Origin of the sequence: Thermoanaerobacter siderophilus SR4, assembly GCF_000262445.1 — a bacterium.
Classification (GTDB): domain Bacteria; phylum Bacillota; class Thermoanaerobacteria; order Thermoanaerobacterales; family Thermoanaerobacteraceae; genus Thermoanaerobacter; species Thermoanaerobacter ethanolicus.
This window is the reverse complement of record NZ_CM001486.1, coordinates 196515-254185: the sequence shown is the minus strand read 5'-3', so window position 1 is coordinate 254185 and position 57671 is coordinate 196515. Positions and strand designations below refer to the sequence as shown.

42 protein-coding genes, 7 pseudogenes and 1 other annotated feature (2 of these 50 cut by a window edge) are annotated in these 57671 nt (G+C 33.9%); of the genes and pseudogenes, 45 read left to right on the top strand and 4 right to left on the bottom strand.

Going from position 1 to position 57671, the window contains the following annotated elements:
• Both THESIDRAFT1_RS01265 and THESIDRAFT1_RS01260 read right to left on the bottom strand, forming a co-directional pair.
• Window positions 1–947, bottom strand: the beginning of a protein-coding gene (locus tag THESIDRAFT1_RS01265) for an oxidoreductase (RefSeq protein WP_003869929.1). The gene continues 1057 nt to the left of window position 1, outside the view; the window shows 947 of its 2004 coding nt (coding positions 1–947); its start codon is at window positions 945–947; its stop codon lies beyond the left edge, outside the window.
• A gap of 449 nt (window positions 948–1396) precedes the next feature.
• Window positions 1397–2800: a sigma-54 interaction domain-containing protein gene (locus THESIDRAFT1_RS01260; RefSeq protein WP_006569266.1), complete on the bottom strand. Its 1404-nt coding sequence runs from the start codon at window positions 2798–2800 to the stop codon at window positions 1397–1399.
• A gap of 155 nt (window positions 2801–2955) precedes the next feature.
• On the opposite strand from THESIDRAFT1_RS01260, the gene THESIDRAFT1_RS01255 reads away from it, so the two are divergent.
• The 13 genes and pseudogenes from THESIDRAFT1_RS01255 (at window position 2956) to THESIDRAFT1_RS01195 (ending at window position 16754) form a co-directional block, all read left to right on the top strand.
• A complete protein-coding gene (locus tag THESIDRAFT1_RS01255) occupies window positions 2956–3315 on the top strand; it encodes a PRD domain-containing protein (RefSeq protein WP_244262700.1) in 360 nt (119 codons plus the stop codon).
• 189 nt (window positions 3316–3504) lie between these two features.
• Window positions 3505–4674: an iron-containing alcohol dehydrogenase gene (locus tag THESIDRAFT1_RS01250; RefSeq protein WP_006569265.1), complete on the top strand. Its 1170-nt coding sequence runs from the start codon at window positions 3505–3507 to the stop codon at window positions 4672–4674.
• 175 nt (window positions 4675–4849) lie between these two features.
• Window positions 4850–7325, top strand: a pseudogene (locus THESIDRAFT1_RS14700) (transglycosylase domain-containing protein).
• 92 nt (window positions 7326–7417) lie between these two features.
• The gene (locus THESIDRAFT1_RS01240; RefSeq protein WP_006569263.1) at window positions 7418–9766 is read left to right on the top strand and encodes a WD40 repeat domain-containing protein; all 2349 of its coding nucleotides are present in this window, start codon (window positions 7418–7420) and stop codon (window positions 9764–9766) included.
• Window positions 9767–9790: 24 nt separating this feature from the next.
• Window positions 9791–10951 carry a M28 family metallopeptidase gene (locus tag THESIDRAFT1_RS01235; RefSeq protein WP_006569262.1) on the top strand — a complete coding sequence of 387 codons (1161 nt, stop codon included), beginning with the start codon at window positions 9791–9793 and terminating at the stop codon, window positions 10949–10951.
• A gap of 63 nt (window positions 10952–11014) precedes the next feature.
• Window positions 11015–11302 carry an ArsR/SmtB family transcription factor gene (locus tag THESIDRAFT1_RS01230; protein WP_006569261.1) on the top strand — a complete coding sequence of 96 codons (288 nt, stop codon included), beginning with the start codon at window positions 11015–11017 and terminating at the stop codon, window positions 11300–11302.
• A gap of 59 nt (window positions 11303–11361) precedes the next feature.
• Window positions 11362–11610: a 4Fe-4S dicluster domain-containing protein gene (locus THESIDRAFT1_RS01225; RefSeq protein ID WP_006569260.1), complete on the top strand. Its 249-nt coding sequence runs from the start codon at window positions 11362–11364 to the stop codon at window positions 11608–11610.
• A 5-nt stretch (window positions 11611–11615) separates the two neighbouring features.
• Window positions 11616–11981, top strand: coding sequence for a hypothetical protein (locus tag THESIDRAFT1_RS01220; protein WP_006569259.1), 366 nt, complete (start codon window positions 11616–11618; stop codon window positions 11979–11981).
• A 167-nt stretch (window positions 11982–12148) separates the two neighbouring features.
• Window positions 12149–12733 carry a TetR/AcrR family transcriptional regulator gene (locus tag THESIDRAFT1_RS01215; protein ID WP_003869910.1) on the top strand — a complete coding sequence of 195 codons (585 nt, stop codon included), beginning with the start codon at window positions 12149–12151 and terminating at the stop codon, window positions 12731–12733.
• Window positions 12734–12784: 51 nt separating this feature from the next.
• A pseudogene (locus tag THESIDRAFT1_RS01210) lies at window positions 12785–13767 on the top strand (acyl-CoA dehydratase activase-related protein).
• Window positions 13768–14864, top strand: a pseudogene (locus tag THESIDRAFT1_RS01205) (acyl-CoA dehydratase activase-related protein).
• Window positions 14865–14870: 6 nt separating this feature from the next.
• Entirely contained in the window at window positions 14871–15833 is a 963-nt protein-coding gene (locus THESIDRAFT1_RS01200; protein WP_006569256.1) for an acyl-CoA dehydratase activase, read from the top strand.
• Between the two features lie 18 nt (window positions 15834–15851).
• The gene (locus THESIDRAFT1_RS01195; RefSeq protein WP_006569255.1) at window positions 15852–16754 is read left to right on the top strand and encodes a cation diffusion facilitator family transporter; all 903 of its coding nucleotides are present in this window, start codon (window positions 15852–15854) and stop codon (window positions 16752–16754) included.
• Window positions 16755–16823: 69 nt separating this feature from the next.
• Here THESIDRAFT1_RS01195 and THESIDRAFT1_RS01190 read toward each other — a convergent pair whose 3' ends face one another.
• Window positions 16824–17312, bottom strand: coding sequence for an ECF transporter S component (locus THESIDRAFT1_RS01190; RefSeq protein WP_006569254.1), 489 nt, complete (start codon window positions 17310–17312; stop codon window positions 16824–16826).
• Between the two features lie 235 nt (window positions 17313–17547).
• Here THESIDRAFT1_RS01190 and THESIDRAFT1_RS01185 point away from each other — a divergent pair, with 235 nt between their 5' ends.
• The 7 genes and pseudogenes from THESIDRAFT1_RS01185 to THESIDRAFT1_RS01155 all read left to right on the top strand — a co-directional run bounded on the left by THESIDRAFT1_RS01185 (window position 17548) and on the right by THESIDRAFT1_RS01155 (window position 25037).
• Window positions 17548–18273 (top strand): ABC transporter ATP-binding protein, encoded by a 726-nt coding sequence (locus tag THESIDRAFT1_RS01185; RefSeq protein WP_006569253.1) that lies wholly within the window; start codon window positions 17548–17550, stop codon window positions 18271–18273.
• Window positions 18270–19024: pseudogene (locus THESIDRAFT1_RS01180) on the top strand (ABC transporter permease). The gene THESIDRAFT1_RS01185 and the pseudogene THESIDRAFT1_RS01180 overlap by 4 nt, the downstream one beginning before the upstream one ends.
• Window positions 19025–19088: 64 nt before the next feature.
• Window positions 19089–19296 (top strand) — a binding site (T-box leader).
• Window positions 19297–19360: 64 nt separating this feature from the next.
• A complete protein-coding gene (gene leuS / locus THESIDRAFT1_RS01175; protein WP_006569251.1) occupies window positions 19361–21811 on the top strand; it encodes a leucine--tRNA ligase in 2451 nt (816 codons plus the stop codon).
• A 65-nt stretch (window positions 21812–21876) separates the two neighbouring features.
• A complete protein-coding gene (locus THESIDRAFT1_RS01170; protein WP_006569250.1) occupies window positions 21877–22578 on the top strand; it encodes an AzlC family ABC transporter permease in 702 nt (233 codons plus the stop codon).
• The gene (locus THESIDRAFT1_RS01165; protein WP_006569249.1) at window positions 22560–22883 is read left to right on the top strand and encodes an AzlD domain-containing protein; all 324 of its coding nucleotides are present in this window, start codon (window positions 22560–22562) and stop codon (window positions 22881–22883) included. Before THESIDRAFT1_RS01170 ends, THESIDRAFT1_RS01165 begins: the two co-directional genes overlap by 19 nt.
• Window positions 22884–23013: 130 nt before the next feature.
• On the top strand, window positions 23014–24117 hold the full coding sequence (locus tag THESIDRAFT1_RS01160; protein ID WP_003869897.1) for a PfkB family carbohydrate kinase: 1104 nt from the start codon (window positions 23014–23016) through the stop codon (window positions 24115–24117).
• Window positions 24114–25037 (top strand): pseudouridine-5'-phosphate glycosidase, encoded by a 924-nt coding sequence (locus THESIDRAFT1_RS01155; RefSeq protein ID WP_006569248.1) that lies wholly within the window; start codon window positions 24114–24116, stop codon window positions 25035–25037. The genes THESIDRAFT1_RS01160 and THESIDRAFT1_RS01155 overlap by 4 nt, the downstream gene beginning before the upstream one ends.
• Window positions 25038–25336: 299 nt before the next feature.
• Here the strand turns inward: THESIDRAFT1_RS01155 and tlp are convergent, their stop codons facing one another.
• Entirely contained in the window at window positions 25337–25600 is a 264-nt protein-coding gene (gene tlp, locus THESIDRAFT1_RS01150) for a small acid-soluble spore protein Tlp (protein ID WP_006569247.1), read from the bottom strand.
• 182 nt (window positions 25601–25782) lie between these two features.
• Here tlp and THESIDRAFT1_RS01145 point away from each other — a divergent pair, with 182 nt between their 5' ends.
• The 25 genes and pseudogenes from THESIDRAFT1_RS01145 to THESIDRAFT1_RS01025 form a co-directional block, all read left to right on the top strand.
• A complete protein-coding gene (locus THESIDRAFT1_RS01145) occupies window positions 25783–26586 on the top strand; it encodes an Rpn family recombination-promoting nuclease/putative transposase (RefSeq protein ID WP_006569246.1) in 804 nt (267 codons plus the stop codon).
• 156 nt (window positions 26587–26742) lie between these two features.
• A pseudogene (locus THESIDRAFT1_RS01140) lies at window positions 26743–29446 on the top strand (sigma-54-dependent transcriptional regulator).
• Window positions 29447–29612: 166 nt separating this feature from the next.
• Window positions 29613–30902 (top strand): PTS cellobiose transporter subunit IIC, encoded by a 1290-nt coding sequence (gene celB / locus THESIDRAFT1_RS01135; protein ID WP_003867024.1) that lies wholly within the window; start codon window positions 29613–29615, stop codon window positions 30900–30902.
• Between the two features lie 60 nt (window positions 30903–30962).
• Window positions 30963–31712: a carbohydrate deacetylase gene (locus tag THESIDRAFT1_RS01130; protein ID WP_003867023.1), complete on the top strand. Its 750-nt coding sequence runs from the start codon at window positions 30963–30965 to the stop codon at window positions 31710–31712.
• 27 nt (window positions 31713–31739) lie between these two features.
• Window positions 31740–32051 (top strand): PTS sugar transporter subunit IIB, encoded by a 312-nt coding sequence (locus tag THESIDRAFT1_RS01125; RefSeq protein WP_003867022.1) that lies wholly within the window; start codon window positions 31740–31742, stop codon window positions 32049–32051.
• An 18-nt stretch (window positions 32052–32069) separates the two neighbouring features.
• Window positions 32070–32402: a PTS lactose/cellobiose transporter subunit IIA gene (locus THESIDRAFT1_RS01120; RefSeq protein ID WP_003867021.1), complete on the top strand. Its 333-nt coding sequence runs from the start codon at window positions 32070–32072 to the stop codon at window positions 32400–32402.
• On the top strand, window positions 32395–33705 hold the full coding sequence (locus THESIDRAFT1_RS01115) for a 6-phospho-beta-glucosidase (RefSeq protein ID WP_003867020.1): 1311 nt from the start codon (window positions 32395–32397) through the stop codon (window positions 33703–33705). The genes THESIDRAFT1_RS01120 and THESIDRAFT1_RS01115 overlap by 8 nt, the downstream gene beginning before the upstream one ends.
• Window positions 33706–33801: 96 nt before the next feature.
• Window positions 33802–35196: a glycoside hydrolase family 1 protein gene (locus THESIDRAFT1_RS01110; protein ID WP_006569244.1), complete on the top strand. Its 1395-nt coding sequence runs from the start codon at window positions 33802–33804 to the stop codon at window positions 35194–35196.
• A gap of 366 nt (window positions 35197–35562) precedes the next feature.
• A complete protein-coding gene (locus THESIDRAFT1_RS01105) occupies window positions 35563–36972 on the top strand; it encodes a glycoside hydrolase family 1 protein (protein ID WP_006569243.1) in 1410 nt (469 codons plus the stop codon).
• Window positions 36973–37270: 298 nt separating this feature from the next.
• Window positions 37271–38706: pseudogene (locus tag THESIDRAFT1_RS01100) on the top strand (PTS mannitol transporter subunit IIBC).
• Between the two features lie 11 nt (window positions 38707–38717).
• A pseudogene (locus THESIDRAFT1_RS01095) lies at window positions 38718–40771 on the top strand (BglG family transcription antiterminator).
• Window positions 40764–41204: a PTS mannitol transporter subunit IIA gene (locus THESIDRAFT1_RS01090; protein ID WP_004399758.1), complete on the top strand. Its 441-nt coding sequence runs from the start codon at window positions 40764–40766 to the stop codon at window positions 41202–41204. The pseudogene THESIDRAFT1_RS01095 and the gene THESIDRAFT1_RS01090 overlap by 8 nt, the downstream one beginning before the upstream one ends.
• A 1-nt stretch (window position 41205) precedes the next feature.
• Complete coding sequence (locus THESIDRAFT1_RS01085) at window positions 41206–42372, top strand: mannitol-1-phosphate 5-dehydrogenase (RefSeq protein WP_006569240.1); 1167 nt, start codon at window positions 41206–41208, stop codon at window positions 42370–42372.
• A gap of 374 nt (window positions 42373–42746) precedes the next feature.
• Window positions 42747–46427: a 5'-nucleotidase C-terminal domain-containing protein gene (locus tag THESIDRAFT1_RS01080; RefSeq protein WP_006569239.1), complete on the top strand. Its 3681-nt coding sequence runs from the start codon at window positions 42747–42749 to the stop codon at window positions 46425–46427.
• Between the two features lie 139 nt (window positions 46428–46566).
• A complete protein-coding gene (dusB, locus tag THESIDRAFT1_RS01075) occupies window positions 46567–47532 on the top strand; it encodes a tRNA dihydrouridine synthase DusB (protein ID WP_006569238.1) in 966 nt (321 codons plus the stop codon).
• Between the two features lie 274 nt (window positions 47533–47806).
• Window positions 47807–48568 (top strand): TSUP family transporter, encoded by a 762-nt coding sequence (locus tag THESIDRAFT1_RS01070; RefSeq protein ID WP_003869880.1) that lies wholly within the window; start codon window positions 47807–47809, stop codon window positions 48566–48568.
• 38 nt (window positions 48569–48606) lie between these two features.
• Window positions 48607–49377, top strand: a complete 771-nt coding sequence (locus THESIDRAFT1_RS01065; RefSeq protein WP_004399762.1) for a hypothetical protein — start codon at window positions 48607–48609, stop codon at window positions 49375–49377.
• Between the two features lie 478 nt (window positions 49378–49855).
• A complete protein-coding gene (locus tag THESIDRAFT1_RS01060) occupies window positions 49856–50941 on the top strand; it encodes a LacI family DNA-binding transcriptional regulator (RefSeq protein ID WP_006569237.1) in 1086 nt (361 codons plus the stop codon).
• Between the two features lie 135 nt (window positions 50942–51076).
• Window positions 51077–51562, top strand: a complete 486-nt coding sequence (locus tag THESIDRAFT1_RS01055) for a substrate-binding domain-containing protein (protein ID WP_341853118.1) — start codon at window positions 51077–51079, stop codon at window positions 51560–51562.
• Between the two features lie 305 nt (window positions 51563–51867).
• The gene (locus THESIDRAFT1_RS01050) at window positions 51868–53625 is read left to right on the top strand and encodes an ABC transporter substrate-binding protein (RefSeq protein ID WP_006569236.1); all 1758 of its coding nucleotides are present in this window, start codon (window positions 51868–51870) and stop codon (window positions 53623–53625) included.
• A gap of 17 nt (window positions 53626–53642) precedes the next feature.
• Entirely contained in the window at window positions 53643–54635 is a 993-nt protein-coding gene (locus THESIDRAFT1_RS01045; protein ID WP_006569235.1) for an ABC transporter permease, read from the top strand.
• Window positions 54632–55474 carry an ABC transporter permease gene (locus tag THESIDRAFT1_RS01040; protein ID WP_006569234.1) on the top strand — a complete coding sequence of 281 codons (843 nt, stop codon included), beginning with the start codon at window positions 54632–54634 and terminating at the stop codon, window positions 55472–55474. The genes THESIDRAFT1_RS01045 and THESIDRAFT1_RS01040 overlap by 4 nt, the downstream gene beginning before the upstream one ends.
• Window positions 55475–55479: 5 nt before the next feature.
• Window positions 55480–56433: an ABC transporter ATP-binding protein gene (locus THESIDRAFT1_RS01035; protein ID WP_006569233.1), complete on the top strand. Its 954-nt coding sequence runs from the start codon at window positions 55480–55482 to the stop codon at window positions 56431–56433.
• Entirely contained in the window at window positions 56430–57368 is a 939-nt protein-coding gene (locus THESIDRAFT1_RS01030) for an ABC transporter ATP-binding protein (RefSeq protein ID WP_039929074.1), read from the top strand. The genes THESIDRAFT1_RS01035 and THESIDRAFT1_RS01030 overlap by 4 nt, the downstream gene beginning before the upstream one ends.
• Window positions 57369–57397: 29 nt before the next feature.
• Window positions 57398–57671, top strand: the start of a protein-coding gene (locus THESIDRAFT1_RS01025; RefSeq protein WP_006569231.1) for a beta-mannosidase. It continues 2198 nt past the right edge of the window; the window shows 274 of its 2472 coding nt (coding positions 1–274); it begins with the start codon at window positions 57398–57400; its stop codon lies off the right edge, out of view.

The window sequence follows — 57671 nt, the reverse complement described above, 5'->3', positions numbered from 1 at the left end:
ACCGGAACATTTACCACCTTCTTTAGTTTTTCGGTCAAAGGCAAATAAAGTCCCTTCTTTTGATACATGGGCGGATGGTTCCAATACCAGGAATCATATGTCCCTGCATCGGCATTGAATGCATCATAGCCTGCTTCTTCAAGTATTTTAGCGGCTTCAAGCCCTTCATCAATATCGCGACCAAGCTCAGTAAATTCCTCTTCAGCAAGTCCTCCCTGCCTTATACCCTTTATATAACTCTTTACACTATACCTCAATGATACAGGAAAATCGTCTCCACAGGCTTTTTTTATGGCCTGAACTATTTCTATAGGGAATCTCAATCTTCCCATTAAATCTCCACCATATTTATCAGTCCTTTTGTTAAATAGTGCTATTGTAAACTGATCAAGTAGATATCCCTCATGTACAGCATGAATCTCTACACCATCAAAGCCGGACATCTTAGCTATAACTGCAGCTTCAGCGAACTTTTTTACAATAGTCTCGACTTCTTCGGTGGTCAGTTCCCTGCACATTATTTTAGGATTCCAAAAGTTCTCAATAGGCGACGGTGCTACGGCTTCACCTCTTAATATGGCTGGTATTGCCACTCTTCCAAATCCTGCTGTTAATTGCAAAAATATTTTTGAATCATAAGCATGTACCCTTTCAGTCATTTGACTGGCGGTTTTAATAAAGCTTACAGGGTTCAAGGTAGGACATGGCATTGTAGGCATAGCTTTTTTTTCAATTTCATTTTCCACGTAGCATATGCCGGTAATTATAAGACCAGTACCGCCTTTTGCTCTCTCTACATAATATTCAATGCCCTTTTCATTAAAAGCTCCATCAGGCGTTGACAATCCTCCGGGTCCCATTGGTGCCATCACAAACCTGTTTTTAATTTCAAGTTTTCCGATTTTAAAAGGTTCAAACAAGTTAGAATATCTTTTTTCCAACCTCATTACCCCCTCAAATTATTGATATAAATTTACTTCCTGCAAATACATACTAGTGTGCTGCCATTACCGCGTCACTTCGCTACTTGCGGTAAAAAGTTTGATTGTTAATAATCAAACAAACTTGTCGCTTCTACTCCTTTCAAAAATTTTTAAACATAAAAATCACACTCCTTTTATGCACTTGTTATTTTTAACCTAATTATCCATATATAGAAAAGCACTGTTATTAATAAAATAAATTTGTCATGTTAATATATTAGCAATAAGCGTGCCAAATTTATATACTATATTAATTTAACTTTTATTTATTAAACTTGCTAAGATTTAATAGTGAAAAAGAAGAGTGATATATGAATCATTTATGGTTCATATATCACTCTTCTTAGCTAAAACACTTTAGTCTAGACGTTTTTGCTGTGATTTATTAATGATTCAGTTGAAGCATTTTTGGTTCAACTCCCTAATTTTTCTCGTATCTTCTTATATTTTCTTACAATCGACGTTTGGCTGATCTTTAAAGCTTTTGCAGCTTCCCTCGTGGAGTGGCAATGTTCCATCGCAAGTTTGATCAACTTTGTTTCAGCTTCATCAATTAATTCTTTTAGTGGTACAATGTCTCTAAGTATAATCTGAAATTTATCATTGTTTAAACTATTTATAAGTTCATTGGGGAGATCTTTTTCAGTGATTACATCATTCTCAGTCATGACGACTAATCTTTCAATCACATTTTTTAATTCTCTCACATTACCTGGCCAATTATATGCTTCAAGATATTTAAATGTATTTATAGACAAATCTTTGCGGGAATTATATTTTTTATTGAAATACTGAAGATAGTGAGTTGCAAGTGGTATTATATCTTTTTTTCTTTCTCGAAGAGGCGGCAAAATTATAGGAACGGTATTTACTCTAAAATATAGATCTTTCCTAAACAGTCCTTTATCTACCAATTCTTTTAAATTCTTATTAGTCGAGGCAATTAATCTAAAATTGATTTTTTTTGATTTTTCGGAACCCAACCTTCTTATTTCAAACGTTTCAATGACTCTTAAAAGTTTTCCTTGTAAGCCGATCGGAAGTGAATTAAGTTCATCTAAAAAAAGTGTTCCCCCATCAGCTAGTTCTATTAACCCCATTTTTCCTCTTTTTCTTGCACCAGTGAAAGCACCTTCTTCATAGCCGAATAATTCAGCATCCAGCAATGACTCAGGTATCCCAGCACAATTTATGGAAATAAAAGGAGCTTTATTACGAGGACTCATTTCATGAATAAATCTTGCAATTACTTCTTTCCCTGTTCCAGATTCTCCTTCCAATAAAACATTAGAATCTACTTGTGCTACGCGATATGCTAATTGCATTATTTTTCTCATTTCTTCACTCTCAGCAATTACTTTCCCTGAATAGCCCCTTTCTTTCATTAACTCTAAATAGTATTGTTCTGAAAGAGACTGAATTTTCTTGCATTCGTTTTCAAGGTAGATTAAATCTGTCATGTCTCTAACATTTGCCACAATGTATTTTATTTTTCCCTTCTCATCTAATATAGGTGTAGCTGTTACCATAATTTCTTTTATGGTTTTACCTTTTAAAGTTTGATTTATTGTAATACGCTCTTTTTTTTCTATAACCATTTCTACTATTGATTTATTAATTATTCCTGTTTTGGCCAAATCTTGGGCATGAGTTCCAATCACATCTTCTTTCTTATAACCAGTCATTTCCAGTAATCTGTTGTTTATATTCAAAAATCGTCCTTCTCCGTCAGTAATATAAATCCCATCATAGCTTGATTCCAGTATTGCGTTAAGTTGTTCTTTTATAAATTCTAATTCATTGTCATTATTAGTCATAAAATAGTACCTCCTAGGAAACTATTTTCATTCCCTTATGCAGGGGTTTTTCTGGCTTATCATACTACCTGTTTTTATCAATACATCTTCTTTTTATTTTTATTATATCACAGCAAAAACTTTTCGTTAAAAGCATTAAAATCGAAGGGAATGAAATGAATCTAAGATTTGCAATATCTGACTACCTTAATGAACAAAATAATAAATCGGCATTATATGATGTGTCTGCTTTTGAAGAGATGTTTAAAGATATTAGTCTTGAAAAAATAAAAAATATCATAATTGATGCTCAAAAAGATATGGATTATAAACTTTCAGATATTGCATTTTATAACTTACTAATTCATATAGCAATTGCAATTAAGAGAATAAAGCAAAATAAAACAATAAACGTTTCCAACGAAGCTTTTAAAAATATGAAAGATAAAAAAGAATATAAGATTGCACAAGGAATAGTTAAAGCCATAGAAAAGAATTTTGATATAAATATGCCCGTAGGTGGAATTTGTAAATGAGAAAGCTAAGAAATTTTGTGATGTATTCGTTTTGCGTCCAGCGCTACTATTGACTTTTACCTTTATCCCATTTCATTATTTTCTCCCTTTGTGTTATAATTTTCTAAAGGACATTTTTATTAATGTGTTTTGACATCTTGATAACTTCACATATGGAACACGATAAAAGACTTTTGGGGGAGTGATTTTATGGAAAACTTTGTTTTTTCAAGCCCTACAAAAATTATTTTTGGTAAGGGAACAGAACATCAAGTGGGTGAAGAGGTAAAAAAGTATAGCAACAAAGTGCTGTTCTGTTATGGTGGAGGAAGTATAAAAAAGTCTGGCCTATATGATAAAGTTGTAAATTCTTTAAAAGAAGCTGGAGTTGAGTTTATAGAGCTATCAGGTGTAAAGCCTAATCCAAGGCTTAGCCTTGTGCAGGAAGGAATAAAATTATGCCGAGAAAATAATATCGATTTTATTTTAGCTGTTGGCGGAGGAAGCGTTATTGACACTGCAAAGGCTATTGCAATGGGTGTGCCTTATGAGGGAAATGTGTGGGACTTTTTTGCAGGAAAAGCGCAGCTTGAAGAGGCTTTACCTGTAGGTGTCATCTTAACTATCCCTGCAACAGGAAGTGAGGCAAGCGATGCTACAGTTATTACAAATGAAGACGGATGGTTTAAAAAAGGGTTTCATCATGACTTGATAAGGCCTAAGTTTGCAATTATGAATCCAGAGCTTACATATACATTACCCAATTATCAAACGGCCTGTGGTGTTGCAGATATTATGGCCCACGTCATGGAAAGATATTTTACAAATGTCAAAAATGTTGATTTGACTGATAGGCTTTGTGAAGCTACTTTAAAAACTGTTATAAATAATGTGCGTATTGTGCTAAAAGACCCAACAAATTACAATGCAAGGGCAGAAATTATGTGGGCGGGTACCATCGCACACAATGATTTATTAAGCACAGGAAGGATAGGAGATTGGGCTTCCCATAGAATTGAACATGAACTAAGCGCTATTTACGATATTGCTCATGGAGCAGGACTTGCAATTATCTTTCCAGCCTGGATGAAATATGTATACAAGCATGATATAAATCGCTTTGTACAATTTGCTGTAAGAGTATGGGATGTGGACCTACCTTATGAAAACCTCGAAGACATAGCATTAGAGGGTATAAGACGAATGACAGAATTTTTTAAAGAGATTGGTCTTCCTGTTACCCTTAAAGAAGCAGGCATTTCTGATGACAGATTTGAAGAGATGGCCAATAAATGTACAGACAATGGCAACAAAAAACTCGGCAATTTTGTAAAGTTAGGAAAGGAAGATGTCATTAATATCTATAAATTAGCAAAGTAGAATTTCTAAAAGTCAGTCATTATTGGCTGACTTTTTTGCTGTGATTTTATATTTTTTTAATAATTAATTAATAATTTGTTACAAATTGGACATAAAAACTGATATAATTTATGATATAATCTATATTGACAAAATGTGACGTGTGAACCGAGTATTTTTAATATGGGGGATCGATATGGAAAATAATGCAAATTTAAAGCGAAGTGAAAGGAGAAAGCATAAAAGAAAAAATGAAAACAACAGTACCATTAGAAATATATTAAAATTTTTAGGATATGCAATATTGATTTTGATTTTTATAGGAGTTGGGGTAATAGGAGGCAAAGTTTGGGCAATAATTAAAAATACTCCACCGATTTCGCAGGAGGCTTTGACAGCACAAAGCCAATCCTCCATTGTATATGCAAAAGACAGCAATGGTCAGTGGCAAAGAGTAGCAATACTTCATGGGGCTGACAATAGGCTGTGGGTTCCTATAGAAAAAATACCCAAAGATTTGCAAAATGCTTTTGTTGCTATAGAAGACCAAAGGTTTTATAAAAATAATTTAGGGATTGACCCCAAAAGAATCATTGGAGCTCTTATTGCAGATATTAAAGCAGGAGGTAAACCCGTTCAGGGTGCAAGTACTATAACGCAACAGCTTGTAAAAAATACCATGCTTTCCAATGAAAAGACGCTTACCAGAAAAGTACAAGAGGCTGTACTTGCGTGGAGATTAGAGCAAAAGTATACAAAAGAGCAAATACTTGAAGCATACCTTAATACAATATATCTTGGAGGACCTAATGTAAATGCTTATGGAGTCCAGGCGGCAGCTTTGGCTTACTTTGGCAAAGATGTAAGCCAGTTAGACTTAGCCGAATCTGCTATGATTGCTGGTATTACTAATAATCCGTCTGTATATTCACCTTATGCCAATTTAGAAGCTGCTACACAAAGACAACACCTTGTTTTAAAAAAAATGCTCGAACAAGGGTATATTACTAAAGAGCAGTACGATAAAGCAATAGCAGAGAAATTGGTATTTAAAAAGACGAATTTTACCACATATGACCATAAATATTTTATAGACCAAGTCATAAATGATGTAGCAGATGAATTGTCTAAAAAAACTCAATATCTCTCATGACGAAGCAATAAACAAAATATATAATGGCGGACTCAGAATTTATTCGACAATGGATTTGAAAATACAAAGTTATGTTGAAGAGGCTTTCAAAAACCCAGAACTTTTTCCTATGAATTCAAAGATTAAAGACGAAGTTCAGGGTGCAATGGTTGTAATGGATTGGAGAACAGGAGAAGTTAAGGGACTTGTTGGGGGACGTGATACTTCTAATATAGTTAGAGGATTCAATAGGGCAACTCAAGCTTATAGACAACCGGGCTCTTCAATAAAACCTCTTACGGTTTATGGACCGGCTTTAGAAAGCGGGCTCACAGCAGCGACAGTTGTTGATGATGTTCCAACAACTTTTGGCAATTGGACTCCTCACAATTACGAAAGTTCTACTTATAGGGGACTTGTAACGTTGAGAGAAGCTTTGACTCATTCATTAAACATCCCTGCTGTCAAAGTTGTTGATAGGATAGGGGTAGCTACTTCTGCAAATTATGGCAAAAAATTTGGACTTGATATAACCAAGAATGATATGTATTTACCTGCTCTTGCTCTTGGGGGACTTTACAAGGGGGTTACGCCTCTTCAAGAAGCTGCTGCTTATGGAGCAATTGCAAATGGAGGAGTTTATACAACACCTATTACTTTTACTAAAGTCACAGATTCTGAAGGGAATTTGATTTTAGAAAATAAACCGTTAAGACATGTAGTTTTAAGCGAGCAAAATGCTTATATATTAATGAACATGATGCAAGATGTTGTAAAATACGGTACAGGTACTCGTGCGAAGCTTCCTAATATGCCTGTTGCTGGTAAAACTGGAACTACTGATAATTACAGTAATGCATGGTTTTCAGGTTTTACTCCTTATTATGTTGCTACTGTGTGGATGGGCTATGATAATAATTCTATTTCATTATACGATACCAGAACAGGTACTAAGGTAGTAGGTGGCAGTTACCCTGCTCAGTTGTGGAAGACAGTGATGCTTCAGATACACAAAGATTTACCATATAAAGATTTTGTAAAGCCATCAGGAATTATTTCTGCGACAGTATGTCGCGATTCAGGAGAACTTCCTACAGATTTGTGTCACTTAGATCCTCGGGGTGACAGAACCTATACTGAAATTTTTGCACAAGGTACCCAACCCACAACTTATTGTACTGTTCACGTAATGGTTAAAATAAATTCTCAAAATGGTAAACTAGCAACGGATTTAACTCCTCCTGATTTGGTAAAAGAAGCTGTGTTTATAGATCCACCGGGTAGAACACCAGCGCAGAATGCAGTTGCACTAGATGGAAAATATGTGGTTCCAAAAGAATACGACGATATTGTTCCGCCACCACAGAATTCTACTGATGGTAATGCTCCAGGGGATAATACTCAACCACCGCCCGCTAATAACGGTGGTACAGAGCAACCTCCTGGAGGAGAAACGACCAATCCGCCTCCTAACAATGGTAATTCTCAAACTACTCCGCCTAGTAATAACTCTCCTTCCACAACAAATCCAACACCATGAGAAAAAAGCATACTTGAAAGCATAGCTTTCAAGTATGCTTTTTTTATAAAATGTGCTATTATTAACTTAAGGTACAGTTGGAGGGGTTAAATTTGAAAAAGATTGTTTTATTAATGATGGTTTTAGTGTTATTTTTATCAGGGTGTGACAATTTAAAAACCCCAGGGGAAGCTATAAAACCTCCGAAAAATATTGCAAATGCCGCCTTGCAAGACGGCAATGTGCCTTTGTGGACAATTCAAAGTAATGGAGAAAGATTTTTTGATACGACATTTATATCAGAAGATGAAATCGTTACTTTAGTGTATAAAGATGGCAACATATATTTGAGAAGTTATGACAAAGATAAAATGATTGAAGAAAAACTTTTGGGGACAAAAGCAGATTATAGAATATTAAATGCCTCTTTAAATAAATTTGTGGTTAAAAAAGGAGAAACGGAAATAGCACTTTATGATGATAAGTTAACTGAAATTTTAAATTATAATGTGGAGGCTAAAAAGATTGATTATCAAAAGAATGTGTTAGATGCTATGGTGTCTCCTGATGGAGAAGCTGTTGTTATTTCCAATGTATACTATAAGGATAATTATCCAGCTGATGGCGAATTAATATTGTTCAATCAAAATAAAATTGTCAAAAAGATAAATCATGTAATACCGAAACTTGAAAATTTTAGCGATAATAGCGAAAAATTTTTGTTTATTGATTTAAGCAATAGAAATAACAACAATAATTTGATGAAAGAGAAAGAAAATGACGTTCTTTATCTTTCCTCTAGTGATTTGCTACAATATATCATTTATGTGTATAATAGAAATGGGAAAATGATAAAAAGAATAAAGATGCCGCTCAGCCCATCAAAGGTAGAAGGAACTTCTGGCATGACAAAAATTTCGGCTTTATTATCTGCTGATGGCAATACAATTTTATTTTCCAGTTATTTTGACAAAAAACTTTATATAGAAAAATTAAATGGCGACAAAACGGAGATCCCAACGATAGCAGAGAGGTTTTACACTAATAAAGATGCTACTAAGTTTGTTATAGGCAATTATGGAGTTTCTAAAATTTATGATAGTTGTGGAAAGCTTGTAGACTATATTGTAGTAAATTATGGACTTATAAATGATGTGCGTTTTGAAGGGAATAATACTTATTTTGCTATAAATGGCACTACAATTCCTAACGCGAAAACTAAAGATTACATAGGGGTCATGGATGAAAGTGGAAATATGATTTGGACTGCCAAAGTCTATGATACTATAGCAATGCTTAAATTTTCTCCAGATGGCAAAAGAATTATGGCACAGTCTTCTAAATCTATATCAGTATATGACTATCACAATGGGAAAATGGACATTATACCTCGCCCTATAAACGGAAAATATCCTGAGTTTGTCTGGAAAAGGTTATTAAATGAAGACATTGAAGGAGAAAATGCTTTTATATTTACGGATGAATTAGAAAATATTTATATAGCTAAAAATACTAATTTGATAAAGGCTACAAAAAATGGCAATCAGTTTTGGATGGTAGGTACAAGTAAACCTATCAAATTTTTGGATTTATCTCGCAATGGAGAGTTAATTGCTTTAGTCATAGAAGATGAAAAAGGCAGTGAAGTGATAGTTTATGATAAGTCAGGCATGGTGATTTCCCACAAATACATAATAAAAGGGCACGAAGTAACTTCCGTTTCTGTATCTCCTGATGGAGAATATTTTTCCTATGCAGTATCAACGCCTGAAAATGAGGAATATGGCTCTTTTATTGATTTTTTTAATGATAAAGGGTATATGATATGGGAGCAAAAAATTAAATCTACTTTTGTTTATGACTTATCTATAAATAAAGATATAGTAACTGCCTCTTTTGATGATGGTAATTCTTCTGGAATTTTAGCGATGGATTTTAGCGGCAAAGTTTTTTATAATAAAGACATGAAAAGCAATGAACCTTTTATAACAGCTTCAGAGGATGGAAAAGCGTTTTTACTCTTAGGTTTTGACGGTAGTATTGGATTTTATAATAGAGAAAAGGCACTTTTAAGTGAAAACTATACAAAAAAAGGAGTTATACAACAAGCTTTAATGTCTAAAGATGGGAAAGCAGCGGTTCTAATATCTTTCAGCAAAGATTATAAAGAATATTATATTACATTTTTTAACAATTTTAATATGACAAAAACTATAACTTCTAGTTGGAAAGTTAAAAAAGCAGTTATGACACCTGATGGAAATTATATAGTAATTTTATCTCAAGAATATGACAATACCATAAACAATGCTAATAAAATAACTATGTACGACAAACAAGGAAATACTTTATATAGTTATTATCATAAAAGCGGTATTTATGATATTGCTATTACGGAGGATGGTTCGAACTTGTACATATATTCCGCAGATGGTTACGTATATAAGTATCGCAATAAATAGTTTTACTGAGAGGGGGCTTTTAATTTGAAGAGCATTGACTATTTAAAGGAATTGACTAAGTTTGAACACAGGGGCTCTGCGACAAAAAATGAAAGGCAAGCCGCGGAGTATATTTTGCAGGAATTGAAGAGGATGGGGTATAAAGCTGAGAAACGGACTTTTAAAACTACAAGAGACAATCTATATATGCTTCCTTTACAAGTGGGTGTTTTGCTGTTTATTTGCGGCTTTTTCTCATTGATGTACGGCGGACCTTTAGAAATAGCAGCATTTTTACTCAGTTTATTTGCGATAAGTCTTTTGTTATTAGAAGTAAGTGGTAAGCCAGTTGAAACAAGTATAATGCCTAGGCATTTATCCCAAAATGTTTTTACAAGTTTTGATGAAAGCCGCAGTAAAAGAATAATTGTATCAGCTCATTATGACACGCAAAAAGGCAGCATAATGTTTCATCCTAAAATTGTCGACAAACTAAGTGCAATTTACAACATTTCATATATAGGATTTGGACTTATTCCAATTGGAATTTTGTTTAATATTTTCAATTTAGTTATAGCTTCTGCAATATTGCGTATTGGACTTATTATTGTTTTTGCAAATATAATTTTTATGGCTATATGTGAAGTAACGGGTAGGTATACACAAGGGGCAAATGACAATGGCACAGGGGTAGCTTTAACTTTAGCATTGGCAAATTACTATATAAACCATAAAGACAAGTTTCCTGATAATGTTGACATGGTATTTTTATTTACTGGCAGTGAAGAGACAGGGGAAAGAGGAATGAAAAATTTCATAAGGGAATACCGTAAAAAACTTTCTAAAGAGACCAAATTCATCATACTTGATAATCTTGGAACTGGTAAAGTTACATACCTTGAGGGGGAAGGAATGATATTTTATAAAAGAGCCGGGAAAATGTTACTTGATATAGCAGAGGAGATGGCAAAAGGTCGTGACGGAAAAGTTCAAAAAATGAAAAATTTGCTCCTTCCTACAGATGCTCTTCCAGCAATGGCTGCTGGATTTGATGCAATAGCGTTTCTTGCAAAAGATGAAAAAGGAAGACTAGGTAACTACCACTGGCATACGGATACTATAGAAAACGTCGATACCCAACTTTTAAGTTATGAAGAAGAGTTTTTTAAAGAGTATTTAGTTAAAGTAGCAGAAAGATTAAATTGACAAAAAATTAACTTGACTATATTTGAAAAATCGAATATAATTTATATGAAAGGGTGAAAAGAAGTGGAAGCTGACGTATATAATAAAGCTGCCGAATACTTTAAAGCATTATCACATCCTACAAGAATAAAAATAATAGAGCTTTTAAGCAAAAAAGAAATGTGCGTATGTCAAATGATGGCAGCACTAAATTTAGACCAATCCCATGTATCAAGGCATTTAATGGTGTTAAGAGCAAATAAAATGGTAAAAACTAGAAGAGAAGGTACTATAATTTTTTATTCTTTAACAGATGAAAATATCATAAACATTATCGAGAAAGTGAAAAATATCTTTCTTGTTACAAAATAAATTTTTTATTTTTATATTCGAATATTCGAATATAAAAATATATAAGGAAGTTAATATAAATGATAATTGCTTTTTTAAATGCTGGAGAGGAGGTGAAATATGTGGCAAAGAATTGGTATCCTATAATAGATAAGGATAAATGCATTCAGTGCTATCAATGTGTGAACTTTTGTCCACACGACGTTTATACCATCGGTGACGATGGGTATCCGGATGTTGTAAATCCAGACAACTGCGTGGAATTTTGCCGTGGATGCTCAAAAGTTTGTGATAATGAAGCTATAACATATTTTGGAGATAGGAGGTAATTTTTATGAGTAAAAAAGGATTACTTTTATGTGTTTGCCAAGGCACATGTCCATCATTTCAAGAGATGGATACATTTGAAGTTTTGAACACTTTAAGAAGAGAGGGCATTTTTGAATGGGTAGGATTACATCCTCAACTTTGTGCAGATGATGGAGACAGGTATTTAAGGGAATTATTAAGAGGAGCGCAAATAGATGAACTTTATGTCGCTGCCTGTGACCCTACAATGCAAAAGAAAATGTACAGAGATGCTTTTGATGATGTAGGCTTTCCTAGAGATAAGCATATTGGAATCGAAATAAGAAACATGAATACACAGCAGGTTATTGAGGAATTAAAGAAAGCTGTACACTTAACGGGAAATTGTTAGTTCCACCTGTGAAAGTTAAATAAAGTAACTATCTGGCCGTATGGCCAATTTTTTTTAATAAAAATCTTTGCTTTTTAAAAGAGCAATTTTGCTTTTTGTTTTATGACAAAGATATGTTATAATATGTATGCAAGCAATTACTTGCATACATATTGTGAGGTGTTTTAATGGGCGATTCGGTGAAGGAAAAGATAGTTATGTCTACTTTAAAACTAATTTCTGAAAAAGGATATAAGTCTACAACTACAAGAAATATTGCAGAAGAGGCAGGAGTAAATGAAGTTACAATTTTTAGATGTTTTGGAAGCAAAAAAGATATAGTGCTTTATGCATTAAAAGAGCTGGAATTATTAAAGCCTGTAAATGAAAGAATATTAGACAAATGTACATGGGATTTAAAAGAAGACCTATTCATGTTGGCTCATGAATATCATAAAAATTTTACAGAAGAAAAAGCGAAAATCATGATAGGTTTGAGAAGTCCAGAGATTTTTGAAGAGGTAAAAGAATATCTGATCAGGATTCCAAAAGGCTTTAAAGAAGTTTTGATAAAGTATTTTGAAAAAATGTATGAGAAGGGATTATTAAATACTGATGATTTTGAACTTTTAGCCTTTGCTTTTATATCATTGAATTTCGGTTTTGTTTTAATGAATGCCTCCTATGGTAACAAGCTAATTGGCTTTAGCGATAGAGAATTTGTTAAAAAAAGCATAGAAATTTTTGTAAAAGCAATAGAAAAAAGTGATTGAAGTAGTGTAAAATATGATATATGATGTACTTGGAGGAGAGGAGAGGAAATAATGAAAATAGGTATTCCAAAAGCTTTAATGTATTATTTCTATTATCCATTCTGGAAAACTCTTTTCGAAAGCCTTGGTTTTGAAGTGGTCACCTCTGACGATACTTCAAAAAGTATTTTAGACATAGGGGTAAAAGAAGCAGTTGCGGAAATATGTGTACCTATGAAGGTATATACAGGACATGTTTTAAATTTGCTGGATAAGAGTGTCGATTACATATATATTCCTAGGTTTGTAAGCTTAAGGAAAGGTATATTTATGTGCCCTAAATTTATGGGGTTGCCTGACATGATAAAAGGCCTTTTTGATGGCATTGAGAATAAAATTTTGACTCATAACATAGTGTCAAAAAGTACTGACATATCAGAGTTTCACAATTATACAGTTTTTATCGATAAATTGGGTGTGAGTAGAAAAGATTTAAAAAATGCTTTAAAGAAAGCCCGAGACAAATGGCTTGAGTTTAGAGCTTTGAATAGGCAAGGATATGATATAAATGAGCTTTTGACGAGTGATAAACCAAAAAAATATGATGGCGATATTACAATAGGTCTAATTGGTTATGTATATAATGTTTATGATAGATTTGTCAATATGGACTTGCTTAATGTTTTTCGCAAGCTCAACATAAAAGTTGTGACTTTTGATATGATGGAAGAAAGGATAATACAACGTCAATTGAAAAAATTTAAAAAAATATGTTTTGGGAATTTACTAATATGCTCTTAGGTACAGCTTATGAGTTTATGGAAAGAGATGACATTGATGGTATTATTCATATTACTGCCTTTGGATGCGGTCCTGATTCAATTCTTGAGCCTTTTTTAACTATAGATTCTGAAAAACACAAAAAACCTTTTATGACTTTAAGAATTGATGAGCAAACTGGCGAAAGCCACGTAATTACACGAGTTGAGGCATTTACGGACCTCATAAGGATTAAAAAATATAAAGCTGAAAAATCTGTGGAAGGCGTGATTTAAGTGAAGATAACATTTCCTTATATGGGTTCTCCTTATATGTATGAAAAACTTTTTACATTATTAGGGCATGAAGTGATAACTCCCCCGAAGCCTTCACAAAAAACTGTAGATTATGGGGTAAAATATAGTCCTGAATTTGCTTGTTTTCCTTTAAAGGTTATTTTAGGAACTTATCTTGAGGCTTTAGAATTAGGAGCGGATACTATAGTGACTTCTGGTGGGAATGGCCCCTGCAGGGCTGGGTATTATGGAGAGGCTCAGAAAAAAATACTTAAAAACATGGGTTACGATGTAGAATTTATAATATTTGATGAGCCGAAAAGAGATTGGAAAACTTTTTTGGAAAATGTAAAAAAGATAAAAGGGAATAATTCATGGCAGCAGGTTATTAAAACTGTAAAAACTGTATATGACATGGCAAAATCGATGGATAAAGTAGAGAAAATCATAGAGACCAAGAGAGCTTATGAGTGTAATAAGGGAGAGTTTACTAAGGCATGGCATGAGATTACAGAAGAGTACAGGAAAATAGAATCTTCTGAAGATGTAAAAAGGGTAGAAAAAAAGGCGATCGAGAGGTTAAATAGTATAAAGATTTGTGAAGTACCGGAAGAAGAAAAATAAAGATTGGAATAGTAGGAGAAATATATGTTGTGATGGAGCCTTCAATAAATGGTAATATAGAAGAAGTTTTAAATGCTTATGGCGCAGAAGTGGAAAGGTCTCATTACATTTCCGAATGGATTGATTTTAATTTAATACCTTTGCCTTCTTACAAAGAGAAAGAACATCAAATATTGAAAAAAGGCGAGAAATACATAGAGATAATAATTGGTGGGCATGCGAAACAGTCTGTAGGCGCAATAATTGATTTTATGGAAAGAGGATTTGATGGAGTCATTCACTTGAAACCTTTTGGATGTTTACCAGAACTTGTTTCTCAAAGTGTGATAGATAAAATAATGAGAGAATATGACTATCCAATTTTGTCACTTTCTGTAGATGAGCAAATGGCTATTGCCAATGTATTAACGAGAATAGAAGCTTTTTTAGATGTAATAAAACTAAAAAAACACAGAAAAAGGATAGCGAGGTAGACAAAAGTGGAGAAAATATATATTGGTGTTGATGTAGGGTCAGTAAGTATAAAGGTTGTAGCAATTGATGAAAATAATGAGGTATTATTCAATTCGTACGTAAGAAATGTTGGGCAACCAATTGATACTGTAAAAGATGAGCTAGCAAAATTACACAATGAATTGCCCGACAAAGAAATAGGCGGGGTTGGCGTAACTGGGAGTGGTAGACAACTTCTTGGGTACATCCTTGGTGCAGATGTAATAAAAAATGAGATAACTGCCCATGCTACTGCTACATTGCAGTTTCATCCAGATGTTAGTACTATTTTTGAAATTGGCGGCCAGGATTCTAAACTTATTATTATAAATGATGGTACGATAACTGACTTTGCTATGAATACGGTTTGTGCTGCTGGTACAGGGTCATTCCTTGACCATCAAGCACAAAGGCTGGGGATAAAGATTGAGGAATTTGGTGAAATTGCATTGACTGCAAAGCGTGATGTGAGAATTGCAGGTAGATGTACAGTTTTTGCTGAATCTGACATGATATCAAAACAACAATACGGCTTTAGTAAAGCTGAAATATTAAAAGGTCTTTCTAAGGCCTTAGTGAGAAATTATATGAACAATCTTGTAAGAGGAAGAAAATTGAAGCCAGTTTTTGTATTCCAAGGCGGTGTTGCGGCAAATATTGCGATAAAAAAAGCGTTTGAAGAAGAAGTGGAACATGAGGTAATTGTGCCAAAGTATTACGATATTATGGGAGCGATAGGTATTGCTATGTTAGCAAAAGATGAAATGAAGCGGACAGGCAATCCTACTAAGTTTAAAGGGTTTGAGGTTTCAGAGGAGAAGTTTGAAACGACGAGTTTTATTTGCAAAGCTTGTCCTAACGAATGTGAAATAATACAAATTAAAGCAAACGGCAAAGTAATAGCGATGACAGGAGATAGATGTGGCAGATGGTCAAACTCTGTTATATAAGCATAAGGAGGCTTAGATATGGCCCATCATCATGATCATGGTGAGATAAGCAAAAAGAACTTAGTTATTGCGATGATACTAAATTTTGTGATAACAATAGGCGAAATAATAGGAGGTATATTGTCAGGCAGTTTATCTCTTATATCAGATGCACTTCACAATTTTAGTGATGGAATCTCAATAAGTGTAAGTTACATTGCAATAAAAATATCTAAAAAAGAGAACAATGAAAAAATGACATTTGGCTATAAAAGGGCAGAGATACTTGCGGCGCTGTTTAATTCGGTGGTTTTGGTAGTTATATCTTTATATCTTTTTAAAGAAGCATATGTAAAATTTTTTAAACCGGAACCGATCGATGGCGTTTTAATGATAGTAGTTGCTATTATAGGACTTGTGGCAAATACGTTATCAATGTTTTTACTGAGGGAAAATGCTCAAAAAAATTTAAATATAAAATCGACATATATACATCTGCTTTCTGATGCTTTGTCATCGCTTGGGGTAGTTATTGGAGGTATATTTATCTATGCATACAATATTTACTGGATTGATCCGCTGCTAACAGTTTTGATAGGAGCTTATATAATAAAAGAAAGCTTTGAAATAATAGATGAAACGATAGGAATATTGATGCAAAAAACACCTGAAAATATAAATCTTGACATCATAAAAAAGGAAATTGAGAAACTTCCAGACGTAAAAAATATACACCATGTACACGTGTGGCAAACTAACGATAAAGATATACATTTTGAGTGCCATGTCAACACAAAAGATGACATTAAATTAAGCCAAGCGAAGTTACTAATGGATCAGATTGAAACTATTCTTGATGAAACTTTTGGCATACATCATGTTACTTTGCAGATGGAATATGAATGTTGCGAGAATGTTGGGCTGATAAATAGAAAGGGTTAGTAGTACAAAAAAGTCTCTAGCTTAGTTCGCCAAACAAGGGGAGAATAAAACCTTCTCCCCTTGTTTTTATTATTGTTCTTTCGCTTTTTTAAAGTAATTTTCAAGTAATGCAATTACTATAATTCCTAGCGTACCTCCTATGAGTGCTGTTATAAGCTGAGGTGTTGTAAAAGCTTGTACAATTTTTAATGGAACTTTTACATTGAACAGCTGCATTATATATTTTACTGATAGAGCCAGCCATATAAACTTAACTACAGCACCTACTATCATTCCTATTACTTTGTTTTTTTGCGTTGAAAAAAGTATTACATATACTCCATTGCCCATCATTATGAAAGGAATCATTAAAGGAAATCCCATTATGCCTACCAAAAATGCAATTACCGGTGTTAAAAGTCCTATTATAATTCCTGACCACATTCCTACAGTTCCAGCAGCGATTAAAAGCATTGCATTAACGATAGAACCTGTTATAAGTTGGGGCATTTTTAAGAACTGAAATATTAAAGTGATGGCGAGCAAAATAGCAGTTCTTGTTATGAATTTTGTATCCACACGAATCGCCTCCTTTCATTTTTTATCAGGAAATATTCGCATTATAATATCGAACTAAGAATAGCACATAAAATAATTACCTCATATTGTTAATTATATTTTATTACTTTAGCAAAAGAATGTCAAATAAATATCAAAGTTGCAAAGAAATTTTTGGCTTTGTTGACTTTCGCACAAAGAAAGGATACAATTTAAATATAAATGTAACAGTTGTTACAATAATGAGGTGATTTATGTGAATGAAATAGAATTTAAAGAGGTAAGTTACAATAGTTTTGGAAAAGAGATATTAAAAAACACTTCTGTAAAATTTGAAGGTGGAGCAATACATACTATTGTGGGCCCTTCTGGAGCTGGAAAATCCACGTTGATTAAACTGATAAACCGATTGATAGATCCAACCCATGGCAGTATTTTAATAGACGATGTGGATATTAAAACAATAGATGTGATAGACTTAAGAAGGAGAGTTGGAATGGTTTTTCAGCAGCCTCATCTTTTTGAAGGAACAGTAAAAGAGAATATTGAGTATGGTCCAATGCTTAAAGGCGAAAAAAATGTAAACGTGGAGTATTATTTGAGCATTGTAGGATTGAATAATGAGTATGCTACAAGAGATGTGAAAAATTTATCAGGAGGGGAACAGCAAAGAGTTTCTATAGCGAGAACTCTTGCAAATAATCCTGAAGCTCTTTTACTTGATGAACCTACTTCAGCTCTTGACCCTACTTCTACAGAAATAGTAGAGAAATTAATATTTAACCTAAAAGAAAAAATGAATTTGACGATTATTTGGATAACTCACAACATGGAACAGGCTAAGCGCATTGGAGATTACACAGCACTGCTTAACAAAGGGCAATTAATAGAATATGCTAAAACTTATGATTTTTTTACAAATCCCCAAAATGAAATTACAAAATTGTTTATACAAGGCAAGTTAAAGGAGGAAGTTAAATGAGTGTATTGTCTTTGACATTGGCGTCAAGTCTTGTGCTAATATCAATTTTTGTTTCTTATTACCAAAAACTGGGGATTGAAAAGGAAATAGTTATAGGTACTATAAGAGCGGTTGTGCAGCTTACAATAGTGGGATACATTTTACACTACATATTTGCTGCAAATAATGCTTTATTTACCTTGGCAATGGTGACTTTAATGATAGTAGTTGCTGGAAATAATGCTTCAAAGAGAGGGAAGGGAATACCGAATGTTTTTATTTTATCACTTTTTCAATTGCCTTAAGTGCCGCGATTACAATTTCTCTGCTTATTTTATTTGGGAATATACATTTTAGACCCCAGGAAGTTATACCTGTGTCAGGAATGATAATAGGTAATGCAATGGTGGCATCGGGGCTTGCTGTTTCAAGGCTAAAAGACGAAATAAAAAATAAGTCAGAGGAAATAGAGGCGTATTTGTCACTTGGTGCAACTTCAAGGCAAGCAGCTCAAAAAGTGATAAAGACAGCGATAAAGACAGGGATGATTCCAACAGTTGACAGCATGAAAACTCTAGGCATCGTCCAGCTTCCAGGAATGATGACAGGGCTAATATTGGGTGGAGTAGACCCTATTGATGCAGTTAAGTACCAGATAATGGTTACTTTTATGTTGGCTTCTACAGTAGCGATTTCATGTTTTAGTGTTACTTTTCTCACCTATAGAAACTTTTTTACAAAACATCATCAATTAGTGATTGATTTACAATAATATTGTTTAAAATGATATTGCATTTATTCCTATTTTGTAATAAAATAATGTACAAATCAATTTTTTAAATGCGATGAAGTGGAGCAGTAGGCATTGTAAGCTTTAAGAGAGCCGTTGGTGGGTGCAAAACGGTAGCCTAAGATGCCGAAACTCGCCACGGAGCAGGCATACTGAAGTGTAGTAGGTATGCACGGTTACCGCCGTTACAGGTTTGAGTGGGCATTATGCCAAAAAGAGTGGTACCACGGAAGTGTAAGTCTTTCGTCTCTTACGGATGAAAGGCTTTTTTTAATAAAATCGAGTTTGCTAAAAAATCATAGATAGGAGTGGAGGTTTATGGCTTACTCAGTGGATGTTGATAGAAAATGGCAAAAAAGATGGGAAGAGACAAAACTTTACAAGTTTAATCCTGAAAATGTAGATAAAAAGCTTTATTGCCTTGAGATGTTTTCTTATCCTTCGGGTGCAAAGCTTCACGTAGGGCATTGGTACAATTACGGACCTACTGATTCTTGGGCGAGAATGAAAAGAATGCAAGGCTATGAGGTTTTTCATCCAATGGGATTTGATGCCTTTGGACTTCCTGCAGAAAATTACGCGATAAAAACTGGAATACATCCTTATGATTCCACCATGGAAAACATAAGAACGATGGAAAAGCAGCTACGGGAAATGGGGGCAACTTTTGATTGGGACTATGAAGTAATAACTTGCTTGCCGGAGTACTACAAATGGACACAGTGGATTTTCCTTAAGCTTTTTGAGGCAGGCCTTGCCTATAGAAAGAAAGCTCCAGTGAATTGGTGCCCAAGCTGCCAAACTGTTCTTGCAAACGAGCAAGTTATAGACGGAAAATGTGAAAGGTGCGGCACTGAAGTTACAAAGAAAGATTTGACTCAGTGGTTTTTTAAGATAACTGCTTATGCAGAAGAACTCCTTGAAAAACTGGATGAACTTGATTGGCCTGAGAAAACAAAAATAATGCAAAGAAATTGGATTGGAAAATCGGATGGAGCAGAGATAGAATTTAAAGTAGACGGAAAAGACCTGACATTTAAGGTATTTACTACAAGAGCTGACACGTTGTACGGAGCGACGTATGTAGTCATCGCGCCAGAACACGAAATTGTAGATTTAATTACTACAGAAGAATATAAACAAGCTGTTGAAGAGTATAAAGAATACGCGAGAAAACAAAGTGAAATTGAAAGGTTGTCTACTGAAAAAGAAAAGACAGGGGTATTTACAGGGGCCTATGCTATACACCCTCTGACGGGAGAAAAACTTCCTATTTGGATAGCAGACTACGTCCTTGCAACATATGGAACAGGATGTGTCATGGCTGTTCCTGCCCATGATGAAAGAGATTATGAATTTGCAACAAAATACAAGCTTCCTATAAAAAGAGTGATAAAAGGAATTGGAGATATAGACGACAGTCTACCCTTTGTTGAGTATGGAATGCTTATAGACAGTGGAGAATTTACAGGTTTGAAATCAGAAGAAGCGAGGATAAAAATTGTAGAAAAATTAAAGCAAGAAGGTAGAGCAGAGTTTAAAGTAAATTACAGATTGAGGGATTGGCTTGTTTCAAGGCAGAGATACTGGGGTGCTCCAATACCTGTCATTCACTGTGAACGCTGTGGCATAGTCCCTGTCCCAGAAGAAGATTTACCAGTATTACTCCCTTATGATGTGGAATTTGCTCCAACAGGGGAGTCTCCACTTAAAAAGCATGAAGGCTTTATGAACGTTACTTGTCCAAAATGTGGAGGCAAAGCGTTAAGAGACCCCGATACTCTTGACACTTTTGTAGATTCTTCCTGGTACTTTTTGAGATATCCCGACAACAAAAACGACAAAGAGCCTTTCAATAAAGAATGGATAAATAAGATGTTGCCTGTTGACAAGTACGTAGGTGGAGCAGAGCATGCGACAATGCATCTTTTGTATGCTAGATTTGTGACAAAAGCTTTAAGAGACTTGGGATATCTTGACTTTGATGAACCTTTTAAATCATTAGTGCATCAAGGCACAATATTGGGACCTGATGGAAGCAGAATGAGTAAATCTAAAGGAAATGTCATTTCGCCTGACGAATACATTAAAGAATACGGTTCTGATGTATTCAGGCTTTACCTTATGTTTGGATTTGCTTATTCTGAAGGTGGGCCGTGGAATGATGATGGTATTAAGGCTATTGCTCGATTTGTCAACAGAGTGGAAAGATTTATAGAGAAGTTTATTGAAATAAGAAATAATTCTGGTAAAACTAAAGATGAAATGGGAGAAGAAGAAAAAGAATTAAACTATATAAGACATTATACTATAAAAAGTGTCACAGAAGATGCGGACAAATTTCAGTTTAATACTGCAATAGCGAGGATAATGGAACTGGTAAATGCCCTTTATAAATACGAAGCAGATGTGGAAGTTAAAAATATCAAATTTTATGAAGAAGTGGTGACAGATTTAATAAGGCTTTTAGCGCCATTTGCTCCTCACTTTTCTGAAGAAATGTGGGAAAAGCTTGGATATGAATATTCTGTCTTCAATCAGAAATGGCCTGAGTGGGATGAAAAAGCTCTACAAAGAGATGTTGTGGAGATAGCTGTCCAAGTAAATGGCAAAGTGAGGGGGAGACTTGAAGTTCCTTCAAAAGCTACTGATGAAGAAGTAGAAAAGCTCGCTCTTTCAGATAAAAATGTAAAAGCATATGTGGATGGAAAAGAGATAAAGAAGGTTATAGTCGTCAAAAACAGGCTTGTAAATATTGTTGTGAAATAATTGAAAGCAGGAGGCATGCTCCTGCTTTTAAATAAATATTTTTAGTGATGGTGAGGGAGTAAATTATGATAGTAGATAGTGATGTTAAAAAGAGCATAAATGGAGTTAAAAGTGCACTACCTATTGTGTTAGGATATTTGCCAATAGGCTTTGCTTATGGACTAGTTGGCGTGAAAAGCGGTTTTACTGTTTCACAAGTGATGGCATTGTCTCTTTTTGTATATGCGGGTTCAGCACAATTTATTGCTATAAGTTTGCTTAGTGCAGGAACAAGTATTGTTACACTGGTATCTACAATATTTATAGTAAATTTGAGGCACTTTTTATATAGTACATCGCTGTCCCAGTACATGAAATACATACCGAGAAAACACATACCAATACTATCTTTTTTTATAACAGATGAGACCTATGCGGTTGCGATTACAGATTTGCAAAATGACTCTAAATACACTGAAGGTTATTTCTACCAACTATTTTTAACCTCCTATACTGCCTGGGTATTTTCTTCATTTTTAGGTGCTGTATCAGCAACTTTGATAGGAGGCTCTATAAACGTAGGGCTTGATTTTGCACTTCCCGCAATGTATATTGCTTTGCTGTTAATGCAAATATCAGGGTATAAAAAAGTTTTTATAAGTATATTTTCGGGTTTGCTGTCTATAACTTTGATGTTTATATTACCAGGAAATACAAATGTCATTGTAGCTGCATTAATAGGTGCAGGAATGGGGGTATTGCTTGACAAATGGGTACGAAATTTATAATAAGTGTTATTGGAATGTTTCTAGTTACATATATTCCACGATTTATGCCTGTTTATGGCTTAACTAAAATAGAACTTCCTCAGGCTGTAAAGTCATTTCTTGAGTATGTGCCTGTGGCAGTTCTTTCAGCTCTTTTATTTCCGGTAATTTTTATTAAAGATGAAAAATTATTTTTAGATTTATCAAATGTATATTTACTTTCAGCAATACCGACATTTATAGCTGCATATTTTACGAGGAAGCTATTTACGCCTGTTGTTGTTGGTATTGTTAGCTATGTGGTTTTATCATATATTATTAAGTAGATTGGTATGCTTTCTGGATAACAATGTTTTTACTGCTTTTTAAAATAAGCAGTTTTTTTATTTGCGTTTTTGTGATATAATATACTTGCAAATGTTTGATAAACAAATAATTGTTTGGGAGTGTATTGATGTGGCATTGACACAGAGGGAAAAAGAGATATTGAGATTTATAAAGAAAAATCCAATGATTTCTCAAGAAGAATTAGCACAGCTTATGGGTATTAGCAGGTCAGCTGTTGCAGGGCACATAGCAAACCTCATGAAAAAGGGCTTTATATTAGGAAGAGGCTATGTGGTGAGGGACTTTAAAGGTATTACTGTAATTGGAGGAGCAAATATAGATATAAAAGGTAAACCCTATTCAGAGCTTAAGCAGCATACTTCAAATCCGGGACACATAAACATAGCACCTGGCGGTGTAGGAAGAAATATTGCTCACAACCTTGCACAGCTTAGCTTACCTGTTACACTTTTGAGCGTTGTGGGTAATGATGATGAAGGAAGAAGGCTTCTTGAGGAGACAAGGCAAGCAGGGGTAAATGTTGAACAGATTGTAATTTCAAATACAAGGCGTACAGGTATATATCTTGCCATTCTTAATGCAATTGGTGATATGGATGTGGCTCTTTCGGGAATGGACATTTTAGAAGAGTTAAATATACAATATCTTGAGTCCAAGATGGAAGTTATAAAAAATAGTGAGATTGTAGTTTTTGATACAAATATTCCCAAAGACAGCATCAAATATATTGTGGAGCTTTGCTACAATAATAATATTCCTGTAGTGGCAGAGCCCGTTTCCATCGACAAAGCAAAAAAATTAATAGGTGTACTTGACAAAATCGATTATGTAACTCCAAATAAAGAAGAACTTGAATCGATATCTGGAGTTAAAATAGCAAATGATGAGGATATGAAAAAAGCAGTTAAATATTTAAGACAAAAAGGTGTCAAAAATGTCATAGTAACTTTAGGAGAAAGAGGGGTATATATTTCTTCAGAAGAAGTTGAAAAATTTATAGAACCATATCAAGCCGAAATTGTTGATGCTACAGGTGCAGGAGATGCTTTGACGGCTGGCTTGGTCTATGGTATTTTTAATGGCTATACTCTGGATGTATCGGCAAAACTTGGTCTTGCTGCGGCATCTCTTACAATATCCTCACCTTATACAGTAAATCCATTTTTAAATGAAAATCAATTAAAAAATATAGTAAAGGAGATTGTAAAATGAATAAGTTTATTGATTTGTCAAAAGAAGTTAAAGAAGCAATGGAAGAAAGGAAGCCTGTTGTTGCACTTGAATCTACTATAATATCTCACGGAATGCCTTATCCGGAAAATATTGAGACGGCTAAAACTTTGGAGAATATTGTAAGAGAACATGGAGCTATACCTGCTACAATTGCCATTATAAATGGAAGAATAAAAATTGGTTTAAGCGAAGAAGAACTCGAATTTATGGGAACTTCAAAAGAAATATTAAAAGCTAGCAGAAGGGATTTACCCGTAGTTTTAGCAAAAGGACTTAGTGCAGCGACTACAGTTTCCGCAACAATGATTTGTGCAAATCTTGCAGGCATAAAAGTGTTTGTTACAGGAGGTATAGGAGGTGTCCACAGAGGAGCTGAACAGACTTTTGATATATCAGCTGATTTACAAGAACTTGCAAATACAGACGTAGCAGTTGTATGCGCAGGTGCAAAGGCAATACTTGACCTCCCACGTACTCTTGAATACCTTGAAACCTTTGGGGTTCCTGTGGTAGGGTTTAAAACTTGGGAATTTCCAGCTTTTTATACAAGGGAAAGCGGACTTAAAGTTGATTATAAAGTGGAGGACGAAATAGAGGCTGCAAAAATTATAAAGACAAAATGGGATTTAGGCCTCAAAGGTGGAATTTTAATTGCAAATCCTATTCCAGAAGAATATGCCTTGGATAAAGCTTATATAGATAAAGCAATAGAAGATGCTCTTTATGAGGCAGAAAAGCGAAATATAAAAGGTAAAGAAATAACGCCTTTTTTGTTGGATAAAATAAAAGATTTGACACAAGGTAAAAGCTTAAAAGCTAATATTGAACTTGTCAAAAACAATGCCCATGTAGGTGCGAAAATTGCCATTGAATTAAATAAATTGTATAAAGAGGCGTAGTCTACTCTTTCAAACTGTAGACAAACTTTCGTAAGGGAGAGATTTTGCATAAGGAGCGACTTGTTACAAAGCGATAACAAAACTTAGCAAGACCGAGGGTGGAGGCAGGGCCGAAGCCATGGATGGCTGAGGCGGGCACCTTAAGGCATGGATGCCGGTTGTGCCCGGTACCCTGCCGGAGCCTGAAGGTCGAGCTTTTAGTTTTGTCGCTTTGGAACATCGGAGCGACGATGCAAAATATCTCCTTTGAAAATTTTTTTAACTTTATCAACAAACTGAAAGAGGCGTAATCCGCCTCTTTATACTTGCTTTTTGTCGTTGTCATGTACTTCATCTATTATTTCTTCTCTCATGTTCTGTATACTTGTCAGCCTATTTTTGTTTTTCTGCTTAATCCTTTCTATTTCTTCAGGAGAAAGTTCTTCTGCGTGTAATTTTAGGTAATCTTCTGCTTCTCTATAATTTTCTATAGTATCGTGTATCATCTGTTGCAATTTCTCTACATTATCTGAGCGGTCATCCGGCTTTGGAAGTTTTGTGTATTTATCATTTTCCTTTGCCATAACATCACCCCAATTTTAGAATTTCTTATATTTATTTTGTTCATAAAAAATATTTATATGTATTGTAGGAAAAGATGTTGTTAAGTGCAGAAAATTGAAGCTATTATTTTAGCGTAAACCCTCTCTTTTCTTACTATCGTGTGGTATAATAATAACAGTAGCCATGAAAGGAAGGAAATATTATGTCACAAAAATACGACATTACCATTAAAGATATTTTTTCTAATATGGCAGACGACATAACGGCTTATTTTTTAGGTCTTACATATACTAAAACAGATGAACTCAACATAGAATTTACAAAAGTTGAAAAAAGACAAAGTGACATAGTACTTAAATGTACTACGGAAAAGGGAGATATTGCCGTACATTTAGAATTTCAATCAGACAATGACGATAAAATGCCGTACAGGATGCTAAGATATTCACTTGAAATAATGGAAAAGTACAATTTAACATCTTATCAATTGGTAATATATATGGGCAAAAATGATTTAAAGATGGAGAATAAATTAGACTACAACTTAGGAGAAGAAAATATTTTGGACTACAGGTATAAAATAATAGATGTGGGGACAATAAAATTTTTAGACATTACAAAAACAGACTATTACGATGTATATGCTCTTTTGCCTATAATGGACAGAGAAAGAAGAAAAACAGAAGGAGAGAAATATCTTAAAGAGTGCGTAGAAGCAATAAAAAATATACCCATAGATATAAACAAGAAAAAAGACATAACTTTTAAGGCAGAGATATTATCAGGCTTAGTCTACAGCAGGGAAGTTATAGAGAGAGTTTTTACGGAGGTGATGGAAATGTTGCGGATTGAAGAATCTGAAGCATACAAAATGATATTAGAAAAAGGCGCTAAAGAAAAAAGCCTAAGAATTGCAAAAGAATTATTAAAAGAAGGCATGGATATTAATAAGATTGCGAAAATCACAGAACTTTCAATAGAAGAAATTAAAAAACTTATGAACTGAAAGCGCTAAATTGGGGCGCTTTTATTTTTATTCATTTTTTTAATGGGGGTGTAAATTTAAGTGGGCACTTCGAGTAAAGATAAAAAAATAAGTGTTTTAAAGTGTATTATTTTTTGTCTTTTATGATAAAATGTATCATAAAAGGGGGCGAAGGATGTGAAAAGAATTGACAAAGTTTATAATTGTCTAAAGGAATTGTGCAATAAGCAATTTGCTGAAAGAGGAGAAATAATTGGAGTTTCAGCTATGGAAATTGCACATGCTCTTAATATACAAAGAACAAATGCTTCCAGCGATTTAAATACCCTTTTTAGAGAAGGAAAAGTTATAAAAGTTGAAGGTAAACCAGTTTTGTATAAGGTTAAAGAACTTGATATGGTTTCTGATGAAAGTGATATGGTAGTGAAAGATGTATTTGACAGCATAATAGGAGCTAATTTAAGCCTTAAAAATGCCGTACAGCAAGCAAAGGCTGCTATAATTTACCCACCTAATGGTCTTCATACACTTTTGCTTGGGGAGACGGGTACAGGCAAATCCATGTTTGCAGAAGTCATGTATAGTTTCGCAAAAGAAATTGGGAGAATAAAAAGAAACGCTCCTTTTGTGACTTTTAACTGTGCTGACTATGCTAATAATCCGCAACTTTTAATGTCACAACTGTTTGGAGTGAAAAAAGGAGCGTATACAGGTGCCGATAAGGATAGAATGGGCCTTGTTGAGAAAGCGGATGGTGGCATACTTTTTCTTGATGAAGTCCATAGACTTCCACCAGAAGGACAAGAGATGCTTTTTTATCTGATTGATAAAGGGCTTTATAGACGACTTGGAGAATCTGAAACACAACATAAAGCGAATGTTTTAATAATATGCGCTACAACAGAGAACATTGAGTCTACTCTTCTTAGGACTTTTATAAGGCGGATACCAATGGTGATTAAATTGCCGGCTTTAGCAGAAAGAACATATGAAGAAAGATTTGAACTTATTAAAAATTTCTTTAGAGAAGAAGCAGCTATTATTAACACTGATATTATGATCACTTCAAATGCTCTAAAAGCTCTTTTGCTTTATGAGTGTCCTAATAATATAGGTCAACTGAAAAGTGATATAAAACTTTCAATTGCAAAAGCTTATCTTGGATACATGATGAAAAGAGATAAAGGAGTATGCGTGCATACTGAAGATTTACCTGAGTATGTCAGAAGAGGATTGTTTAGGTATAAAGAGTCAAAAGATGAGATTGATAAATTTATTACAGGAGATATAATAAAGTTTTCAGCCGATAATGCTACTCCTGTTATTCAACAGAATAATCAGATATTCAATTTTTATGAGGCATTAGAGGAAAAAGGAAAGCTTTGGAGCAAAAAGGACTTAACGAAAGTGATATAAAACTCATCATGAGCATTGATATAGAAACATATTTGAAAAAGTATCTCTTAAATCTGGATAAAAATAATTTGGAGGAATTATATAAAATAGTAGATAAAAAGATTGTTGATATAGTAAACGATTTTTTGAATTATGCCAGCAAAAAGTTAAAAAGGCCCTTCAGTGAGAAAACTTTATACGGCCTTTCTATGCATGTAGCCAGTTCTGTTGAAAGAATACTAAGTGGCAAAGACATTGTAAATCATCAGCTGGAAAATATAAAGAAGGTGTATGAGAAAGAATTTGAAGTGGCAAATGCTTTGAGAGAAAGGGTCCAAAAAGAGTTTAACATAAAAGTACCTGATGATGAAGTGGGCTTTGTTACGATGTTTTTATGCCTTGACGAAGAAACAAAGGAAAAAGACGAAAGGGTAGGCATTATTGTTGCAATGCATGGAGAAGCCGCTGCTACTTCAATCGCGGAGGTTTCCAACAGGCTTTTAGGTGACAATTATGTAATTGGTTATAATATGCCACTTGATCAAAAACCAGAAGTTGCGTTAAATAATTTAACTAATATTGTAAAAAGAGTTGACAAAGGAAGAGGTGTATTACTTCTTGTTGATATGGGTTCACTAGTATTATTTGGTGACATGATATACGAAAGGACAGGAATACCTGTCAAAACAATTGAAATGGTTTCCACACCTATGGTTTTAGAAGCAGCAAGAAAAGCAATCCTTAACGCCTCTTTGGATGAAGTGTATGATGCAGTTGTCAATTTCAGTCCTTATGTGGGGAGAATCTATAAAGACAGCGTTAAATTTGAAGATTCTCTTAAAAAGAATGTTATCATAACTGCTTGTATAACTGGTGAAGGGACAGCAGTTAAACTTAAATCAATACTTGAAAAAAACCTTGACTTAAAAGAGAAAGATATTCATGTTATTCCAATTGAAATTGAAAATAAAAGAGAATTTAGAAGAAAACTACTCAACATCAAAGAAGAAAAAATATTTTAGCTGTTGTAAGTGCTATAAATCCACAGGATGATTCTATATTGTATATTTCTACATCAGATGTGTTTGATAATGATAAATTATCTGTATTGAAAAATAAAATTGAAGCTCTTTCACAAATCGAGATAATTGATAACATGAAGGAGGTCATAAGAGAAAATATAAAGATAGATTCAGAAAAGTATATATCTTCTTTTAAAAGATTTTACGCAACTTTAATAAGAGAAGGAGTAAATTTAAATGAAGATATTACAATAGGATTAATACTTCATCTTGCTTGTGTAATTGAGCGTATATTACAAGGGAAACAATTAATACACATTAAGGATACACAAGAATACATTAAGAATTATCCAAAAGAGTTTGATATTATAAAAAAAGCTATAAGGATTATCGAAGAAGGATGTAGTGTAAAGATTTCAGACGAAGAATGCGTAAATATGATGAAAATAATCTATTCACTTTAATACACATATGTGTATTGAATACGTTTTTAAATGATACACATTAAAACGGTTTAATAAACATCGTCATTGAAGGCGGAAAAGCAGCAATTTTGTAGAGGCGATTACTATTTGGCATGAGATTTGCATCAGTATATAATGCAAAAAATTTTAAAAAGGAGTTGGTCTAATGGATGCACTTATTAATTTCCTTGACAGGTATTTCATGCCTGTAGCAGGTAGAATTGCTGAGCAAAGGCACTTAAAATCTATTCGTGACGGAATAGTTGCAACAATGCCATTATTACTCATTGGGTCTTTCTTCTTAATTATAGCTTTTCCGCCTATACCTGCTCTCGAAGCCCTTGTTAAACCTTATGTAAATGATTTATTAAAAATAGTCAATGCAACATTTGGGATAATAGCTATGGTTGCATCATTTTCAATAGCTTATTCACTGGCAGGAAGTTATAAATTAGATGCTTTAGCAGCAGGTGTTTTAAGTTTATCAACTTTTATGCTTTCAGTACCTTTAACTAAAGATGGGAATATACCTCTAAACTGGATGGGAAGCCAAGGTTTGTTTGTTGCTATGATTATAGCAATATTTGCTGTTGAAGTACAGAGAAAATTTGTAGAGAAAAATTTAATTATTCGTATGCCTGAGGGAGTACCTCCTTCCGTTGCAAGGTCTTTCGCAGCTTTGATACCTGGTTTTGTGATTATTACTTCTATATGGATAATTCACATGATACTTATTAAGACCGTTCATTTGACAATACCCGAGGCTATAAATAAATTAATTGCTATACCTCTTATGAGATTAGGTTCTACACTTCCTGCAGTAATACTAGCAATATTAGCAATTCAGCTCTTATGGAGCGTAGGTATTCACGGAGCAGCTTTAGTGGGGGGAATTTTGGGACCGATATGGCTTACTTTTACTCAACAGAATGCAGCTGCTAAGATGGCTGGAGAAAAAATCTTGCCTAATATTGTATGTCAACAATTTTTTGATATATTCATTTATATAGGTGGTTCTGGAACAACTCTTGCGCTTGCAATCCTTTTGGTTTTTGCTACAAAATCTGCACAATTGAAAGCTGTAGGTAAAGCTGCTATTTGGCCAGGTATATTTAACATAAATGAACCTATCACTTTTGGTATGCCAATAGTGATGAATCCCGTTATGATTATACCATTTATTTTGGCTCCTATTGCAGCAGGTCTTATAACTTATTTTGCGATGGCATTAAATTTGGTGGCAAGACCTTATGCTTTAATTCCTTGGACGACTCCTGTATTAATTAGTGGTTTCTTAACAACGGGAGATTGGAAAGCTATTATTTTACAGATTATAAATTTTGCTGTAGCTGGAGCAATTTATTATCCTTTCTTGAAACTATGGGACAATAAGAAATATGAAGAAGAGCAGCAATTGAAAAAAGAAGAAGAAAAATTAGCTGAGACGAAGGCATAATGATATATCCTGAGAGGCGTCGCCTCTCAGGATATATATTCCATAAAAAGGGTGGTACAGATGAAATATTTAATTGTAAATGCAGATGATTTTGGATTGACAAAAGGGGTTAACAAAGGAGTTGTTGAGTGCTACAAAAATGGCATTTTAAGGAGTACTTCTATAATGTGTAATATGCCTTATGCACATGAAGCTTTAGAAATTAAAGAATTATGTCCAGATTTAGGTTTTGGGATACACATAACTCTAGATGCTGGTAAACCGTTAAGTAGTCCTGAAAAAGTGAATACTTTGGTAGATGAAAGAGGATATTTTAAGAGAGGTTTTCCTCATTCTTTAGATGATGCTGATGTGGATCAAATCAGAATAGAAATAGAAGAGCAAATTAAAAAAGCTTTTTCTTTAGGTGTAACGATAACTCATATGGATAGTCATCATCATGCGCAAAGTCATCCCAAGGTAATAGATGTATTCATAGAAATGGCTCACAAATATAACTTGCCTGTACGATCTACTCCATTGGATAGGGAAATAATTATTAAAGCTGGCTTAAAAACAGTTGATAATTTTATTTATAATTTCTATGATGAAGGTGTTAAAAAAGAAAATTTATTGTCTATATTAGGTAGTTTAGAGGAAGGTATAACAGAAATAATGAGCCATCCAGCTTACGTAGATGATGAATTAATGAATATTTCGTCTTATAATACGAAAAGAGAAATTGAGAGAACAATATTGACTGATAAAGATGTTTTACAATTTATTCTTGATAATAACATTTTGTTAGCTAACTATTCGATATTAAAATAAATTTAAAGTAGAAGGAGGGTATTTACAATGAAAATTCTATTAATTTGTGGTGCAGGAATGTCTACAAGTTTGTTAGTTGAAAAAATGAAAAAAGAAGGCGAAAAAAGGGGGATGAAAGATTTATACATTTTTGCAGAGGCTGCAGACAATTTAGAAAAAGTTATAGATGATTACGATGTTATATTATTAGGTCCTCAAATTAGGTATAAAGAAAAATATGTTTCAGAACTCGCAAAAGAGAAAAACAAAGTTTATAGAGTAATTCCACCAAACATATATGGGATGATAGATGGAGCCAAAACATTGGATTTAGCAATTGAGGCGCTGAAAAACAAATAAAATTTAGGAGGCAGAAAAATGGATCTTGAACAAATTGTTTTTACTATTATATCTCATGCAGGAAATGCACGAAGTAATTCTTTTGAAGCATTAAAGCATGCAAGAGAGGGAAATTTTGAGGAGGCCAAAAAGTGCTTGGATAAAGCAAGTGAAGAGCTTTTAGAAGCTCATCACGTTCAGACAGATATGATACACAAAGAAGCGGCAGGAGAAAAACAAGAAGTTACACTTCTTTTAGTACATGCAGAAGACCATCTTATGAATGCAATTCTTGCAAAAGAATTGATAACGGAAATGATTGACTTGTATAAAGTTATTTATCAGACAAAGGGGGCAACTTTTAATGTTTAAAAAGGATTTGAAAATTGCTGTAATTGGAGGGGGTTCTAGTTATACCCCCGAACTTATTGAAGGTTTTATCAAGAGGTATAATGAATTACCAGTTAAAGACCTATATTTAGTAGATATAGAAGAAGGCAAAGAAAAACTTGAGATTGTTGGCGGTCTTGCAAAAAGAATGGTAGGAAAAGCTGGCGTTGGTATAAACATTCATCTGACTTTGGACAGGCGTGAAGCCATAAAAGATGCAGATTTTGTTGTTACACAGTTTAGGGTAGGGGGAATAGATGCGAGAATTAGAGATGAAAAAATTCCTCTAAAGTACGATGTTATAGGGCAAGAAACAACTGGACCCGGTGGTTTTGCAAAAGCACAGAGAACAATACCTGTCATATTAGATGTATGTAAGGATATAGAAGAACTTGCGCCAAACGCATGGCTTATCAATTTTACAAATCCTTCAGGTGTGATAACAGAAACGGTTTTAAAGCATACAAACGTAAAAGCGATCGGATTATGTAATGTACCTATAGGCATGGTATACGGTGTTGCAGAAATGCTTGAGGTTGATCCAAAAAGAGTGTATATAGATTTTGCAGGGCTTAATCATTTAGTATGGGGTACACATATTTACTTAGATGGCGAAGATATAACAGAAAAATTAATAGACAGTTTTGCAGGTGGTAAGTCTTTATCAATGAAAAATGTACCTCAGTTGCCATGGGATCCTGATTTTATAAAATCTCTTGGCATGTATCCTTGTCCATACCACAGATATTATTATTTAACTGATCAAATGCTTGAAAAACAGAAAGAAGAAGCTGCTACAGTAGGCACAAGAGGAGAAGTTGTCAAAAAGTTAGAACAAGAACTATTTGAATTATATAAAGATCCAAATTTGAATATAAAACCGCCGCAGTTAGAAAAAAGAGGTGGAGCCTACTATTCTGATGCTGCTTGTTCCTTGATATGTTCAATATATAATGACAAAAAAGACATACATGTGGTCAATGTGAGAAACAATGGTACAATTGCAGATTTGCCAGATGATGTGGTAATAGAAACAAATGCAATAATAGATAGAAATGGTGCACATCCGATAAATATTGGACATGTGCCAGCAAAAATAAGAGGTTTAATGCAAGCAGTAAAAGCTTATGAAGAACTTACTATAGAAGCAGGTGTGAAAGGTGACTATTATACGGCTTTACAGGCGTTGACAATACATCCGCTTGTACCTTCTGCGATGATTGCTAAAAAAATACTTGATGATATAATTGAACAAAATAGAGATTATTTGCCGCAGTATAAGTAAAAATAGTGATTTTACAAAGTAATTTTTTCTATTAAATTACTTTTTCTTTTTGTTAAAATAATATTTTGAATTATCTTACATAAGGAGGAAAATATTATGGCTAAAGAATACAAATTTCCAGAAGGATTTTGGTGGGGGTCTGCAACGTCAGCAGTACAAATAGAAGGCGCTGCAAGTGAAGATGGAAAGGGAATGAATGTATGGGATTATTGGTATAAAAAAGAGCCAAATCGGTTTTTCGATAGAGTAGGTCCAGATGTGACATCTGATTTTTACCACAGATACAAAGACGATATAAAACTGATGAAAGAACTTGGACATAACTCTTTTAGATTTTCTATTTCATGGTCGCGGTTGATACCGGGTGGTATTGGTGAAGTCAATAAAAAAGCCGTAGAGTTTTATAACAATGTCATTGATGAGCTTATAAAAAATGATATAGAGCCATTTGTTACGCTGTTTCACTTTGACATGCCTATAGAAATGCAAAATATAGGAGGTTTTGAAAATAGACAAGTAGTAGAATATTTTGCTGAATATGCTAAAACATGTTTTGAGTTGTTTGGAGATAGAGTCAAAAGGTGGATTACATTTAATGAACCAATAGTTCCTGTATTAGGTGGGTATTTGTATAATTTCCATTATCCAGATATAGTAGACTTCAAAAGAGCGTTACAATTTGCATATGGCACAGTATTGGCAAGTGCGAGGGCAATAGAGGAATTTAAAAAGTTACAAATAGAAGGAGCTAAAATAGGTATTGTTTTAAACTTAAGCCCTGTATATCCTAGGAGCAGCCATCCAGCGGATTTAAAAGCCGCAGAGATTGCAGATTTATTCCATAATAGAAGTTTTTTAGATCCATCTGTCAAAGGAGAATATCCTAAAGAACTTATTGAACTTTTAAAATCATACAATCATCTGCCAGAGTATTTGGATAACGACTTAGAATTAATTAAAAATAACACTGTGGAATATTTGGGAGTAAATTATTATCAACCAATTAGAGTTAAAGCTAAGGAAAATATGCCAAATCCATATGGAGTATTTACACCTAATTGGTTTTATGATGAGTATATTATGCCAGGCAGGAGAATGAATCCTTATAGAGGATGGGAGATATACGAAAAAGGAATATATGACATAATGATAAATATCAGAGATAATTATGGCAATATAGAGTCTTTTATTTCGGAAAATGGAATGGGAGTTGAAGGAGAAGAGCGTTTTATTAAAGATGGAATTATCCAAGATGATTACAGAATAGAGTTTATAAAAGAACATCTAAAGTGGCTCCATAAAGCAATTGAAGAAGGATGTAATGTTAAAGGATATCATTTATGGACTTTTATGGACAATTGGTCTTTCATAAATGCCTATAAAAACCGTTACGGTCTTGTATCTGTTGATCTAAAAACACAAAAAAGGACTATAAAGAAAAGTGGATATTGGTATAAAGAACTATCTCAAAATAATGGATTTGTTGATTAATTATAATTGGGGTAGCTTACAACTAACATTCTGAATTGTGAAAATTTATTTTGCATTGATAGCTAGAATATCTAAATTTCAGGCTTCAGAAAGTTAGGGATGGCTCCGCGCTTAAACTAGCACTTTTCATAGTAACTATTATAAAATTCGAATCACATATGTGAGAATACCTCCGTATATATAAAAAATCTTCCACCTAGCTTAAAGATTGAAAAGTTTGTGCGATTATATCATGTTTTTTTACAAATTGTGCAATTGGTTGTTGGAGTCATTTCTTCTAATGACATTTTTACAGTATAAGGACTAATAGAGATATTAGTTAGTAAAAAAATCATCTATAATGGGTGAGAAGGAGGAGAAGATTATATGAATCAAATAAACATAAAGTCATTTCCCAGAAATTTTTTATGGGGAGCTTCCACTTCGGCATATCAGGTAGAGGGAGCATGGAATGAAGACGGAAAAGGACTATCAGTTATTGATGTGGCAAAATATCCAGAAGGGACATCGGATTTCAAAGTAGCAAGTGATCATTACCATCGTTACAAAGAAGATATAGCGTTATTCGCAGAAATGGGATTAAAGGCCTATCGATTTTCTATCGCTTGGACGCGCATTTATCCAAATGGAACAGGGGAGATCAATCAAAAAGGCATTGATTTTTATAATAATCTTATAAATGAATTGCTGTCCTATAATATCGAACCTATCGTTACCATGTATCATTTTGATTTACCTTATGCTTTGCAACAAAAGGGAGGATGGTCGAATAGAGAAACTATCGATGCATTTGAAAATTATGCTAGAACATTATTTAAATACTTTGGAGATCGAGTAAAGTACTGGTTAACTATTAATGAACAGAATATGATGATTTTGCACGGTTCAGCCATTGGCACTCTAGATCCTAATATGAAAAATCCTCAAAAAGAATTATACCAACAAAATCATCATATGTTTTTGGCTCAAGCAAAAGCAATAAATTTATGTCACGAAATGTGTCCAAATGCTAGGATTGGGCCAGCGCCGAATATTGCTTATGTTTATCCAGCCTCTTCCAAACCAGAAGATATCTTAGCAGCACAAAATTTTTCATCAATCCGAAATTGGTTATATTTGGACATGCCAGTATTTGGGCGTTATAATAGTGTTGCATGGAGCTATATGGAGGAAGAAGGATGTACACCAACTATTCAAGAAGGTGATATGGAAATATTAGAATCTGCAAAACCAGATTTTATTGCCTTTAATTATTACTCAACGGTGACAGTGGCGGAAAATAGCAGTAATGATTCTGCTGAAAATTCAATCGGAGACCAGCAAATTACTATTGGAGAACCCGGTTTTTACCGTGGAGTTGCAAACCCACATTTGGAAAAGACACAATTTGGTTGGGAAATCGATCCGGTAGGTTTCCGCATTACATTACGCGAATTAAATGACAGATACCATCTTCCATTGTTGGTAACCGAAAATGGTCTAGGTGCTTATGACAAGTTGGAGGAAGGTGATGTTATTAACGATGATTATCGTATTGAATTCTTACGTAAGCATATAGAACAAGCACGGTTGGCTATTTCTGATGGAGTGAATTTAATAGGATATTGTCCTTGGTCAGCTATTGACCTTGTCAGTACACATCAAGGATTTAGCAAGCGTTATGGTTTTATATATGTCAACAGAGATGAATTTGATTTAAAAGACTTAAGACGAATTAAAAAGAAAAGTTTTTATTGGTATAAAAATGTTATAGCTACAAATGGTGAAAAGTTATAGTTAAACTGTCGCAGTTGAAAAAAAGAGAAAAGTTGCTTTTGCAACAATTGTTAAAAAAATACTTAATGATATAATTGATCAAAATAAAGAATATCACAGTATTATAAATAACTTAACCGGCCGGAAGGCCGGTTTTTTAGGTGTTTTGGCAAGTTTTGGCGCAGATAAAAACTGGTGATTTATCTTCAATTTTGTCAAAGAAAACGAATGACAAAACTGATTTTCTTTGAATTGCATAAATGCATATAGGGGTTTACAATAATTATAGAAGAATGAATTCAAGAAGGAGGTAAAATTTATGCAAAACACTAATGCTCTCATAACTGGTGGCGGAAGTGTAAAAGCGAAGTTGCAAAGGCTTGGTGGCTTCTTGGCTGGCATGGTAATACCTAACATTGGTGCTTTCATAGCATGGGGACTTATTACTGCTTTCTTTATTCCAACAGGGTGGATTCCAAATGAACATTTGGCTAAACTTGTTGGACCTATGATAACGTATCTTTTGCCAATTTTAATTGGCTATACTGGTGGTAGGCTTGTATACGATGTGAGAGGTGGAGTAGTCGGTGCTATTGCAACAGCAGGTATCATAATTGGTTCATCTATACCGATGTTTCTCGGTGCTATGCTGATGGGGCCTTTGGGGGGCTATGTCATTAAAAAATTTGACGAGCTTGTAGAAGGAAAAATCCCAGCAGGTTTTGAAATGCTTGTCAACAATTTCTCAGCAGGTATTTTAGGTGGTTTATTAGCAATTTTAGCATTTCTTTTCGTTGAACCAGTGGTAAATGGCATATCAGTAGGATTAGGTGCAGCAGCTCAATGGGTTACAAACAAAGGCTTATTACCTTTAATAGCAATTTTTATAGAACCAGGGAAGATATTGTTTTTAAATAATGCTATTAACCACGGTATATTGGCTCCTCTTGGAGTAGCACAAGTTAAAGAACTTGGAAAGTCAATATTCTTCTTGCTGGAAACAAATCCAGGTCCGGGATTGGGAGTTTTACTGGCATACTGGTTCTTTGGAAAAGGTGATGCAAAACAATCAGCTCCAGGTGCTATCATAATACACTTCTTTGGCGGAATACATGAAATATATTTCCCCTATGTTTTAATGAATCCATCACTGCTCTTGGCAGTTATAGGCGGTGGAATGGCTGCAGACGCGACATTTGTTTTGACAAAAGCAGGTTTGGTAGCTACGCCTTCACCTGGTAGTATATTTGCAGAGATAGCTATGTCACCAAAAGGCGGATTACTTCCTGTACTTGCGGGTATTACAGTTGGTGCTGTTGTTTCCTTCCTGATAGCTTCAGTCATTGTAAAAAGGGCAAGTGAAGAAAGTATGAGTGCTGAAAGTATGACCTTTGCTCGCTCGATCGTTAGCGGACTTAAAGCGCAAAGCAAAGGACAAAAAGTTGAAGAAATAAAGCCAAATGCACAAAAAATAGAAGGTATGCCTAAAATGATTGTTTTTGCTTGCGATGCTGGTATGGGTTCGTCAGCGATGGGAGAAACTATTTTAAAGAAAAATTAAAAGAAGCAGGATTGGATATTGTAGTTAAGCATTCTGCTGTAAATCAAATACCAAAAGAGGCCGATGTTGTATTTACACAGGAAAACCTTGCAGAAAGAGCTTCTCAAGTTGTGCCAAATGCTAAAATTGTAACGGTCAAAAACTTTTTAGACAATACAGTCTATGATGAATTTGTAAAGAACCTTAAAAAATAAAATAAAAATTTATGGTGAAGGGTATGGAAGATCTAACTGTAAGACAAAAATTTATATTAAAAACTTTGATAGAGAAAGGTCCTTCTAATATAGAGGACCTTTCCAAGCTTATGGATGTAAGTGGAAGAACTATTATGAGAGAAATAGCCTCTATAAACAATAATTTAAAAAATATAAAGCTGTTATTGTAGAGGACAATGGACAAATCATTTTAAAAGGAGAGGAAGAAGCGTTAGATAAAATCCATGCTTCTTTAGGCGCCATTCCTCTCCAATGGCTTTTAACTCCAGAGCAAAGGCAAATATTGATGACAATACAATTGTTGCTTTCAGAAGAACCCATAAAAGCTGCTTATTTTAGTTATCAATTTAATGTTGTAGAAGGAACTATAAGTCTCTATCTAGACAAAATAGAAGAATGGCTGAAAATGAGAAATTTATCTCTTATCAGAAGAAGAGGTTATGGGATTAAAGTAGAAGGAAGTGAATTAGATAAAAGAAATGCAATTGTGGAGCTGTTTTATAACTATAAACCCATAGAAGAACTTTTAGCTTTTGTCTATAATGATGAAAAAGACAATTATGTATACACATTTTTTAGTACAGTTTTTGACAATGAGTTAGTTCAATTAGTGAAAAGAATTGCACAACAAATTAAGAATGTTATACATGGTCACTTATCCGACTTAAATTACTTTGGGATGTTTGTACATTTACTTGTTTCTATTTACAGAACAAAAATAGACAAGCCAATACAGCTTAACGATGAATTTGTAAAGGACATTTTACTTTCTAATGAATTTATTTTCATGAAAGATGTAGAGAAAATATTGAAAGAAAATGAAGTATATTTGCCAGATGCTGAATTAGCATATTTGGCTCTTCATTTAAGTCCCAAAAAATACGTCTATAAACAAAATAGATTTAAAGAACTTGGCATTTCTTTACAAGATTTATCAAAAGAGGTTGTGGAAGAAGTTTCTCGGCTTTTAAATATAAAGATAAATTGCGACGAACAACTTATTGTAGGACTGTCACAGCATTTTGAACCTGCCCTTTATAGATTGACAATGGGACTTCAGACTACCAATCCATTAGTAGAAGAAATTAAAAATTACTATGGTGATTTGTTTAAAGCAGTAAATAAAGCTTGCAAGTTAATTTTTTCTAAATATAATCTCATGATACCTGAAGAAGAGATTGGATATATTACAATGCATATTGGAGCTGCAATTGAAAGACAGCAAGCTTTATCAAAAAAATTGAGAGTTTTTGTTATATGTCCGAATGGGATTGGCACGGCGAGAATATTATCAGCTAAATTAAAAACTCTTTTTAGAGAAATTGATGCTATTGACATTGGGGCAATATGGGAGTATAAGAAAAAGAGTGATGACTATGACCTAATAATTTCTACAGTAAAGCTTGAAGATTTAAAAGATAATGTAATTGTAGTATCGCCTTTTTTGCCAGAAGAAGATATTAAAAAGGTAGAAGAGTTTATAGAGAAATATGTAGTCAAGAAAGAAAGAGAATTGACAGGGAATTTGCCGACGGTGGAGAGAAGACGAAATTTTGAAATAGCAGATGAAATACTTCGAAATTTCCAATTAAAATACGTGGAAGCAAAAACTATTGCAGATTTAATAAAATTCATAGCAAAAGATTTATATGATTTAATGCTTACTGAAGATGCAAAAGAAATAGAAGAGCTAATCTTTAAAAGGGAAGCCATGGGCAATGTTGTCATACCAAACACCCACATTGCTTTAATTCATACAAGAAGTGACAAAATGGTAATGCCTTTTGTCGGCGTCTATAAACTAAAAACTCCATTAAAGATGAAAAGTGCTGGTTTTTCTTATGAAGAAGTAGACACTTTTCTTGTGATGTTAGCAAGGAAAGCAGAAAGCAGTGAAATATTAGAGATGTTAGGTAAAATAAGTATTTCGTTGATTGAGGATAAAGCTTTTAATGAAATATTGAGGCTTGGCGATATCAAAGATATTAGAAATAGCTTAGTTACAATACTAAATGATACACAGGAGGCTTTGGAAGATGAATAAAGAAATACTAAACGAAAATAATATCGTATTAAATGTACCATCAGAATCTAAAATACAAGCTATTGAAAGAGTAGGGAATTTGCTTTTTAAAAATGGCTATGTCGAAAAAGAATATATAGAAGGTATGAAAAAAAGAGAAGAAGATGTAACAACTTATATAGGTAATGGTATTGCTATTCCTCACGGTGTTTCTGAGTATGTAAAATATATAAAAAAATCTGGAATAGTTATAGCGCAATATCCTAAAGGAGTAGATTTTGGAGATGGAAATATTGCCTATATTGTCATAGGAATTGCAGGCAAGGGAGATGAACATTTAGAGATATTATCAAAAATAGCTCTTACCTGCCAGTATGAAGAAAATGTCGAGAAATTGAAAAAGGCAAGGACAAAACAAGAAATAATAGAAATACTTCAAAAAGGTGATGAATAATATGTTAAAAGCGGTTCATTTTGGAGCAGGGAATATAGGCAGAGGATTTATAGGATATTTGTTGTATAAGTCTGGATATGAAATAACTTTTGTTGATATATCAAAAGAATTAGTAGAAAGCATAAATAATTATAAAAGATATAATGTGATTATTTTAAAAGATAATGTGGAAAAGGAAGAAGTAAAAAATATCAAAGCTATTCATATAGAAGATGAAGAAAATCTATCCAAGGCTATTGTAGATGCAGATATAATTACGACTTCAGTAGGAGCTAATAATCTTAAGAGCATAGGGAAAAAGTTGATAAATTATTTAAAGATAAGAAAAGCTAACATTGATAAACCTTTGAATATAATGGCATGTGAAAATGCACTGTTTGCAACAAATATACTAAAAAATAGTATATTGGAAAAAGGGGATAAAGATTTTATTGATTACGTAAATCAAAAAATTGGTTTTCCTAATACGGCTGTGGACAGGATAGTACCGAATGTAGATATAAAGAAAGAACTGCCAATAGATGTAGCAGTGGAAGATTTTTATGAATGGGATATTGAGAAAAAAGCAATTATTGGGGATTTAAATATCAAAGGGGTGGAACTTGTCGCTGACCTTGAACCTTATATAGAGAGAAAATTATTTTTATTAAATGGAGCCCATGCTACCACTGCATATTTAGGATATTTAAAAGGGTATAAATATATACATGAAGCGATTGAAGATGATTTTATAAGAAATATAGTCTATAAAATGCAAGAGGAAGCTTCTAGCGCGCTTTCTAAGAAACATAATATAAAAATTGATAATTTAAGAGAATATTCAAATAAAGTAATAAAAAGGTTCAAAAATTCCTATTTAAAAGACGAAGTTGTAAGAGTGGGAAGAGAGCCTACAAGGAAATTGTCTGGAAATGACCGGTTAATGATGCCTGCCAAACTTTGTTATGAAATTGGAATTACGCCTGAATTTATACTATATGGTATAGCTGCAGGGTTTTTGTTTGATTATAAGGAAGACCCTCAAGCTTGTAAAATTCAAGATGACATTAAAAATTTCGGCTTAGAAAAAACAATAAGCAAAATTACAGGTTTAGAAGAAAATAGTGATTTATTACATGAAATTGTAAAGAAGTATAAAGAATTAAAAGAAACTTTTAGGAAAAGATGATATAGATTGGATTCTATATCATCTTTTCTCTTTTTTTTAATGAAAGCTTATTATAATAAAGTTAAAAATGTCTACAATATTAAGTAAACGTATAAAAGAAAAAGCAAATGGGAGTAAAATTGGAAATAAACATGTGATATTGCCCTAAATCGCTGTTGAAGGTCAAAAAAGTCTTTTATATAATTATATTAAGACTTGTCTGACATCTGATGTGTGTTGTAATTTACACAAAATTAATAATAGTTTAACTTCTATTTAACACTCCGCTGGTATACTTAAAATGTCTAAAATTTTTCCTGTAATTTTTATGGAGGTGGTTGTTGAAAATCTATTTGTTTTCTAAGAACAAAAATCCTAGTAAAAGGAGGATGTAAATGTTTAGGTCAAGGTCAAGGATACTTGCAATATTTGTTGCAGCAATAATGGTATTTAGTATGTTTTTCTCTGCGGTACCGCAGATAGCCTTTGCTGCAACGTCAAAAACATTTGACTTTATAGAAGTCACCGATTTTCACGGTTATTTACAAAACGATGGTAAATTAAGTGATGGGACAATTTATAAGCAGCAAATAGCAGGTGTTTTGGCAAAACAAATTAAAGACATAAAAGCTCAAAATCCTGACAGAACTGTAATTTTATCTGGCGGAGATATGTTCCAAGGAACGCCGCTTTCCAACGTCTTAAAAGGACAGCCAGTTATTGACATGATGAAAAACATTGGCTTTGACGCAATAACTCTTGGGAATCACGAATATGACTGGGGTATTAATTCAGTAATTGATACGCAAAATGCTACACTTAAAGATTCAGCAATTCCCGTTCTTGCAGCAAATGTGTATGATAAAACAACTGGGAAGCCTGTGAGTTATGTAAAGCCCTATGTAATTATTGAAAGAGATGGAGTAAAAATCGGCATAATTGGCATCGTAGACAATAAAGAATTCCCAAATATAATAATGCCTGCATATATACAAAATGTTGAATTTAAAGATCCTGTTCCAATTGTAAATGACTTAGCGCAGCAGTTAAGACAACAAGGTGTGCAAATTGTTGTTGTACTGGCACATATGGGCGCATCTCAAGATAAATCAGGCAATGTAACAGGCAATCTTATAGACTTTGCAAAGCAAGTTCAAGGTGTGGATGCGATATTTGGTGGACATACACATTCAATTGTCACTACAAGAGTAAATGGAATTCCTGTAGGGGTTGCTTACTATTATGGCAGAGGATTCATCGATTTAAAGATAACATTAAATGATGATGGCACAGTTACAACAGGCGATATGCAATACATTGATATTACAGGTTTGTATTCTACACAAAATCCTGTAGTGGATCCTGAAGTACAAGCCATTGTTGATAAAGCTGTTCAAGATGTAGGACCAATATTTAACGAAGTGATAGGTCAAGCTGCAATAGATTTGACAAGGACTCAAAGTGCGCAACCTTATGGAGACTCTCTCTTAGGCAATTGGGCAGCACAAGTTACAAAGGATGCAGTAGGAGCAGATTTTGGATTTGCCAATAATGGTGGGCTTAGGATAGATATTCCAAAAGGCGATATAACTGTTGGAATGATGTATCAGCTGATGCCTTTTGACAACACAATAGTTACAATGAAAATGACAGGTGCGCAAGTAAAAACTATCCTTGAACAGGCTGTTCAAGATGGAGGAAAAGGCATACAAGTTGCAGGACTTTCCTTTAAATATGATCCAAGTAAACCTACCATGAATAGAGTATTTGACATGAGAAAGTCCGACGGAACGCCAATACTCATGGATAAAACTTATCTTGTTGCGACAAACAACTTTATGGGCACTGGCGGAGATGGCTTTAAAGGTTTTACAGACCCTGATGTTGCAAAAACTTATGTTGATACATATAAGCTTGTAAGAGATGCATTCATAGATGCAGTTAAAGCTCAAAAGACAGTTACTTCGAAAATAGATAATAGAATTGTACCAGCTAAAATGAGCGATGCGACAATAACAGTAGTTGCTACGTCAGATATACATGGCAATATATACCCATGGGACTACAATACTGCAAAATCAGCTAACCAAGGTCTTGCAAAGGTATCTACTTATGTAAAACAGGTAAGAGCGCAATATCCTTATGTGGTATTAGTAGACAATGGAGACACAATACAAGGAACACCACTTTCTTACTATTATGACAAGATAGATACCACTACAGAATATCCATTAGCAAAAGTAATGGGAGCAATGAAATATGACACCTGGACATTGGGCAACCATGAATACAATTATGGGCTTGACGTTTTGAATAGGATTATAAATGATATGAGAAATGAAGGCATACATGTACTTTCAGCAAATACTTACAAAGGTGACGGAACAAACTTTGTTGACCCTTACTACATTAAGACATTTGATACGCCACAAGGACCTGTAAAAGTGGGTATATTAGGCCTTACGACTAAAACTATACCATCATGGGAAGACAAAGACCACTATGCAGGATTACACTTCAATGACCTTGTAGAGGAAGCAAATAAGTGGGTACCAAAGTTAAGAGAAGCAGGAGCAGACATTGTAGTTGTTGCAATGCACTCTGGTGAAGAATCACCGACAGATGTAATACCTGAAAATCAAGTTAAAGCCGTTGCAACTCAAGTAAATGGTATTGATGCAATAGTGGCAGGACATACACATGCTATTATATCACAGCACACATATAAGAACCCGGCAGGAGAAACAGTTATAGTGACAGAACCTGGTAAATGGGGACAATATGTATCACAGATAAACTTTAATATAAGCAAAAATGCTGATGGAAAATGGGTAATAGATAGCAAATGGAGTGCAACTATAAAAATGGATGATTCTGTACAAGCAGACCCCGATATTTTAAACCTTGCACAACCATATCAAGATGCAACACTTAAATATATAGGAACAAAAATCGGTGTTGCAACAGGTGACTTCTTAGGTACTGAACAGACAGTAAAAGAGACAGCTATAATGGACCTTATCAATAAAGTTCAAAAATATTATGCAAAAACTGATCTGTCAATTGCTGCACCACTTAGCAGCTCAGCGAAGATATTGAAAGGCGATATAACAATTCAAGACATCATGGGTGTATATGTATATGAAAACTATTTGTATGGAATAAAGATGACTGGGAAACAGTTAAAAGACTGGTTGGAATGGTCAGCAAGGTATTACAAACAAGTTTCCTCGCCAAATGATCCTATAACAAAAGATCCTACTTTGAATATACCTGATTACAATCTTGACCAATTGTACGGTGCAAGCTATGTAATAGATTTAACACAACCAGCAGGACATAGAATTAAGAATCTCAAAGTCAATGGCAAACTTGTAAAAGATGACGATGTATTCACAGTAGCAATAAACAACTATAGATTCAATGGTGGTGGCGGATTCATGCAAGCTGCTGGAATAACAAATCCAGAAATTGTATTTGATTCTGCAAAAGCTTATGGCGATGACGGACAGGTAAGGAATTTGATGATTAGATATATTCAAGAGCATGGTACAATTACACCAACTGTTGAAAATTACTGGTATGTATCAACAACTCCTGTGGCAGAAGAAACACCATCACCAGTAACACAGCCAACACCTGCTCCAACTCCGCAACCACAACCTGCACCACAACCTGTATACAACTATGGCATTGTAACTGCATCAGCGCTTAATGTGAGGGCAGGTGCAAGCACTTCAAGCAAAATTATAGGAGTACTTCCTGCCGGAAAAGTTGTGACATTGCTTGAAGAAGTCAACGGCTGGTACAAGATTGACTACAATGGCGAGACAGGATACATCTACGGCAAATACGTTGCTGCAACGCCAAATCCGTCAAATGTAACTGTTTTGAAAGCTGTAAAAGTCACTGCTAAGAGCGGATTAAATGTAAGAGTAGGGAATTCTATAAATGCAAAGAAGATAGGAGCAGTACCATATGGTACAGAACTAAAAGTAGTTGGAGAATATAATGGATGGTATCAGATACAGTATAATGGCGGATTTGGATATGTATACGCAAAATATACAAAATAAGAGGTAAAGAAGAGAAAAGCTGTGGGAAACCGCAGCTTTTCTCTTTTGCAAAAACTGTTGGAGAGAAGAAAATATGTGATAAAATATATAGGTAAGTGGATTATATACAGGAGATTTACAGCGAAAGGATGAAATAAGTTTGAAAATAGGCGATGTAGTTTTAAAAAATAACGTATTTTTATCTCCTATGGCAGGAGTTACAGATAAGCCTTTTAGATTAATTTGCCAAGAAATGGGTTGTGGCCTTGCATACACAGAAATGGTTAGTGCCAAAGGCCTTTATTATGGCAGTGAAAATACAAAAGTGTTGACAGATATTGATGAGGAAGAGAAGGTGGCTCTTCAAATATTTGGTTCTGATCCAGATATTATGGGGGAGATAGCAAAAAGGCTAAATGACAGCAAAGCTTTAATTCTCGATATAAACATGGGATGTCCTACCCCTAAAATAGTTAAAAATGGTGATGGAGCGGCACTTATGCTGAAACCAGAATTAGCAGAAAAAGTAATGGAATCTGTTGTGAAAGCATCAAATAAACCTGTGACAGTTAAAATAAGAAAAGGGTGGGATGATAATCACGTAAATGCTGTGGAAATAGCACAAATTGCTGAAAAGGTTGGCGTTAAAGCAGTAGCAGTACATGGAAGGACGAGAGAACAATTTTATTCTGGAAAAGCTGACTGGAGTATAATAAAAAAAGTCAAAGAAAGTGTAAAAATACCTGTTATAGGTAATGGCGATATATTTACACCAGAAGATGGAAAAAGAATGTTTGAAGAGACAGGGTGCGATGCAATTTTAATAGGACGAGGGGCGCAGGGTAATCCCTGGATATTTAAAAGAACTGTACATTTTTTAAATACCGGAGAATTACTTCCCGAGCCGACAATACAAGAAAAAATAGAAGTGATTATCAGGCATTTGGAAATGATGATAGAATACAAAGGTGAACGTACAGGTATTCTTAAAATGAGAAAACATATTGCTTGGTATTTAAAGGGATTATATGGCAGCGCCAAACTCAGGGAAGCAGTATTTAAAATGGAAAAATATGAGCAAATAAAAGAGTTTTTATTAAATATAGCAAAGACCTATGCAGATTGAAGACGAACTTTTTATTGTATTAAAAGTCTCCTGCTTATATCCTTAAGTGCATTTTAAGTATCTAAGTATGCCTAAGGCTTGTTTTGAGCAGAGGGGACACACTAAGATACTTCGAAATGCACTTTGCGCAAAAAAGAGGAAGCTTATTAAAAAACTTGTCTACAGCCTGAGTCCTGCAGCGATTTTAGCAGGACTTTTAAAAGATAAGTGACAAAATGTAAAAGAGATGCTATTATAAATTGAGGAGTATTTTATTTACATTGAGGTGGTAACGTTGTCAATTGAATATATTGTAGCACTTTGCGGTATAGGATTTGCAGCTGCTTTTATTGATTCTATAGCGGGTGGAGGCGGTATAATAAGCCTTCCAGGGCTTTTAGTACTTGGAGTACCTCCAGCTTTTGCGCTTGGAACTAACAAATTTGCTGCTTCTTGTGCTTCTTTTACTAGTTCTTTAACTTTTATAAAGTATAGAGTGTATGATGGAGATTTGTTAAAATACTTAGTATTTGGGACTTTATTAGGTGCAATTCTTGGAGTCAAAACTGTACTTTTGTTAGATAGCTCGCAATTAAGGATAATTATAATTATTCTAATGATGTTTGTTGCAATATATACCTTGTTTGTTAAAAATATAGGCAATGAAAACAAATTTGAAGGCGTTAATAAAAAGACTATTGCAATAGGCCTTATAATTTCTATAATTCTTGGCTTTTATGATGGCTTTTTTGGACCGGGAACAGGTTCATTTTACATTTTTTTATTCTTAACACTTTTGAATTATGATTTTAAAATAAGTGCAGGAAATGGGAAAATACTGAATTTTGTAAGCAATATAACTTCGCTAATTATGTTTGCGTTACATGGTAAGATATTGTATTCTATTGCAATTCCCATGGCGTTAGCAATGATACTGGGGGCAAGATTGGGGACAAAGCTGGCTATAAAAAATGGAGCTCGGCTTATAAGGCCTATATTGATTTCTGTCACTTTGTTGTATGCAGTGAAAATGATTTTTGATATAACAAATCATTAAAGTAAGACATGCACAAATAAAAGGGATTAACCACATATATGTATCATGGAGATGATGCATATATGTGGGAGGAAAATAGAACAAAAAAATATAAAGGAATTGACATTATAGAATTCTATCAAAAAGAGGCAATTAAAAGGAAAAACACAATACCCAAAAAAACTTTTTATAATAGATTTTTGAAAATTGGAGACCACATAATGATATCAAAACCCTATGAGGAAAAGTTTGAAGAGAAAAGATATAAAATCAGCCTTTATGAACTGTTAAAAAACGTATATTATGAAGAAGCATTTGGGATAAACATCTCTTCCAAAAGAAAAAAAGAAGTCTATCGCAACAATATCTCTTTTGAAAATTTTACTATAGGCGATATTGTTTTAGCCACAAGCCCGGGATTTCACATACAAGGTGCTATTAGACATGCTGCTATATTCGATAGCAGAAGATATCATGGGAGCGTTGATGATGAATGCTTACTCACTGCAGAACCAAATAAAGGAGTAATATACGAGTCTATTCGATTTTATCATGAAAACTTTGGAGAAGCATGGGGACTTTATGTGCCCAATACCACTTTACAACAAAGAATTGCAGTTGTCGATGAAATAGCAAAACATATAGGAGAGAGATATTATTGGAGTGCTCATAAAAGCAACTCAAAAGTTTGGTATTGTTCATTGATTCCTTGGAGAGGATATTATAAAATTACAGGTATTGATATTGACTATAATGACGGATATTGGGTTTTACCTATTGACATTTTTATGAGTGAATATACTGAAGTTTTTGAGTATTCAAGGGGATAGTATGTACTATCCCTCAGTTTGTTGACAAAGTTAAAAAAATTTTCAAAGGAGATATTTTGCATCGTCGCTCCGATGTTCCAAAGCGACAAAACTAAAGCTCGACCTTCAGGCTGTTGTAAGATGTCTGATAATTTGAAAACAAAAAGAAAATCAAAAGTCATATTGACTTTTGTAAATGTTATATTATATAATAATTCCGTAAACACGTGTTTATAAGATTGTGTTATAAAGATTCTTAATAACATATTGCTTTTAAAAATAATAGCATAATATAGTGTTAAAAAATATGGCACTTCTTTGCATGGTAAGATTTAAAAAAGTACAGGCGTAATACCGAGATATGACTTGAAAAATAGAGAACAGAATAAAATAATTTTTTGTAGCAGGTGAGGGCTTCTTTTGTTGAAATATAAGGAAATTTGTATTATAATTAGAGAAACACGAATTTATAATTATCTCTTAATAAGGAGTAAGGTGCATGAATAGCAAGGATATTGCAAGGATTGCAGGTGTTTCACGTAGTACAGTTTCAAGAGTAATAAATAATTATCCGAATGTTCCGCCTGAGACTAAAGAAAAGGTCTTAAAAGTTATCAGGGAATATAATTATGTTCCTCACGCTTCAGCAAGGATGCTTAGAGGAAAAAGTTCAAAAACTATTGGATTGGTGATAGTTGATTTAAAGAAAAATAGTGATATTCATAAGGTGTATGATAATGTTTACTTTGGGCCTTTTACGACGGCGGTTATTGATTTTGCGAATCAATTAGGCTATAACGTGCTTGTGATAACTGTTTACAAAACAAGAGATTACAAGAAAGTAAGAGAAGTCTTTTATAACAAGACTATAAACGGTGCGATTTTTATTGGAGTAAAAAATGATGATCCAGATATAAAAAATTTAATTGAGGCTGGATTAAAGACTGCCGTAATTGATCAGGAAATTAAGGAAGATGAAGATGACGCTTTTAACAAAAGCATTATAGTGAACATGGATAATGTAAATGGTGCGTATGAAGCGACAAAATATCTAATCAATTTAGGGCATACGGAAATTGCTCATATAACAGGTGATATGGAAAAACTTTCTGGATTTGCAAGATTAGAAGGATATAAAAAAGCATTGAAAGAAGCGGGTATTCCTTTTAAAAGCAGCTTAGTTGTAAAAGGCGATTTTGTTGAAGAAAGTGGTTATAAAGCTGCATATAAATTATTTAAAAAGGCAAAGCCCACAGCGATTTTTGCTTCAAACGACCAGATGGCTATAGGAGCTATGCAGGCTTTAGAAGAGATGGGATATAAAGTGCCTGAAGATGTTTCTATAATCGGATTTGATGATATTACAATATCTCGTTATTTAAAACCTGCTTTGACGACCATGAGTGCATCTTTATTGCAAATGGCGGAATTGGCGGTAGAAAATTTGATTAAGTCTATTGAAGAAGAAATAGCTATTACAGCTAAATTTGTTGTTCCTGTAAAACTTGTAGAAAGAGAATCCTGTAAAAGAATTGAAATGCAAAGAGAAAAAATAAATGATAAATATGCACTAACTATGAAATAAAGGCATTACGCCTTTATTTATGAATATTTGTAAACACGTGTTAAGTAACAATAAGAAAAATGACTATATCAATTCGGCGAATGAAAAAGGGATTTATGATGCAATAAATTACTTAATTCAAAATGGGCATAAAAAATAGGATTTATTGGTAATAACGAATGGTCATATAGTTTTAAAAAACGTTATCAAGCGTATATTATGTATATGGAAGAATTTAAGATACAAATCGACGAAAAATTTGTGTGGCTTGATATAAATTTAAAAGGGCCAAATTTTTTAGAAGACATGTATTATTTTAAAAAGAAAATAAATGTAAATGATACTGATTTTCCAACCGCTTGGATATGTGCCAATGATAAAATTGCATTGGCATTTATGAGGTCTTTGTCTGAATTAAATATAAAAGTTCCTGAAGACGTTTCTGTGATTGGCTTTGATAATATTGAGATGGGAGCGATTTCTTATCCTCCTTTAACTACTATAAATGTTCCTAAACAACAATTAGGCGTAAAAGCTATTCAACAACTTGTATATCGAATAAATAATCCAGAGAAAATATATGAGGATATTAGGTTAAACACGAATCTAATTGTTCGTGGTTCGGTAAAAAAAATTACGTAAAAAATTTTTAAAGTGAATAATAACGTGTTCATTAAAAACTTTATTTCTTTTGAAAATATTAGAATATAGTTTTTGTAGTGTTAAATAGTGATATGCGTGATATTAGAATGTAGAATATTAAAGAATCCATCAAATAATAAACACGTTTTTATAAATTTAATACAAAACCAATTTTACGATAGCCTAAAACAAGAGGCTGAGAGGCCTTTTGTTTTAAAAAATTCAAAGAAAGGGGGAATATGAGGAGTAAAATAAAATTTTTTAAAATAAAAGGAAACAACAAACCAAAAAGGGGGATTTTTAGGATGAGAAGGCTGTTAAGTCTATTATTAGTGTTAATGCTAATAATGGGCGCATTAGCAGGCTGTGGACAAAAGAGTCAAGAAACAAGCGATAAATCGAACCAGCAAAATGCAAATACACAGCAAGTTGCACAGGAGACAACATATCAAAGAAACGAAACAGTATACTTTGGAGGTGGATTATGGAGCCCGCCCAGCAACTGGAATCCGCTAACACCATGGAATGCTGTAACAGGTACAGTTGGATTAATTTATGAAACACTATTCAACTATGACCCGCTTAAAAACGAATTCATACCATGGTTAGCAGAGAAAGGTGAATGGACCTCTGATAATACTTATCAAATCACTTTAAGAGACGGGCTCACATGGCAAGATGGAAAACCTTTAACCTCAGAGGACGTAAAATTCACCTTTGAAATAGCAAAACAATATTCTGAGATTTATTATAGCCCAATGTGGCAATGGTTGCAATCTATAGAGACACCGGACAACAAAACAGTAATATTTAAGTTCTCAACTGTAAACTATCATGAATGGGCATATAACTTGTATCAGATACCTATTATTCCAAAGCATATATGGGCAGATAAGTCAAAAGATGATATGTTAAATGGTGCAAATGAAAAGGCTATAGGTTCAGGACCCTATTTATTTGACACTTATAGCAATGATCGTATGGTTTACAAGAGGAATGACAACTGGTGGGGCATAAAAGCAATGAATATGACCCCAGCACCAAAGAGAATAGTTTATTTAATTGTGCCTAGTAACAACGTTGCATTGGGAATGCTAATGAAAGGTGAATTAGATTTAAGTAACTTTTTCCTTCCAGGTATAAAGACTTTGAAAGCTAACTACGGTATAACGACTTTTTATGATAATCCGCCATATATGATTCCAGATAATACTGTGTTTATGTTTATCAATACCACTAAATCTCCATTAAACAATGTTGAATTAAGGAAAGCAATGGCATATGCGATCAATCCTAAGGTAATAGCAGAAAAAGTATATGAAAATCAAGTAGAACCAGCAAATCCATTAGGATTTGTGCCGGCTAAGGCTTGGGAAGAATATTATGATAAAAATGTAGTTAATAAATATGGCTATACCTATGATCCAGAAAAAGCGAAATCAATTTTGGATGCAGCAGGATTTAAATTAGGAAGTGATGGAGTAAGGACAGCACCCGATGGAAAAAGATTTAAGTTAGAGATTAGTGTGCCATATGGTTGGACAGATTGGATGGAAGCAGCTAAAATTGTTGCAGATCAATTAAAGGCAGTAGGAATCGATGCGGAAGCTAAATTTCCAGATTATAGTAAATATTATGAGGATTTAACGAAAGGAACATTTGATTTATCATTTAATAACTTTGGCAGCCAAGTCACGTCAACTCCATGGACTTTGTATAATTGGCTATTTAACAAAGTTCAAGAAAACGGTCCTCAGAATAATGGAAACTTTGGGCGCTTTGATGTGCCAGGATTACAAGACTTAATAGCAAAATTTAACCAAACAAAGCTAGGAAGTCCAGAAGCCAAGCAAGCAGCTGCACAACTTGAAGAGATTTTCTTAAAGAATATGCCAGCTATACCACTTTGGTACAATGGTCTCTGGTTCCAAGCATCAAATGCAGCATGGGAGAATTGGCCAACAGAACATGACCCATATGCTTATCCAGTTACTTGGGGTGGCAGATGGCAAACAGGTGGGACAATGATGTTGATGAAGATAAAACCGAAAGCTTCGCAATAATAAATGGGGGTATATAAATGTTACGGTATTTAATAAAGAAGTTGTACATTTACATTTTGACTTTCTTTTTTGCAGTAACTATTGACTGGCTAATCCCCAGGTTTATGCCTGGGGACCCCATTCTTGTATTAGTTTCAAGATTTTCGGGGCTACCAGAGTCAGCAAAAGTAATGTATGGGTATCTAATCAAAGCTTTTGGCTTAGATCTACCTTTATGGAAACAATACCTTAACTTTTGGATAGCATTGTTTAAAGGTGATTTAGGAATTAGCATTTATATGTATCCTAAACCGGTTCTAGATGTTATAGCACAAGCTATACCTTACACATTAGTAGTGTTATTGCCATCAATTTTACTAAGTTGGATAGTAGGGAACTATATAGGAGCAGTAGCAGCGAGACATAGAAGCTTAGATTCCAGAATGTTACCAATTTTTTATATAATTACATCTATACCATACATGTGGTTAGGAATACTATTAGCATGGGCATTAGGAGTTGTTCTTGGGATTTTCCCTATTGCAGGAGCTTATAGTTTTAGTATGAGACCGAATTGGTCATGGCAATTTGTAGTGGACTTTTTAAGACATTGGATATTGCCTTTCTTGTCTCTCTTTATAGTGCAAATTGGTGGTTGGGCGATAGGTATGAGAAATTTGATAATATATGAACTTGAAGCCAATTATTCAAGATATTTAGAAGCTTTAGGAGCATCAGAAGGGCTTATTAGAAGATATGCCTTTAAAAATGCTATACTTCCACAGATTACAGGTTTAGCGTTGCAATTAGGTACAATCGTAGCAGGGTCCATAGCAACAGAAGTAGTATTTTCTTATCCAGGAATGGGATATATGTTATTGCAAGGTATATTAAATCAGGATTATTTTTTGGTACAAGGAGTCTTCTTGTTTATAATCATAGGGGTATTACTTGCGAATTTCTTAGTTGATATACTCTACATGATTGTTGATCCAAGAATTAGACTAGGACTTGGAGGAGAAAATGTATGAAAGAGTTTATATATTTTGCGTTTAAAAACACGAAATTTAAGATAGGCTTGACAATATTACTATTTTTTCTGATATTGGCTATAATTGGACCTTATATTTCTTACTATAAAGACCCATTGGAGTATGTCAGTATGAGCAATCTTCCTCCAAGCAGAGAAAACTGGTTAGGGACAACAACCTTTGGGCAAGATGTCTTTACCCAGTTTGTATACGGACTTAGGTCGACATTTTTTATTGGGTTATTTGGAGGAGGACTTGCCACAATAATAGGGCTTTTAATTGGTTTTATAGCAGGATACAAAGGCGGATTATTAGACGACCTTTTAATGATGTTGACGAACATATTAATAGTAATACCTACATTAGCTTTACTCATAATCATAGCAGCCTATTTACCCTATAGAGGAATAGGGATACAAAGCGTGATAATAGGTTTGACAGCATGGCCATGGACAGCAAGGGCTGTACGCGCCCAAACACTTTCTTTAAGGTCAAGAGAGTTTGTGAATTTAGCTAAAATAACAGCATTGAGACCATTAAAAATAGTTTTAGAAGAAATAGCGCCAAACATGATGTCTTATGTAGTAATGGTATTCATATTGCAGTTTGCAGGAGCAATATTAGCAGCAGTAGGATTGGATTTTATAGGATTGGGACCAACAAGGGGAATTTCATTAGGCTTAATGATGCAGTACTCAGTATTATGGAACGCAATCCAACTAGGAATGTGGTGGTGGTTTGTTCCTCCAGGGTTGGCAATCACAATGATAGTCAGTTCCTTATATTTTCTCAATATAGGTCTTGACGAAATATTTAATCCAAGGCTGAGGGAGGAGTGACCAATTTGATACAAATAGAAAGATTGCGAATTTATTACAAAACATTGCATGGTGATGCCAAAGCATTAGATGATGTAACTTTTACAATAAATGACAAAGAAATATTGGGTATAGCTGGAGAATCAGGCTGTGGTAAGTCAACCCTGGGTAATTCATTGATACTTTTAAAGCCGCCAATGAAATATGTATCAGGAGAGGTAAAGATTAACGGAGAAAAATTGCCAATAGACAATAATACTGAAATGAGGAGGTATCGCTATAAAAAAATTTCTCTTATTCCCCAATATGCTATGGATGCTTTAAATCCCACCCGCAAAATAGGGGGGATAATAAGGGACTTAGTGGGACAACACAAAATAAAATATGAGGAAATAGAAAAAAGGCTACATGAGCGTTTAAACATGGTAAAACTTTCAAAAGATGTTCTTAATATGTATCCTTTTGAACTCTCAGGTGGGATGAAACAGAGACTAGTATTAGTAATATCAACTTTATTAAATCCAGACCTTTTAATAGCAGACGAAGTCACATCAGCCCTTGATGTATCTTCTCAGAAAGCAGTTTCGCTGATGTTTAAGGAGTTTAGAGATAGGGAGATAGTAAACTCAATAATATTTATTACCCATGATATAGCAGTTTTATACCAAATAGCGGATAGGATAGTTATAATGTATGCAGGGAAAGTAGCGGAAATTGGTCCGACAGAAGAAATAATAGCGAATCCTTTGCATCCCTATACAAAAGCTCTGATTAAATCATTGCCTAATGCAGGAATACGTCATACAAAAGAAAAATTAGAGGGTATCCCTGGTCATCCTCCCAATCTCATAAATCCTCCAGCAGGATGTAGATTTAGAGATAGATGTCCATTTGCAGATGAAAACTGTTTAGAAGAGCCACCACTTAAAGAAATCAATAAAGGCCGCCTTGTGGCTTGTTGGAAGGTGAAGGATTTATGATCAAAGCAAAGAATCTTACAAAGGTTTTTAATTCAGGGTTTTTGTTTAGTAAAAACACAATAACAGCAGTAGATGAAGTAAATTTTGAAATAGGCAGGGGAGAAATTTTAGCTTTAGTAGGTGAAAGTGGCAGTGGAAAGTCTACAATAGGTAAAATGATGTTAAAATTGCTAAAACCAAGTGGTGGCCAAATTTTACTTAAGGACAAGGATATCTTTAGCATATCAAATAACAAAGAGTTTTACTCAAAAGTTCAAGGAATTTTTCAAGACCCATATTCCTCTTTTAATCCTATATTTAAAGTAAATAGAATATTTAAATTAGTAAGGCAGTCCTTTAAAAAAGAAGTGCCTGCATCAGAATGGAATGATAGAGTAGAAAATGTATTAAAGAAAGTGGGACTGAATGCTGGAGATGTGTTAAACAAGTATATACACCAATTGAGTGGAGGACAGCTTCAAAGATTATTAATAGCAAGGGCGCTACTGATGGATGTAGAGGTATTAGTAGCAGATGAAATTACTAGTATGTTAGATGCTTCAACTCGTGTAGATGTTTTAGAAGCATTGCTTAGCTTAAAAGAAATAGGAGCTGCTATAATGTTTATTACCCATGACCTTTCGCAGGCGTATTATATAAGCGATAAGATAGTGGTTTTATATAGAGGGTCAATTGTAGAGATGGGCTCAATAGAAAAAGTATTTTCTAATCCCAGACATCCTTATACACAGATGCTATTAGACTCAATACCACAATTAGATAGAAAATGGGAAACAGATAAATTTGATATAGAAGATTCAAGTAAAAATCAGACTATATGGAAAGAAGGATTCTGCAAGTATGTAGATAGATGCCCTATCGCAGATACAACTTGTATTAACCCTACCCTTAAATTAGTAGAGGAAGACCATTATGTTGCTTGTGCGAAGTTGTGAATTAAATAGGAATAAAGGGTGATTTAATTATGGAAAAGCGAATTTCTTTAAATGGAACATGGCATTTTAGAGAGGCAAATGCTAGTGAATGGTATGAAGGAGAAGTTCCAGGATGTGTTCAGCTAGATTTAATAAGACTAGGGAAAATAGAAGATCCTTATTATCGCATGAATGAAATAAAGTTTCATAAATTAGAAGAAAAAGAATGGGTATACAAAAAAGAATTTAACTTTGATGTAAAAAACAAGGATGAATTTGACGCAATAAAGTTAATTTTTGAGGGAATAGATACTTTTGCTGATA

Coding starts and splice junctions, on each gene's coding strand:
- THESIDRAFT1_RS01045 (WP_006569235.1), top strand. CDS start 53,643: ATGTTACGGTATTTAATAAAGAAGTTGTACATTTACATTTTGACTTTC.
- THESIDRAFT1_RS01170 (WP_006569250.1), top strand. CDS start 21,877: ATGATAGTAGATAGTGATGTTAAAAAGAGCATAAATGGAGTTAAAAGT.
- THESIDRAFT1_RS01120 (WP_003867021.1), top strand. CDS start 32,070: ATGGATCTTGAACAAATTGTTTTTACTATTATATCTCATGCAGGAAAT.
- THESIDRAFT1_RS01060 (WP_006569237.1), top strand. CDS start 49,856: ATGAATAGCAAGGATATTGCAAGGATTGCAGGTGTTTCACGTAGTACA.
- THESIDRAFT1_RS01085 (WP_006569240.1), top strand. CDS start 41,206: ATGTTAAAAGCGGTTCATTTTGGAGCAGGGAATATAGGCAGAGGATTT.
- THESIDRAFT1_RS01225 (WP_006569260.1), top strand. CDS start 11,362: ATGATAATTGCTTTTTTAAATGCTGGAGAGGAGGTGAAATATGTGGCA.
- THESIDRAFT1_RS01115 (WP_003867020.1), top strand. CDS start 32,395: ATGTTTAAAAAGGATTTGAAAATTGCTGTAATTGGAGGGGGTTCTAGT.
- THESIDRAFT1_RS01125 (WP_003867022.1), top strand. CDS start 31,740: ATGAAAATTCTATTAATTTGTGGTGCAGGAATGTCTACAAGTTTGTTA.
- THESIDRAFT1_RS01145 (WP_006569246.1), top strand. CDS start 25,783: ATGTCACAAAAATACGACATTACCATTAAAGATATTTTTTCTAATATG.
- THESIDRAFT1_RS01165 (WP_006569249.1), top strand. CDS start 22,560: ATGGGTACGAAATTTATAATAAGTGTTATTGGAATGTTTCTAGTTACA.
- THESIDRAFT1_RS01090 (WP_004399758.1), top strand. CDS start 40,764: ATGAATAAAGAAATACTAAACGAAAATAATATCGTATTAAATGTACCA.
- THESIDRAFT1_RS01110 (WP_006569244.1), top strand. CDS start 33,802: ATGGCTAAAGAATACAAATTTCCAGAAGGATTTTGGTGGGGGTCTGCA.
- tlp (WP_006569247.1), bottom strand. CDS start 25,600: ATGGCAAAGGAAAATGATAAATACACAAAACTTCCAAAGCCGGATGAC.
- THESIDRAFT1_RS01155 (WP_006569248.1), top strand. CDS start 24,114: ATGAATAAGTTTATTGATTTGTCAAAAGAAGTTAAAGAAGCAATGGAA.
- THESIDRAFT1_RS01215 (WP_003869910.1), top strand. CDS start 12,149: ATGGGCGATTCGGTGAAGGAAAAGATAGTTATGTCTACTTTAAAACTA.
- THESIDRAFT1_RS01250 (WP_006569265.1), top strand. CDS start 3,505: ATGGAAAACTTTGTTTTTTCAAGCCCTACAAAAATTATTTTTGGTAAG.
- THESIDRAFT1_RS01105 (WP_006569243.1), top strand. CDS start 35,563: ATGAATCAAATAAACATAAAGTCATTTCCCAGAAATTTTTTATGGGGA.
- leuS (WP_006569251.1), top strand. CDS start 19,361: ATGGCTTACTCAGTGGATGTTGATAGAAAATGGCAAAAAAGATGGGAA.
- THESIDRAFT1_RS01065 (WP_004399762.1), top strand. CDS start 48,607: ATGTATCATGGAGATGATGCATATATGTGGGAGGAAAATAGAACAAAA.
- THESIDRAFT1_RS01030 (WP_039929074.1), top strand. CDS start 56,430: ATGATCAAAGCAAAGAATCTTACAAAGGTTTTTAATTCAGGGTTTTTG.
- THESIDRAFT1_RS01195 (WP_006569255.1), top strand. CDS start 15,852: ATGGCCCATCATCATGATCATGGTGAGATAAGCAAAAAGAACTTAGTT.
- THESIDRAFT1_RS01050 (WP_006569236.1), top strand. CDS start 51,868: ATGAGAAGGCTGTTAAGTCTATTATTAGTGTTAATGCTAATAATGGGC.
- THESIDRAFT1_RS01220 (WP_006569259.1), top strand. CDS start 11,616: ATGAGTAAAAAAGGATTACTTTTATGTGTTTGCCAAGGCACATGTCCA.
- THESIDRAFT1_RS01080 (WP_006569239.1), top strand. CDS start 42,747: ATGTTTAGGTCAAGGTCAAGGATACTTGCAATATTTGTTGCAGCAATA.
- THESIDRAFT1_RS01255 (WP_244262700.1), top strand. CDS start 2,956: ATGAATCTAAGATTTGCAATATCTGACTACCTTAATGAACAAAATAAT.
- THESIDRAFT1_RS01130 (WP_003867023.1), top strand. CDS start 30,963: ATGAAATATTTAATTGTAAATGCAGATGATTTTGGATTGACAAAAGGG.
- THESIDRAFT1_RS01260 (WP_006569266.1), bottom strand. CDS start 2,800: ATGACTAATAATGACAATGAATTAGAATTTATAAAAGAACAACTTAAC.
- THESIDRAFT1_RS01040 (WP_006569234.1), top strand. CDS start 54,632: ATGAAAGAGTTTATATATTTTGCGTTTAAAAACACGAAATTTAAGATA.
- celB (WP_003867024.1), top strand. CDS start 29,613: ATGGATGCACTTATTAATTTCCTTGACAGGTATTTCATGCCTGTAGCA.